Source organism: Anabaena sp. FACHB-83, assembly GCF_014697485.1.
GTDB lineage: Bacteria > Cyanobacteriota > Cyanobacteriia > Cyanobacteriales > Nostocaceae > Nostoc_B.
Genome location: NZ_JACJRY010000012.1, coordinates 115,344 through 173,014, shown reverse-complemented (window position 1 = coordinate 173,014; position 57,671 = coordinate 115,344). Strand labels below are relative to the sequence as shown.

Annotated in this window: 52 protein-coding genes (2 of these 52 cut by a window edge); 22 read left to right on the top strand and 30 right to left on the bottom strand. The window is 40.8% G+C overall.

Translation table 11 applies throughout. The features are described 5' to 3' along the window. Positions 1-612, top strand: the 3' portion of a protein-coding gene (locus tag H6G79_RS16640; RefSeq protein WP_190593069.1) for a HEAT repeat domain-containing protein. It extends 120 nt beyond the left edge of the window; the window shows 612 of its 732 coding nt (coding positions 121-732); its start codon lies off the left edge, out of view; the stop codon is at positions 610-612. Between the two features lie 78 nt (positions 613-690). Here the strand turns inward: H6G79_RS16640 and H6G79_RS16635 are convergent, their stop codons facing one another. From H6G79_RS16635 to H6G79_RS16620, 4 genes are all read right to left on the bottom strand, one after another. Beyond that, positions 691-2,577: an ABC transporter ATP-binding protein gene (locus H6G79_RS16635; protein WP_190593070.1), complete on the bottom strand. Its 1,887-nt coding sequence runs from the start codon at positions 2,575-2,577 to the stop codon at positions 691-693. Positions 2,578-2,824: 247 nt separating this feature from the next. Then, positions 2,825-3,370, bottom strand: a complete 546-nt coding sequence (locus H6G79_RS16630; RefSeq protein ID WP_190593071.1) for a single-stranded DNA-binding protein — start codon at positions 3,368-3,370, stop codon at positions 2,825-2,827. Positions 3,371-4,122: 752 nt separating this feature from the next. Further along, positions 4,123-8,169 (bottom strand): calcium-binding protein, encoded by a 4,047-nt coding sequence (locus H6G79_RS16625; protein ID WP_190593072.1) that lies wholly within the window; start codon positions 8,167-8,169, stop codon positions 4,123-4,125. A 68-nt stretch (positions 8,170-8,237) separates the two neighbouring features. Beyond that, the gene (locus tag H6G79_RS16620; protein WP_277877259.1) at positions 8,238-8,627 is read right to left on the bottom strand and encodes a toxin-activating lysine-acyltransferase; all 390 of its coding nucleotides are present in this window, start codon (positions 8,625-8,627) and stop codon (positions 8,238-8,240) included. A gap of 37 nt (positions 8,628-8,664) precedes the next feature. Here H6G79_RS16620 and H6G79_RS16615 point away from each other — a divergent pair, with 37 nt between their 5' ends. Further along, the gene (locus tag H6G79_RS16615) at positions 8,665-8,847 is read left to right on the top strand and encodes a hypothetical protein (RefSeq protein ID WP_190593109.1); all 183 of its coding nucleotides are present in this window, start codon (positions 8,665-8,667) and stop codon (positions 8,845-8,847) included. 161 nt (positions 8,848-9,008) lie between these two features. After that, positions 9,009-9,977, top strand: a complete 969-nt coding sequence (locus H6G79_RS16610; protein WP_190593074.1) for a helix-turn-helix transcriptional regulator — start codon at positions 9,009-9,011, stop codon at positions 9,975-9,977. 11 nt (positions 9,978-9,988) lie between these two features. On the opposite strand, the gene H6G79_RS16605 is transcribed toward H6G79_RS16610, so the two are convergent. The 3 genes from H6G79_RS16605 to ribBA form a co-directional block, all read right to left on the bottom strand. After that, on the bottom strand, positions 9,989-11,512 hold the full coding sequence (locus H6G79_RS16605; RefSeq protein ID WP_190593075.1) for a pyruvate kinase: 1,524 nt from the start codon (positions 11,510-11,512) through the stop codon (positions 9,989-9,991). A 572-nt stretch (positions 11,513-12,084) separates the two neighbouring features. Continuing rightward, positions 12,085-12,441 carry a hypothetical protein gene (locus H6G79_RS16600; RefSeq protein WP_190593076.1) on the bottom strand — a complete coding sequence of 119 codons (357 nt, stop codon included), beginning with the start codon at positions 12,439-12,441 and terminating at the stop codon, positions 12,085-12,087. 340 nt (positions 12,442-12,781) lie between these two features. Further along, a complete protein-coding gene (gene ribBA, locus H6G79_RS16595) occupies positions 12,782-14,551 on the bottom strand; it encodes a bifunctional 3,4-dihydroxy-2-butanone-4-phosphate synthase/GTP cyclohydrolase II (RefSeq protein WP_190593077.1) in 1,770 nt (589 codons plus the stop codon). Positions 14,552-14,967: 416 nt separating this feature from the next. Between ribBA and argC the strand changes: the two genes are divergently transcribed. Next, complete coding sequence (argC, locus tag H6G79_RS16590) at positions 14,968-16,026, top strand: N-acetyl-gamma-glutamyl-phosphate reductase (RefSeq protein WP_190593078.1); 1,059 nt, start codon at positions 14,968-14,970, stop codon at positions 16,024-16,026. 53 nt (positions 16,027-16,079) lie between these two features. Here argC and eno read toward each other — a convergent pair whose 3' ends face one another. Next, positions 16,080-17,357 (bottom strand): phosphopyruvate hydratase, encoded by a 1,278-nt coding sequence (gene eno / locus H6G79_RS16585; RefSeq protein WP_190593079.1) that lies wholly within the window; start codon positions 17,355-17,357, stop codon positions 16,080-16,082. A gap of 353 nt (positions 17,358-17,710) precedes the next feature. Between eno and H6G79_RS16580 the strand changes: the two genes are divergently transcribed. From H6G79_RS16580 to H6G79_RS16560, 5 genes are all read left to right on the top strand, one after another. Continuing rightward, a complete protein-coding gene (locus H6G79_RS16580) occupies positions 17,711-17,866 on the top strand; it encodes a hypothetical protein (protein ID WP_190593080.1) in 156 nt (51 codons plus the stop codon). Further along, entirely contained in the window at positions 17,847-18,533 is a 687-nt protein-coding gene (gene bchM / locus H6G79_RS16575) for a magnesium protoporphyrin IX methyltransferase (RefSeq protein WP_062290560.1), read from the top strand. Before H6G79_RS16580 ends, bchM begins: the two co-directional genes overlap by 20 nt. Positions 18,534-18,740: 207 nt before the next feature. Next, positions 18,741-19,229 carry a hypothetical protein gene (locus H6G79_RS16570; RefSeq protein ID WP_190593081.1) on the top strand — a complete coding sequence of 163 codons (489 nt, stop codon included), beginning with the start codon at positions 18,741-18,743 and terminating at the stop codon, positions 19,227-19,229. Positions 19,230-19,250: 21 nt separating this feature from the next. Further along, positions 19,251-19,631 carry a DUF423 domain-containing protein gene (locus H6G79_RS16565; RefSeq protein WP_190593082.1) on the top strand — a complete coding sequence of 127 codons (381 nt, stop codon included), beginning with the start codon at positions 19,251-19,253 and terminating at the stop codon, positions 19,629-19,631. 385 nt (positions 19,632-20,016) lie between these two features. Further along, positions 20,017-22,893, top strand: coding sequence for an NACHT domain-containing NTPase (locus H6G79_RS16560; protein ID WP_190593083.1), 2,877 nt, complete (start codon positions 20,017-20,019; stop codon positions 22,891-22,893). 130 nt (positions 22,894-23,023) lie between these two features. Here H6G79_RS16560 and H6G79_RS16555 read toward each other — a convergent pair whose 3' ends face one another. Further along, positions 23,024-23,365: a hypothetical protein gene (locus H6G79_RS16555; protein WP_190593084.1), complete on the bottom strand. Its 342-nt coding sequence runs from the start codon at positions 23,363-23,365 to the stop codon at positions 23,024-23,026. Between the two features lie 218 nt (positions 23,366-23,583). Between H6G79_RS16555 and H6G79_RS16550 the strand changes: the two genes are divergently transcribed. The 8 genes from H6G79_RS16550 (at position 23,584) to H6G79_RS16515 (ending at position 28,496) form a co-directional block, all read left to right on the top strand. Continuing rightward, positions 23,584-24,054, top strand: a complete 471-nt coding sequence (locus H6G79_RS16550) for a hypothetical protein (protein ID WP_190593085.1) — start codon at positions 23,584-23,586, stop codon at positions 24,052-24,054. 506 nt (positions 24,055-24,560) lie between these two features. Further along, positions 24,561-24,896: an NADH-quinone oxidoreductase subunit K gene (locus tag H6G79_RS16545; RefSeq protein WP_190593086.1), complete on the top strand. Its 336-nt coding sequence runs from the start codon at positions 24,561-24,563 to the stop codon at positions 24,894-24,896. Next, positions 24,893-26,329, top strand: a complete 1,437-nt coding sequence (locus H6G79_RS16540) for a cation:proton antiporter (RefSeq protein ID WP_190593087.1) — start codon at positions 24,893-24,895, stop codon at positions 26,327-26,329. The genes H6G79_RS16545 and H6G79_RS16540 overlap by 4 nt, the downstream gene beginning before the upstream one ends. Next, a complete protein-coding gene (locus H6G79_RS16535) occupies positions 26,314-26,703 on the top strand; it encodes a Na+/H+ antiporter subunit E (protein WP_190593088.1) in 390 nt (129 codons plus the stop codon). The genes H6G79_RS16540 and H6G79_RS16535 overlap by 16 nt, the downstream gene beginning before the upstream one ends. Continuing rightward, positions 26,700-26,966 (top strand): hypothetical protein, encoded by a 267-nt coding sequence (locus tag H6G79_RS16530; protein WP_190593089.1) that lies wholly within the window; start codon positions 26,700-26,702, stop codon positions 26,964-26,966. Before H6G79_RS16535 ends, H6G79_RS16530 begins: the two co-directional genes overlap by 4 nt. Positions 26,967-26,972: 6 nt before the next feature. Continuing rightward, positions 26,973-27,251 carry a monovalent cation/H(+) antiporter subunit G gene (locus H6G79_RS16525; RefSeq protein ID WP_190593107.1) on the top strand — a complete coding sequence of 93 codons (279 nt, stop codon included), beginning with the start codon at positions 26,973-26,975 and terminating at the stop codon, positions 27,249-27,251. Beyond that, positions 27,244-27,834, top strand: a complete 591-nt coding sequence (locus H6G79_RS16520; protein WP_190593090.1) for a DUF4040 domain-containing protein — start codon at positions 27,244-27,246, stop codon at positions 27,832-27,834. Before H6G79_RS16525 ends, H6G79_RS16520 begins: the two co-directional genes overlap by 8 nt. Then, positions 27,834-28,496, top strand: coding sequence for a Na(+)/H(+) antiporter subunit B (locus H6G79_RS16515; RefSeq protein ID WP_190593108.1), 663 nt, complete (start codon positions 27,834-27,836; stop codon positions 28,494-28,496). Before H6G79_RS16520 ends, H6G79_RS16515 begins: the two co-directional genes overlap by 1 nt. 303 nt (positions 28,497-28,799) lie before the next feature. Here H6G79_RS16515 and H6G79_RS16510 read toward each other — a convergent pair whose 3' ends face one another. After that, entirely contained in the window at positions 28,800-29,255 is a 456-nt protein-coding gene (locus tag H6G79_RS16510; protein ID WP_190593091.1) for a hypothetical protein, read from the bottom strand. A gap of 231 nt (positions 29,256-29,486) precedes the next feature. Next, complete coding sequence (locus H6G79_RS16505) at positions 29,487-29,969, bottom strand: hypothetical protein (protein WP_190593092.1); 483 nt, start codon at positions 29,967-29,969, stop codon at positions 29,487-29,489. Between the two features lie 329 nt (positions 29,970-30,298). Between H6G79_RS16505 and H6G79_RS16500 the strand changes: the two genes are divergently transcribed. Next, on the top strand, positions 30,299-30,919 hold the full coding sequence (locus tag H6G79_RS16500; protein WP_190593093.1) for a hypothetical protein: 621 nt from the start codon (positions 30,299-30,301) through the stop codon (positions 30,917-30,919). Positions 30,920-30,980: 61 nt separating this feature from the next. Then, positions 30,981-31,301: a hypothetical protein gene (locus H6G79_RS16495; protein WP_190593094.1), complete on the top strand. Its 321-nt coding sequence runs from the start codon at positions 30,981-30,983 to the stop codon at positions 31,299-31,301. A 209-nt stretch (positions 31,302-31,510) separates the two neighbouring features. On the opposite strand, the gene H6G79_RS16490 is transcribed toward H6G79_RS16495, so the two are convergent. The 7 genes from H6G79_RS16490 to H6G79_RS16460 form a co-directional block, all read right to left on the bottom strand. Further along, positions 31,511-31,984 (bottom strand): hypothetical protein, encoded by a 474-nt coding sequence (locus tag H6G79_RS16490; protein ID WP_190593095.1) that lies wholly within the window; start codon positions 31,982-31,984, stop codon positions 31,511-31,513. 108 nt (positions 31,985-32,092) lie between these two features. After that, positions 32,093-33,583, bottom strand: a complete 1,491-nt coding sequence (locus H6G79_RS16485) for a caspase, EACC1-associated type (RefSeq protein ID WP_190593096.1) — start codon at positions 33,581-33,583, stop codon at positions 32,093-32,095. A gap of 608 nt (positions 33,584-34,191) precedes the next feature. Then, positions 34,192-35,814, bottom strand: a complete 1,623-nt coding sequence (gene guaA, locus H6G79_RS16480; protein WP_190593097.1) for a glutamine-hydrolyzing GMP synthase — start codon at positions 35,812-35,814, stop codon at positions 34,192-34,194. A 324-nt stretch (positions 35,815-36,138) separates the two neighbouring features. Beyond that, positions 36,139-37,254, bottom strand: a complete 1,116-nt coding sequence (gene cbiD, locus H6G79_RS16475) for a cobalt-precorrin-5B (C(1))-methyltransferase CbiD (protein ID WP_190593098.1) — start codon at positions 37,252-37,254, stop codon at positions 36,139-36,141. A gap of 169 nt (positions 37,255-37,423) precedes the next feature. Next, positions 37,424-37,723, bottom strand: a complete 300-nt coding sequence (locus H6G79_RS16470) for a hypothetical protein (RefSeq protein ID WP_190593099.1) — start codon at positions 37,721-37,723, stop codon at positions 37,424-37,426. A gap of 27 nt (positions 37,724-37,750) precedes the next feature. Further along, positions 37,751-38,344: a DUF3177 family protein gene (locus H6G79_RS16465; RefSeq protein WP_190593100.1), complete on the bottom strand. Its 594-nt coding sequence runs from the start codon at positions 38,342-38,344 to the stop codon at positions 37,751-37,753. Positions 38,345-38,851: 507 nt separating this feature from the next. Continuing rightward, a complete protein-coding gene (locus H6G79_RS16460) occupies positions 38,852-39,091 on the bottom strand; it encodes a Calvin cycle protein CP12 (protein ID WP_190593101.1) in 240 nt (79 codons plus the stop codon). Between the two features lie 614 nt (positions 39,092-39,705). Between H6G79_RS16460 and H6G79_RS16455 the strand changes: the two genes are divergently transcribed. Next, positions 39,706-40,920, top strand: coding sequence for an FIST N-terminal domain-containing protein (locus H6G79_RS16455; RefSeq protein WP_190593102.1), 1,215 nt, complete (start codon positions 39,706-39,708; stop codon positions 40,918-40,920). A 144-nt stretch (positions 40,921-41,064) separates the two neighbouring features. Here the strand turns inward: H6G79_RS16455 and H6G79_RS16450 are convergent, their stop codons facing one another. Beyond that, entirely contained in the window at positions 41,065-42,171 is a 1,107-nt protein-coding gene (locus H6G79_RS16450; protein WP_190593103.1) for a metallophosphoesterase, read from the bottom strand. 417 nt (positions 42,172-42,588) lie between these two features. Here H6G79_RS16450 and trmB point away from each other — a divergent pair, with 417 nt between their 5' ends. Continuing rightward, positions 42,589-43,227, top strand: a complete 639-nt coding sequence (gene trmB / locus H6G79_RS16445; RefSeq protein WP_190593104.1) for a tRNA (guanosine(46)-N7)-methyltransferase TrmB — start codon at positions 42,589-42,591, stop codon at positions 43,225-43,227. 294 nt (positions 43,228-43,521) lie between these two features. On the opposite strand, the gene H6G79_RS16440 is transcribed toward trmB, so the two are convergent. The 10 genes from H6G79_RS16440 to ndhL all read right to left on the bottom strand — a co-directional run bounded on the left by H6G79_RS16440 (position 43,522) and on the right by ndhL (position 55,130). Further along, entirely contained in the window at positions 43,522-45,036 is a 1,515-nt protein-coding gene (locus tag H6G79_RS16440; protein ID WP_190591686.1) for an HlyD family efflux transporter periplasmic adaptor subunit, read from the bottom strand. Positions 45,037-45,219: 183 nt separating this feature from the next. Continuing rightward, positions 45,220-47,949, bottom strand: a complete 2,730-nt coding sequence (locus H6G79_RS16435) for a peptidase domain-containing ABC transporter (RefSeq protein WP_190591687.1) — start codon at positions 47,947-47,949, stop codon at positions 45,220-45,222. Next, entirely contained in the window at positions 47,939-48,568 is a 630-nt protein-coding gene (locus H6G79_RS16430) for a helix-turn-helix domain-containing protein (protein WP_190591688.1), read from the bottom strand. Before H6G79_RS16430 ends, H6G79_RS16435 begins: the two co-directional genes overlap by 11 nt. A gap of 652 nt (positions 48,569-49,220) precedes the next feature. Next, a complete protein-coding gene (locus tag H6G79_RS16425) occupies positions 49,221-49,970 on the bottom strand; it encodes a peptidylprolyl isomerase (RefSeq protein WP_190591689.1) in 750 nt (249 codons plus the stop codon). Between the two features lie 208 nt (positions 49,971-50,178). Continuing rightward, entirely contained in the window at positions 50,179-51,507 is a 1,329-nt protein-coding gene (locus H6G79_RS16420) for a tetratricopeptide repeat protein (protein WP_190591690.1), read from the bottom strand. Between the two features lie 210 nt (positions 51,508-51,717). Beyond that, a complete protein-coding gene (locus H6G79_RS16415) occupies positions 51,718-51,882 on the bottom strand; it encodes a hypothetical protein (protein ID WP_190591691.1) in 165 nt (54 codons plus the stop codon). 883 nt (positions 51,883-52,765) lie between these two features. Beyond that, positions 52,766-53,404 (bottom strand): cell division protein ZapB, encoded by a 639-nt coding sequence (locus tag H6G79_RS16410; protein ID WP_190591692.1) that lies wholly within the window; start codon positions 53,402-53,404, stop codon positions 52,766-52,768. 301 nt (positions 53,405-53,705) lie between these two features. Next, on the bottom strand, positions 53,706-54,503 hold the full coding sequence (trpA, locus tag H6G79_RS16405) for a tryptophan synthase subunit alpha (RefSeq protein WP_190591693.1): 798 nt from the start codon (positions 54,501-54,503) through the stop codon (positions 53,706-53,708). A 75-nt stretch (positions 54,504-54,578) separates the two neighbouring features. Continuing rightward, entirely contained in the window at positions 54,579-54,893 is a 315-nt protein-coding gene (locus H6G79_RS16400) for a DUF3007 family protein (RefSeq protein ID WP_190591694.1), read from the bottom strand. A 24-nt stretch (positions 54,894-54,917) separates the two neighbouring features. Next, positions 54,918-55,130, bottom strand: coding sequence for an NAD(P)H-quinone oxidoreductase subunit L (ndhL, locus tag H6G79_RS16395; RefSeq protein WP_190591695.1), 213 nt, complete (start codon positions 55,128-55,130; stop codon positions 54,918-54,920). Positions 55,131-56,172: 1,042 nt separating this feature from the next. Between ndhL and H6G79_RS16390 the strand changes: the two genes are divergently transcribed. Further along, complete coding sequence (locus H6G79_RS16390) at positions 56,173-57,495, top strand: hypothetical protein (protein WP_190591696.1); 1,323 nt, start codon at positions 56,173-56,175, stop codon at positions 57,493-57,495. Between the two features lie 56 nt (positions 57,496-57,551). Here the strand turns inward: H6G79_RS16390 and H6G79_RS16385 are convergent, their stop codons facing one another. Then, positions 57,552-57,671, bottom strand: partial view of a cadmium resistance transporter gene (locus H6G79_RS16385; protein ID WP_190591697.1) — the 3' end only. 552 nt of this gene lie beyond the right edge of the window; only the last 120 of its 672 coding nucleotides appear in the window; its start codon lies beyond the right edge, outside the window; the stop codon is at positions 57,552-57,554.

The window sequence follows — 57,671 nt, the reverse complement described above, 5'->3', positions numbered from 1 at the left end:
GCTCAAACAGCTTGTTGGTTACTAGGCAGAGTAGGTAATGATCAAGATGCTGATATTTTAATCAGTATTTTGTCTAGTCAACGTTCTGAATTATGGATGCAGGCGGCAACATCCTTGAGTTTAATTGCGACTGAAAAACACCTCAAATCTTTATTGTCGATTTTATCCAATAGTTCTGATCCTATACAACGAAATAGTGTGGTGTATGCGCTGGCTTTTCTATCAAATTGCGAAGTCAATCAAGAAGTGATTAGTGCATTGACAGAAATAGCCACTAACACATCTGAGGCTGCTTTTATTAGGGCGCAAGCATTAGAAGGAATTGGTAATAAACTCTCTCAGGACTTACCAGCAAATCTATATCAGCCAGCAGTAAATGTGATTATTCAAGGGTTGGACGATGCTGAAGCTGAAGTGAGATTTTGGTCATGTTTTGCTGCGGGTGCTATCAAAATACAGGAGACATTACCCAAGCTACAACTATTGGCGCAGACTGATAAAACAATCGTACCTGGGTGGTGGTCTGTGGGTGACGAAGCCGAAGATTCAATCACTTTGATGAATGGAGGCGAACCACCACTACGTGAACCTTACAGTTTGCCTAGTAATTGACAACATTACATAGTCTTAAGAATGTTGGGTTCCGTTCCTCCACCCAACCTACACCTAGAATCATAGCTGTAAATGAAATCACATAGTTCCCACTTGCCGACTGCGTATGCGTTCTGGGCTACCTGTAGGAATGGAGGCAATTAATTTTTGTGTATATGCTTGTTTTGGTTCGCGGTAGATGCTTTCGGCTGTGCCTTGTTCGACGATTTGACCGCGATTCATGACTAAAATGCGATCGCTCATAAATTTCACTACACTCAAATCATGGGAAATAAAGATATAAGTAAGTTGAAATTCATCTTGTAATTCTTTCAACAAATTCAATACTTGCGCTTGTACCGACACATCTAGCGCCGAAACTGATTCATCACAAATAATAAATCTGGGATTTAAAGCCAAAGAACGGGCAATACAAATCCGTTGACGCTGACCGCCGGAAAACTGATGGGGATAGCGATTCATCGCATCTGGACTCAAACCCACCCTTTCTAATAATTCCGCCACTCTGTCGCGTCGTTGTTTCACTGTTTTACCCACAGAGTGAATTAGCAACGGTTCCATAATTGCGTCGCCAACTTTGATGCGGGGGTCAAGGGCGCTAAAGGGATTTTGAAAGACAATTTGCATTTCCCGCCGGAGTCTCTGCAATGCTTCACCCTTCAACTTGGTGATATTCTGCCCATCAAAAATAATTTCACCACTTATCGGTTCAATTAATCGCAACAAAGTCCGACCGAGCGTCGTTTTCCCACAACCAGACTCACCCACCAACCCTAAAGTTTCCCCTGGTTTGACATCAAAAGAAACATCATTAACCGCCATGTTGTAGCGTTTTGTCCCACCGAAAACCCCCCGCACCGGGAAACCAACTTTCAAATTGCGGATTTGCAATAAAGGCGATTTTTCTTCTAGATTTATCAAGCGAGTATTAATTTCTTCGGGCGTGACTTCTGGTGGCTGTGCTGGTTCCTTCGCCTGAATTAATAAATTTCCGTTGGCTGTTTCCTCCACACTCATATAATCTGCAACCGTCAGTAGTTTGTGAGGACGACGGTTAAGTGTGGGGCGACATGCAACTAATCCTTTAGTATATGGATGTTGGGGATTACTAAAAATATCTGCGGCTGCACCATATTCTACAATTTTACCTTTGTACATCACTGCCACTTTATCGGCAATTTCCGAGATTAATCCCAAGTCGTGGGTGATGAAAATCAACGCCATCTCGCGGGTTTGTTGCAATTCTCCCAACAAATCAATAATTGTGGCTTGCACTGTCACATCTAAAGCTGTGGTTGGTTCATCTGCAATTAACAACAATGGGTTACAAGAAATTGCCATTGCAATCATCACCCGTTGCAACTGTCCGCCGGAAAGTTGGTGTGGGTAACGGTCTAAGATGGCTTCTTTGTGCTGTTTTACCAACTGCGCCAGTTTGTAATCATCTGGTGTTGGTGAATGGGGGTTAGTTTGCGGCCAAGTTTCGAGATATTGTTGTTTGATGAGTTCATCACTAGGCAGAAGTTTGACTTCTTGTAAACCGGCGATCGCAATTTGCCTAGCTTCAGTTATCGAAACATTTTGATGGCGCATAATCGCTTCCGTTAGCTGAAACCCAATCGTATAAACCGGGTTCAGCGAACTCATCGGTTCTTGGAAAATCATCGCCAAGTCACCGCCACGGTGTAGCTGCATTTGTTCCGGCGGTAACTCGACTAAATTAATCGGCTTGGCTTCTGGCTGCTGACGAAACCAAATTTCTCCACCACTCACTCTACCGGGAGTTTGTAACAACCCCATCACCGCCAGTGAAGTTACAGATTTGCCACTTCCCGATTCTCCTACAATTCCTAGAGTTTCCCCCCGATGCAGTTCAAAAGAAATTCCATCTACAGCTTTGAGACTGTTGTCATCACTGGAAAATTCAACTTGGAGATTGCGAACCTCTAGGACAGTTTCACTCATAGGAGTTGCGTATGGATTTCACAGAAAATTATTTGGATTTTAGCAGTTGTTGAGATACTATGCTGGCAATCTGAAGTTTTTGCTCATTTTAGCTTGATGTCACAAATAACCCGTCAGGCTTAACATAAATATGCTTTCCCCATATTCATAGATTGGTGACTTACGCCGCATTACAAAAAATTCAGGGTGTAAGTGAGTAAAACCCTTACACCCATTCTCAACGACGATATTTTTACGTAAGCCCAGTTTAAAACGGAATATCATCTGGATCTGGTTCTTCTGCGGGCGGTGTATAGCTGCGCTCAAAATTGCTGGGTTGATATACTGGTTCAGGGGTTTTGACTGGCGGCGCAACACTCACATTGCTGGTTGCAGGTGCAGCTGTTGGGCGGGGTGAATCATAACTGGGAACCTCAGCTTGAGTATATGTTGCGGCTGAAGTTGCTGGTTGTGAATAGGTTTCTGGGACTGATGAAGTGTAAAGACCTTTGCCTACAGGATGAATGCGTTGTACTGTAAGTTCGGCACGTTTTTCTTTAAAACCTTCGGGACGGCGCTCAAATGTGATCATCCCTAAACGGCCTTCTATAATAACGCGATCGCCTTGATGATAATTTTGCTGTACTTCGGTAGCTAAATTTCCCCAACTCACCACTTTCAAAGTTGCTGGCGGATCTTCCGGGCGCTGGGAATTAGAAAACTGTACTAGCATTTCTGTAACTGCCAAATTATCTGCCGTGTAGCGTAATTGCGGCTCTTGAATAATATCTGCCATTAAAACACAACTGTTCATTGAATCCTCCTAATCTCAATAACTCCTAATCTTTAATTCGTAATTATGAATTAACTTATAAACTTCCTATTGTGCGTTATTTCTAGCATAAAAGCCAAGCGATGGCATTGCACACTAGTCATAAAACTACTGGCTACCTTCGCCTGACTAAAACGAGCATTGATTTCTGCATGAGTAGTATAATTGTACCATGAAGCCAGAAAAAATACTATAGCAAAGTGCTGAATAGAAACCTAGTATTCTCAGGTGTTTCAACCATAAATATAGGAATACGGTTTGATTCCTGAATTTATTTGTGTAGGCAGGGAGTAGGGAATGGGGAGTCGGGAGTAGGAAAGAAGTCTGCTCTCGGTGTACTGATTTTTTCCCAAATCAAATATGAATCATATAGGAATCCGGTTTGATTTCTGAATTTATTTGTGTAGGTAGGGAATAGGGAATGGGGAGTCGGGAGTAGGAAAGAAGCCTGATCTGAGTGTACTGATTTTTTTCCCAAATCAAATATGAGTCCTATATATAATAAGTAGAATGGTGTAAATAATCTTAGTCAGGAAAGGTAGGAGGCAGGATTAAAAAGGGTCTTAGCTTAGTTAACCTTTCTTAACATGGTTTGTTTTTTCCCACCGACTTACTTAGACCTAACAAATGCTTCGACTGCTACATTAGGACTTAGGTATAAAAGTTATCTTTTCAGCAGAAAGCCTACACTTGACAGCAAGGTCAGTGTAGGCTTTGTTTTATATAAACTTTAATTAAGCCCAAGTTGATTGAATGGTATTATTCAGACCAACCGCAGTCAATGTTCCTGCATCAAACTGACTCCAAGCATTAACCAATCCCTGGACTTGAGATTGCTGTAAACTGGCTCCACTATTACCAATTTGGAAAGTATCAATTCGTTGGCTAACCCCAGCAGTAAACCAATCTTTGAGAATAATATTGGCAGATTGATTAACAAAACTGACTTCCAAATCGGATGTACCTGATTGCTGAAAGCGAATTTTTTCTTTCTTAGTTTGACTACCAAAGAGTAAGACATCTTTAGAAGTGTCATCACCCTGGTTATTAATAAAAGCAGTTCCCAGTTTGTTGACAGCCCCTACAGAATTAAGGATGTCATCGCCGCCAACAACATAGGTGTCATTGCCTTGAGAACCTTTGAAAGTGTTCTGACTACCTAGGAGAATCAAGCGATCGCTACCATTTCCACCTTCAAAGATATTATTACTTCCCCCACCAATAATAAAGTCATTACCATCGCTGCCATTAACGCTAACGCTCAGACCGACACTGAAAATAACGTCATTTCCTAATCCAGCATTGATGATGTTAGTGATACCACCAGCTAAGATGATATCATTGTCGTCACCGGCATTGATGATATTACTTTCACCACCAGCCAAGATAGTATCATTGCCGCTACCGCCATAGATGATATTACTGTAACCACCAGCTAAGACGACATCATTACCTTCTCCACCGCGAATGATATTACTGTAACCACCAGTCAAGATGGTATCATTGCCTGACCCAGCTTCAATGACATTACTCGCACCGACACTCAAGACAAAATCATTACCACCATCTGCATAGATGACATTGCTGTAACCACCAGCGAAGACAGTATCATTGCCTTCAGCAGCCCAAATAATGTTAGTTTTGCCGATACTGAAGATAGTGTCATCCCCTGTTCCACTATAGATGTTATTCATTTCACCACCTGCTACAATCCAGTCATTTCCATCACCTCCCTCAACTTTTTTATTGTTCTTACCAAAACCGATAATAATATCATCTCCTTCACCACCATCAAAGGAATTCGATTCACCCCCTGCGAAAAGAATATCTTGACCCGCATCACCTTTAAGTGAGTTCTTTTTACCTAAACCCACAAGAATATCACTATCATCTCCTCCCTCAACTTTATTTTCTTCTCCTGCGGTAACTATAGTGTCTAATCCCATACCCCCATAAACACGATTCGTTTTACCCGCAGCAAAAACAAGGTCGTTACCATCCCCAGCCAGGATAAAATTCTTTTTACCTGCTCCTAAGACCAAATCATTGCCACTTCCAGCCAACAGACCATTATTTTCTCCTGCACTGACCAAGATGTCATCACCTAAACCTGCATTAGCTAGGTTTAACTTTCCACCAGTAAAGAGAATATCTCCATTGTTTTTGAAAAAGTCAAAATTATATCGAGATGCGTTGAGTGCAAATCCATTAAAATTGGGAACAGATGCGGTCGGAAGCGAAAAACTGGGTATAGTCGGTAGACTAAAACTAGGAAGATAAAATGTCGGTAAAGTAGGTAAAGAAAAGTCAGGTAAATCGATATTTGGTAAAGACGGTAAAGATAAGTTTGGCAGGGAAAAAGTCGGTAAGGCTAACTTAGGTAAATTAGGCAACGAAAGTGTGGGCAGACTGACATTGGGAAGCTCAATCCCTGGTAAATCAGGTACAGAAATTGTCGGGAAGGATAAATCAGGTAGAGAAATATTCGGTAAAGAAATATTCGGTAAGGATAGATTCGGTAGAGAAATATTCGGTAAAGAAACATCGGGTAAAGAATAATTGGGTAATTCTAAATCCGGTAAAGAAAAAGTAGGAAGGGAAAGGTCGGGTATCGAAAAATCAACATTAAATAAGTCAAAATCGACATCAAAGGTTAAATCAGGGATAGCTACATCAATATCAGGTGGCTTGATGGCTGATACATCGAAATTCCAAATAGCATCAAAGTTGAGATCGGGAATTATTGCCTTTATGTCGGGTAAACTGATTCCACTAAAGTCGGACAAACTCAGATCAAACAGGTCATCACCAAAAGTAAAGTTATATAATCCTCCGGTAATGACAATATCTTGACCTTTGCCACCAACAACGGCATTGTACTTCCCAAGGGCGACCATGACATCATTTCCTGTCACCTGTTGAGTAGTATCGACATTACCTACATTTTTTGTATCTACTCCAGAATTAAGTTGATCTGTTTTGGCATCTTTGCCAGCATTGCTCACTTCACTGGAACCAAAGCCATTTAACCCTATTCCCAACGAGTCTCCGAAGGCAATATTACCCAATCCCGCAGCAATCATGACATCGTTGTTGCCACCACCAATCATGGCATTGACTTTACCGACAGCCACCATCACATCTTTACTGTCGCCCCAGGAAGTTAAGATGTTGTATAAAGCACCACTAACCATCGTGGAACTACCATTGCCAACTTTGGTGAGGAGACTACCGATACCAAGGGAAACCATTGTGTCGTTACCGTTCCCCACTTTGGTAAGAGCGTTGTAAGCTCCAGCAGCGACCATTGTGGTGTTTCCGTTACCAACTTTGGTGAGAACGTTCAATCCACCGACAGCAGCCATTATGTCACTACCGTCACCAGTTTTGACAAATACGTTAGCACCACCAAGACCGTAGATTTCGTTGTTACCACCAGAGTCGTAGACGGCGTTAGCTAAACCGCCAGTAATGACCTTATCATCGCCAGAACCGGAGGTGATAACATTAGCTCCACCAACAGCTTCAATAAAGTCGTTACCCGAACCCGTTTGAATTACGTTAGCTAAACCACCAGCAATGACTTTATTATTTCCAGAACCGGCATTGATGATATTTTCTGCACCGTAGGCTATGATTTTATCATTTCCCGCATATAGGTGCTTTTGTACTAATCCAAATACAGCAACTTTTTGTGTGATAGTTCCCAATGGAGTGGAGATAGATACATCTTTCCATCCCACCACATCCTCTTCCCAATAAGTCCCCTCAGAGTTAGAACCTGTAATATTGTTACCGCCGCCATCTGCTTCAATGTAATTATAGTTACTCTTATCACCTGTTTTAATGTTGTTATAACCACCATAGGCTTTAACAGTACTATCACCGTCTCCAGCATCTATATTGTTGTATCCTCCCCAAGCTTCTACATTGTCATCGCCAGAGCCAACTATGATTTTGTTCTTACCACCGTAGGCATCAACGGTATTATCACCGTCTCCAGCATTTATATCGTTCTCACCTCCCAAAGCTTCTACGTTGTCATGACCAGAGCCAGATCTGATTTTGTTCTTACCACCGTAGGCATCAACCGTATTATTACCGCTTCCAAGGTCTACATCGTTATATCCCCCCCAAGCTTGTACATAGTCATTATCTTGTTCTGCTACAACCTTGTTATAGCCACCATAGACATAAATACGGTTATCACCAGTCCCACCGTAAGCTTCGTTTTTGCCTCCGTATAGTTTAATTGTATCGTCGCCATCGTCACCATAGGCTACGTTTTTACCACCCAAGGCTTCTACATAGTCATCACCAGAACCAGCTATGATTTTGTTTAAAGCAGCGTAAGTCTTAATGGTGTCATTACCCGAACCACCATCAATATAGTTATAAGCTCCCCAAGCTTCTATAGAGTCATTACCTGAACCTCCGTAAAGCTTACTTACGCCAGAATTAGATTTGATAGTGTCATTACCTGAACCACCGTCTAGTTTGACGTAAAGTGCATAGGCTTCGAGGGTGTCATTTCCTCCATTACCGTAACCTTCACCGACAGCATAGATTTCAATATGATCGTCACCATTACCACCTTCTTGACGAACCAAATTTTTTGCAGCTTTAACACCAGCGTTATACAAGTCTTCTGAGGTATCTGCAATGTATTCTGCGCCATCTACAGCATCGTTATATAAATCTTCTCCAGCATCTACAGCATCGTTATATAAATCTTCTCCGCCGTTATATAAGTCTTCTGCGGTATCAACAACTTGTCCCACAATAAACCTCCAAAAAAATTACTATTATTTACGAGTGAAATTCAGTAAAACGGTTGATTTGAAATGAATTATGCAGTCCATCTGTAAATGGATTTTAGAGTCCCATCAGGATTGATTTTGAGAGACTTGGCTGGTGTTCCTTTTGGAAAAATATTGGTGCGTAAATCTGTGATAATTAAACGAGCATGACCGAAGGGAGCAATAAATTCAGGAAAACACAAGTTATTTCCTCCCTGCCATTCATCAAGTCGCAAAACATATTTTTCTGTGAGAAATTTTTGTTCGACTTCATCAGTGAGCCATGCCCAGTTAACAAAGCCGATGGGCTTACCATCAATTTCGTAGTAGCGAAATTGATTGTGAATTAAGCTGGGGACAAATCGCTCGGCAATGTGGGAAATTTTATATTTCCTATGTAGTGCAGAAGAAAGCATTAGATGGGTTATTGACCCAATCATTTGTAAAGGTTGCTGAGTAGAGACTGAGGTTTTTATTGTGTCTTCTTTTAAGCTTTCGGGAAGGCTGCTATTTATTGTTGGTGATTCTGATATTAAAACCATTGTTTTGACAAGATTTAGTTGTTTGATTTCAGCTATTAAGTATCAATTAATGTCTGCACAAGGAAGTATGATTGCGATCGCCTGGAACGCAACTATAGAAATCTGGGTAAGTGAGTGAATGTGTTTATTTACTCATTCAAGATAAATTACTTCTTCAGGGTTGTGCTATCCGATTTGCGAATGATTTGTTGCGTAAAATGTCTAGTCTCCCTAATTTTCACGATGCGTAGGAGGTGAAATCTAGGCTACAAAAGTCTTGCGGAGTTTTGGGAGGTTTTTATGGTCTGGGATATGAATCTGGAGGTCAACGATCCTGAGCAATATATTAAGTTGCTCCCAACTATCAGTAAGCACATACCCAATGCCAAAGATTATAAGATTTTGTGGCGGCTGGCTCAGTTAGAAAACTTTGACCTGCTCAATGTTGTTTGGCAAGCCGGGAGTAGTTATACACAGGGATATAATCTCCCTGGTAAAATTGTTTTTACTTTTTTTGAAGGTGAGCATCTCTTTAAAGTAGGCTCAGAAGAATTACTGATTAATAATCAACATTTGTGTATTGCACAGCAAGGTTTAGAACATATACGCCTCAAGCATGTATCTTCTTACAGTGCTTTATCAATTTATGTAGATGAATTTCGCTATTTCAGTGAACTCAGTAAATATCTGGATAGACAAATTGATAATCCTAAATTGGTGCAAGTTTTTGACCGCACAAGTGATTATGGTCGTTCTTTGTACCAAATGGTGTTGACTCTCTGGAATTTAATTGAGACAAACGGACATCCCATTGCTATCAAAAATTTGGAATTGGCGATTTTTTCTAGTTTAGTGCAAGGGCCATTTTACAAGGGTTCGGAGCGTGAGAGCGATCGCATACTTGTTCCCGAAAAAACCGCCAAAGTATCTGAAATTTCCATTGCTCGTGTACGAGAAGCCGCAGACTACATCCGAGCAAATCTGAAAAAAAATCTCACTATCGGTGAAATTGCAGCCGCAATACAATGCAGTAGTCGTTCTTTACAAACAGCCTTTGCTCGTCATTACGGTTTTTCCCCCAATGAATACTTACGTAATTGCAGGCTGGAAGCTGCTCATGTCGAATTACTCACGGGAGAAAAAACAATCACGTCTGTGGCGCTAGAATATGGCTTTTCTAACACTGGTCGTTTTGCTAAATATTTTCAGCAATACTTTGGTAAACACCCTTCCGTGATTTTACGTAATGTAGCCAAGTGCATTACCTGAATTGGTGTGAATTACCAAGAATGTAAAGCACGCAACTGTGGTGTTTTCTTCGTTTGATGAGCTTCCATCCTGGTTAGCACATCGTCTAAAATTGCCACTGCTTCGACAATATAAGGGCCTTTATTTAACATGACACATTCTGCCCGTTCGGACATGGCTGCATCGGTCATTTCTGCGCGTGATGGTAGACCATTTTTTACTAGGTTTTCTAAGACTTGAGTCGCCCAAATTACTGGTACATGAGCCGCTTCGCATAGCCACAGAATTTCTTCTTGAATTTCTGCTAGACGTTGATAACCAATTTCCACAGCTAAATCGCCTCTGGCAATCATAATTCCAAATGCTTGTTTACCTGCGGCTTGAACAATTAATTCGGGAAGGTTGATGACAGCTGTGGGTGTTTCTATCTTGGCAACGATCGCAGGTATGCGCGTAGAATTTGGTAATCTCATTGCTAATTCTTGCTGCAAAATCGCAATATCTTCTGGTTTCTGCACAAAAGAATAGCCAATAATATCAACATCATTGGCGTTAGCAGCGATAAAATCTAAATCTTGTTTATCTTTCTCGGTGAGGGGAATGAGATTTAAGTCAGTATTGGGAAAATTAATGCCTTTATCGGGACGCAATTTTTCACCTTTGGGGCGGGCGTGAGTAATTCGCAATAATGCGCCTTCTGGTGTAATAGCTTCGACAATAGCGCCAATATGACCATCATCAATCCATACAGGTGCGCCAACTTCTAATCTGTCTACTACTTGGGGTAAGGTGCAGTTAATTTGGAAACAGTGAGAATCAGTAATTGTTGGTAAATCTCGCTTGAGCCACAAGCATTCACCAGGATAAATTCGTTGTTTTGCTTGGGGCGCAATAGCATATTGAATGCGGATTTTTGGGCCACTCAAATCCATGAAGACTTGACAAGTGCGTTTCATTTCGGCTTCTGCTAAACGCACATGAGTAATCATGGCTGACCATTCCGTTGGGGTATCATGAGCGCAGTTAATTCTTACGCAGTCTGTACCTTCTTGCAGCAGATTTTTCACTAACTCATAATTAGTCGCTGCTTCTGTTGGTAATGTCACCATAATCTTGACTCGGCGTTGCTGTGAAGTATTGCCGAATAGCTCTTGAGTGTGTATTTTTAATAAGCGATCGCCTTCAAAAAATGCTTCTAGTGGTGGCTGGCTAATTTGAGCATTCAAGGTTTCGTGACAAACTGCTGCTAAAGTTGCAATCACAGCATCTAAATTAGCTAAAACTCTCGCTTCTATTCGTCCCAACGACGACAAACCCCAAGGCATTAACGCAGCTTGTAGGGGACGCAAGTCGTGTCGTCTGAGTGCTAGATAATAAGCCAAGTTTAAACTACTATCAATAAAAGCTGGTCTTTGAATGCGCGATCGCCATTGACTAAAAATTTCTTGTCCTTCTTCATACACTGATTGCCGTAATTCTCGCAACGTAGCCAATAATATTTGCGGATTTGATAACTCTAATGCTGAATCTTCTGTTGGGAATTCAGTCAATAACATAAAGTTTCTTTTTCCTGTATGTATTGTGTAGGGTGCTGATAGGAAAAACGAGGAGTAATTGTCAAAATACTACCAGTTGTGTCAGCTAAAACATGGTAAATAAATTTACTCCTCATTCAGCTTCATACGCATACTTATAGGAGGATAATTTGAGGATTTTGTGAGGATAAAGCTTTAACAAGACTTACGCATCAAAATTGTCTGTGAAGAATGGGTGTAGGGATTTTGAACACTATTTTTGAAGTTACCACAAAAAATTTAATAGTAGAGACGTAACGCCGTGTGCAACTTTATATCAAACCTAACCCCCAAGCCTTTCCCTACGAGGGAAGGGGAGTAAGATTTAAAGCCTCTCTCCGCTTCGGGGAGAGGTTTGGAGAGGGGTTTCAAGAAGAAGGCGCACATCGCATGACGTAGCATTGCTATATCTCTACTATCAAGATGTCTTTGATTGCAGTAGCCAAGGTGCTGAGGACATCAGAGAATAACTTTTCACTCTGTCACCTGTCAATGTGATTTGTATAGGAAGTCACAATTGTGATTTCCTATACAACCACTTTCTATTTATTTTTTTAACTACCTAAATCTACCTGTAGTTCTAACCCATTATTACCATCTGTAGACTGAGCCGCAGGTAGTAAAAAAATAGAGTTATCAGGAAGTGCGATCGCTCGATTGAAACGCAGTCCATCCGCCGGTGATTTTTTTGTTTGAGTATTGTTGGAAGTGCGGTTTATTTCTCCTCCTTCAAAGAATTTCATAAAGTCATCTTCGGCTGTTCTGATCCCAATTCCTTCTAGAGAATCACTAGTTACTTTATAGTTTTCTTGGCTGACATCGGGAGCCGCTAACGACTGAGCGCGAACCGGGCTTTCTAAGCTGACAATGGCTGCAACAACTGATAAAGCAGCAATAATTTGAGCTTTCATAAGTTTTATCCCAATTCTTTTGTTGTGCTTGCTGTTATTATTTCAGCAAATAATTTTCGTAACTTTTGCTATTAGATATAATCTGCCTCTGCCAGTATTTTATTTAATAGGTAAATTTCCTGTCAATGTTTTTGATGATTTACTTACAAAATACAATTTATGTGTAATGAAAATTAGGGTGATTATTTTAGATTTCAAATAAATATTAAGATTAAATTCAGTAAATTAAGTTTAGTAAGAGCCAATTTAAGGGAGTGGGGAGTGAAAGGAGACAAGGTAGAGGGGGTAGACAAGGTAGAAAAGAAATATTCTCCCTTGTCTCCCTTGTCCTCCTTGTCCTTTACTTGGTAAAGCTATAAATCTTCTGTTTTTCCAAGCGATCGCTAATTGCAGAAGGTAAAGTATCTGAAGATAAAATTTGCCGATCAAGTTGAATTTGCAAATTGCTCAGAGGATCACAACCAGAGGAAATCAGAAATTCTAGTTTCTGAATGTAAGGTAAGGTGGTGAGATGATCCAAAATTTGGCAGACAGCTTGCACATAAGGATGACCGTTTTGCTTATACCAATCACAACTTGCAACTTTTGGTTGGTCAAAGCCTAAGTGTACTGTTAAAGATGGTTCATCGAATAATGCGATCGCTAAAGGACGAGCTTCTTCTTGCAATAATAAATCGTGGGTTTTGGCTAAATGGCGTATTTTTTCCAATCTTTCATAACGTTTCGTTACTGATTGGGGGTCATCTTGCCAATGAATTGCAATTGTGACTAGGTAGGTCTGCAACAGCATGTGACCTAGTTTTTTCGCCTTGGTTGCGAGGTAATAGGAATTGTAGTCGTTGGACTCAATTAATAACGGTACGCGGTCTACAACTTCCAAGCCATAGCCTTTAACCCCCGCAATTTTACGGGGATTATTTGTAATTAGGCGAATTTTTTGTACACCTAAATCCATCAGCATTTGCGCTCCCATACCGTAGTCACGCAGGTCAGCCGGAAATCCTAAACGCTCGTTAGCTTCTACGGTATCTAGTCCCATATCCTGCAAGGAATAGGCTTTGAGTTTATTAATTAAGCCAATCCCCCGACCTTCTTGGCGCAGGTAAACAACGACACCTTGATTAGCAGTTTCAATCATTTTCAAAGCGGCTTGCAACTGCATCCGACAATCGCAGCGCAAAGACCCCAAAGCATCGCCAGTTAGACATTCTGAGTGCATCCGCACCATGACTGGTTCATCTTTGAAATTTGCGGGGTCGCCTTTGACAATGGCAACGTGTTCGCAATTATCGAGGGTATGGCGGTAAGCATAAATTTTGAAATGACCAAACTGAGTGGGTAACTCAGCAATACTTTCCCTGATGACAAGGCGGTCATGTTGCAGGCGATAACTAATTAAGTCGGCAATACTGATAATTTTTAAATTGTGGTTTCTGGCGTACTCAATCAACTGGGGTAGCCGCGCCATTGAACCATCGGGGTTTTGAATTTCGCAAATTACCCCAGCCGGGTAAAGTCCAGCCAAGCGAGACAAATCTACAGCCGCTTCTGTATGTCCAGCGCGTTTGAGAACACCGCCAGCTTTGGCACGAATCGGGAAAATATGCCCAGGACGACGTAAATCTAAAGGTGTGGTGGCGGGGTTGAGGGCGACTTGAATTGTCTTGGCGCGGTCTTCGGCAGAAATCCCGGTGCTAACGCCTAAATGGGGGCCAGCATCAATACTAACAGTGAAGGCCGTTTGGTTAGTGTCCGTAATGTTAGTGACCATTAACGGTAAATCTAGCTCGTCTAAGCGATCGCCTGTCATCGCCAAACAAATCAGCCCTCTAGCTTGCACCGCCATGAAATTAATCATGTCAGGTGTGGCAAATTGAGCCGCACAAATCAAATCACCTTCATTTTCCCGATTTTCGTCATCTACCACCACAATGACACGACCAGCTTTGAGATCCGCCAAAGCAGCATCGATGGAATCAAATTTAAAAGTTGGTTGAGATGCAGCACTATGATCAGTGGTTTCTCCAACTTGCGGCGCTACACTCATTTGCGAGTTTTCGCCTTCAGAGGGAGTGTTATCAGACTGCCATGTAGGTTGAGGCATGGACACAAAAAACTTCCAGTTAGTGATAGTAAATTTTTTTTAACAATTCCTATATTGTGATTGTAACTCCTTTATACGGTGGAGAATACACTAGTACCGCTACGGGGAAGTCAAAATTCACCTTTCGGCTGCGCTCAAGGTAAAAAAGTCAAAAATCTCATATCACAAGCTTTTAACCAAATTTATGCCGCGTTGTACTAGCTATCTTTCGATAACATGGCCTAGCTTCTACCGTTAAAATTAGGGTTCAGCACAAAAGTGCAATCATAGTTAAAAAGTCGTAGTCAAGGGGACAGGAAGATTCACAAAGAATAAATTCAGACTGCTGAGGTAACAAAGGACAAATGACAAATGACAAATGACCCTTGACCTTTGACCATTGACTGATAAATTAATCAAAAGCGGATAAGGATTTCAAAATCATGGGCAATTTTAGGCGCGTACCCGTTGGGATTGTTGGCGCGTCAGGCTACGGTGGAGTACAGCTAGTTCGATTACTGATGGAACATCCAGAGGTGGAACTAGTTTATTTAGGCGGTGAAAGCAGTGCGGGCAAATCTTTTGGGGATTTGTACCCACATTTGGCTCATCTAGTGAATTTGCCAATTGAGGCGGTAGAGCCAGAGGTAATTGCTCATCGCTGTGAGGTTGTATTTTTGTCTCTGCCAAATGGTCTGGCTTGCCAAATTACACCGCAATTATTAGAAAAAGGCTGTAAGGTACTGGATCTGAGTGCGGATTATCGGTTTAGTGATTTGGCAACTTACACCAGTTGGTATGGACAAGAAAGAAGCGATCGCACTGCGGCGGCGACGGCTGTTTATGGTTTACCGGAACTGTACCGCGATCGCATTGCCGAAGCCCAATTAATTGGTTGTCCTGGCTGTTATCCCACCGCCAGCTTGTTAGCATTGTCACCACTGTTAAAACAAGGCTTGATTGTGCCAGAAACCGCCATTATCGATGCCAAGTCTGGCACATCCGGCGGTGGACGGCAAGCCAAAGTCAATTTATTACTGGCAGAAGCCGATAATTCCCTAGCTGCTTATGGTGTTGTGCGTCACCGTCACACCCCAGAAATTGAGCAGATTTGTAGCGAATTAGCTGGTCATGAAGTGACTGTACAATTTACACCCCACCTCATCCCAATGGTGCGCGGCATTTTGGCGACTGTCTACGCTACACTGCGCGACCCCGGCTTGGCGAGAGATGATTTAATTACAATTTACAATGCTTTTTACCGTAATTCCCCTTGGGTAAAAATCTGTGCCAGTGGTGTTTATCCCCAAACCAAGTGGGCTTGTGGTAGCAATCTTTGTTACATCGGTGTAGAAGCTGACCCGCGTACAGGTCGGGTAATTGTGATGTCAGCAATTGACAACCTAATTAAAGGCCAAGCGGGTCAAGCAATTCAGTGTTTGAACTTAATGATGGGTTGGGATGAAACCTTGGGGTTGCCCAAGTTGGGATTTTATCCTTGAAGTATGAAGTCAGAAGTGTGAAGTAGGAAATTTCAGACTTCAGACTTCAGACTTTATTTCACCGTACCAGCATAAATGGCGCGATCGCCTAATTCATCTTCAATTCTCAGTAAACGGTTGTACTTAGCTACACGTTCGCTGCGGCACAGAGAACCTGTTTTAATTTGACCAGCGCGGGTAGCTACTGCGAGGTCAGCAATTGTTGTGTCTTCGGTTTCACCGGAACGATGGCTGATCACCGACCTGAAACCGTTACGTGTTGCCATGTCAATTGTTTCTAAGGTTTCGGTCAAAGAACCAATTTGGTTGAGTTTAATCAACACGGCGTTACCAGCTTTAGTTTCAATACCTTTCCGCAAGCGGGTAGCATTAGTGACAAACAAGTCATCCCCTACCAATTGTACCCGTGAGCCAATTTTCTCGGTCAGCAATTGCCAGTTAGACCAGTCTTCTTCGTGCAACCCATCTTCAATTGACACGATTGGGTATTGGTCAACTAATTGTCCTAAATAATTGATGAACTCAACGGGAGAGTGGGGTTTACCATCGTAAACATACTGACCATCTTTGTAAAATTCGCTGGCTGCCACATCTAACGCCAAAGCGACTTGTTCCCCTGGCTTGTAACCTGCTTTTTCAATCGCCGCTACCAGCAATTCTAAAGCGACTTGGTTGGACTCTAGGTTAGGCGCAAAACCGCCTTCATCACCCACTCCAGTCAGCAAGCCTTTGTCATCCAAAACTTTGCTGAGAGTGGCAAATACTTCTGCACCCCAACGTAAAGCTTCTTTAAAAGAAGATGCACCAATGGGGACAATCATAAACTCTTGAAAATCCACGTTGTTCGCTGCATGTGCGCCACCATTAATCACATTCATCAACGGGACTGGTAATAAATTCGCCAAAGGGCCGCCTAAATAGCGATAAAGGGGAATACCCAAAGATTCCGCACCGGCTTTAGCTGCTGCGAGGGAAACAGCCAAAATCGCATTTGCGCCTAAATTAGCTTTGTTTGGTGAACCATCTACCGCAATCATTGTGCGATCGATTAATTCTTGGTTCAACGCATCCAAATTTAACAACTTGGGAGTTAAGATTTCTTTGACGTTCTGTACTGCCTTGAGAACACCTTTACCACCGTAGCGGCTTTTATCATTGTCCCGCAGTTCGTGAGCTTCAAAAGTTCCTGTAGAGGCTCCACTGGGAACCTGTGCTAGTCCCACAGCACCATTTAGCAAATGCACCTCGGCTTCAACGGTGGGTCTACCCCGTGAATCGAGAATTTCCCGTGCGACAATTGCCTCAATGGCTGTATCTACAATGTTACTCATCTGTGCTTTGTCCTTTATTCGAGTGCGTTCTTAGAGTTGAGCGCCTTAAGTCCAGTGGATTAACCTAACCGTTAGCATAGGCTGTTCAGCGACCTGATGGGCTGAGATTAAAGAAGATTTCCAGATATAGTTAAAGTGCTGAGTGCTGAGTCACCGAAGTTTGCTCAACGGGGGGAACCCCCGCACGCAACTTCTCGCTGAGTGCTGAGTATCAAGTCAGTTATTTCAGAGTTCCGCGCAATCAACATTGTTCTAATCTTGCGGTAAATCCCTTTAGGATATGCGAACTTTGGATTTTGGATTATTTCTGAGTCAAAAGTCAACAGTAAGCCATGTAGAGTGCTGAGTTGAAAGTGCTGAGTAAACATTCTTCCCCTGCACCCTTCACCCCTGTCACCTATTCCGCCGGAAGTTTTTCGATGAAAGCGATCGCTCTTGCTGCCAACAATGATAATTTTAAGGATTGGGAACCCTTAAAAATCGAAGTTTATGAACGCAGCCGACGATAAAACGATTGTTCGTGAGTATTTCAATTCCACAGGGTTTGACCGATGGAAGCGGATTTATGGTGATGGCGAAGTCAATAAAGTCCAGCTAGACATCCGCTACGGTCATCAACAAACCGTGGATAAAGTTATCGGCTGGCTGAAAAATGATGGCAATTTATCTGAGCTATCAATCTGTGATGCTGGCTGCGGTGTAGGTAGTCTGAGCATTCCCTTGGCAACGGAAGGGGCTAAGGTTTTTGCCAGCGATATTTCTGAAAAAATGGTGGAAGAAGGCAAGCAAAGAGCCATACAAGCTTTAGGAAACGCCTCCAATCCCACTTTTGCTGTCCAAGATTTAGAATCTTTGACAGGCAATTACCACACCGTAATTTGCTTGGATGTGCTTATCCACTACCCCCAAGACAAAGCCGATGAAATGATTTCTCACCTTTGTTCTTTGGCAGAATCACGGATAATCATCAGTTTTGCCCCCAAAACTTGCGCCCTCAGTTTACTCAAGAAAATTGGTAGTTTCTTCCCCGGTGCAAGTAAAACAACTCGCGCTTATCTGCACCGCGAAGCTGATGTAGTCAAGATTATCGAGAAAAATGGCTTTACAGTCCAGCGTCAAGAAATGACTAAAACTCGCTTCTATTTCTCTCGCTTACTGGAAGCTACACGCAAGTAAGTGCTGAGTGCTGAGTGCTGAGGAGAAAAGTAGGTTGGGTGGAGCGATAGCGAAACCCAACAAAGTATGCGCGGATGTTCGATTTCTTTCCTACACCGACTTTTTTTCTATTTTTTCCCTTTAACTGAACTGTATTGACTTATAGACTGGAACGTTGATGAAAGTGAAGTTAAAATCACAAGCAAAGCCTAAATTTAAAATCGAGTTATGAAAACTGCTGAAAAATTGGCGGCGGGTTGGTTACTGACACTCGGATTCATGTTTTTGACACTTTCAGTCTCTGCGGTAATGGAAAAAAATACGATGCTAAGACCTTTGCCGTCAGGGAATGATGCAGATTCAGGACATGATTTTGTGAATAAAGAAGCTCTTTTTATGCTGGATACGACAGCAAGACAAGGTTTTATATTTGGTGTGCCAACAATGGTGTTGGGTGGTTGGTTGAGTTTATCTTTATACCGCCGGAGTAAGACTGAACAAAAAGCACTTCAACAACAAGCAAGCGATCGCCTACAATCAATTTTCTATCAAATGTTACAGCAAAATCATGGCAGAGTTACTGTTTTGGGTTTTGCAATGCAGTCACAGTTACCGGCATCTGTGGCGCGGGAATTTTTAGACGAAAAAGCTAAAGAATTCAATGCGAATTTTAAAGTCAACGAAGAAGGTTCTGTATCATATCATTTTGATGTTTAAATCTGTTGCCAAGTAATTCTGATGACGCAGATTTTTTTGAGTATAGCTGCCGTTTTAGCTGGGTTAGCCGTTGCGGCTGGGGCTTTTGCTTCCCATGCTTTGCGAGATCATATTAGTGAGCGATCGCTGTCTATTTTTGAAACTGGCGCTCGCTACCAAATGTACCATGCTCTAGCACTTTTAGTAGTTGCTCTCCTCATTAGTCGCCTCGAATCACCTCCAACTACTTTAATTGCTAGTGGCTGGCTATTTATTATCGGTATTGCGATTTTCTCTGGCAGTTTATACGCCTTGAGCGTAACTGGTGTGAAATATTTAGGCGCAATTACACCATTTGGCGGTGTCGCCTTTATCGCTGGCTGGGCTGCTTTGGCTATTGCAGCTTGGAATTTGAAATTCTGAAGTTTTTCAACACCAAGAGACACAGAGTTCTATGAGTAGTAATTTGCCAAGGATTTCTAAAAGATTTTTCGTGTTTATTGAAGACTTTTAGATCCCCCTAAATCCCCCTTAAAAAGGGGGGTTAGGGGGGATCGAAATGCTACTAGGCAACTTGAGTAATACCAAATTAAAAAATGATTGCGACAGATTGATGGCTCAAAAGCTTACCGATCAACCCTTATCCAATCCAAAATCTAAAATCTAAAATCCAAAATGGTATAAGACTTGTGTGTACACTGTAGCTTTTTAAAGTGAGGCTCAAGGAGATTAAAACAAATATTTCATGTTTCTCACACTTCCTCTAAGCTACCCTCTAAAATATCGGTAATTTTGCGGGTCTCTACCAATGACAAGGCGCTGGTCACAAATCTGGGAACGGTTGCGGCAATCTTTCTCTGTTGAGGAAAGTCTTAATACCACAATTGACACTAGCAAAACATTTTTAGATGCGGCAAAAACTCTTCAAGAAAATGGTGCAAATTTAGAAGTTTTAAAACCTCTACTGCAAAATTCATCTTCTTTATTAGATGTGTTGTGTTCACCGTTGGCGCAGGTGATAGGCGCGGGTTTACCGTTTGTACCGATGGGCATTGCTTTGCTGAAATTGTGTCGCCAAAACAGCCAGGAACAACCAACGCTAGAAGATTGTGTATTTATAGTTAGTCAAATTGCTTATTTAGAAAGCGTTAAAGAAATTTTATCTTCCGATATCAATGTAAATTGGGATGCTCATCTTCAGAGCGATGCAGCAGTCCGCCAAGAACTACAAAAACTCAATGATATTGAATTAAATTATGAAAATGCCAGTAAAACAATCAACTGTTTTCATCAATCAGAGTTAGCACAGGTATTTAATCAAGTATTATTGGCAAGGTTAGCATCTGCAAATATATCTGATGCGGAAATTTTGATGGAGCGAGTGGCTTGGAATACTCAACGCTATTTAGTCAAAGCTTGGATAGAATCAGGTGATGTTACCAAAAATGTGATTGAAGTTTCTTTTGGTGAATGGCAAAAAACACAGCAGAAATTTCAAAGTATTGATGAATATTTAAAGAGTCAGATTGCCACTAAACCAGAAGAAAAGGTTTTTAACGAAGACTTTTCTTTTAAAGATATTTATGTACCATTAAAAGCCAGAAATGTAGATAAAAATGGCAAATTAGATACTAAAACAGAACCTTTTGATTTAGAAACCTGGGCTAAAACTCTTATCCTTACTACCAGCCCGAATACACAACGCCAAGTGATGTTTATTCAAGGCGGGCCGGGGAGAGGTAAAAGTGTTTTTTGTCGGATGTTTGCTGATTGGGTGCGGCAGCATTTACACCCTCTATGGACACCAATTTTAATTCGGCTGCGTGATATTGATGAATTTCAACCAAGTTTAGAAGAAACTCTACGCTCCCGAATTAAAGCAGATTTCGCGCAAAGTGATGATGGCTGGCTAACAGATAGAAATACCAGATTTTTATTTATGTTAGATGGCTTTGATGAATTGCGAATTGAGCGTGGCAATAACCAAAGTGTAGAAAGATTTCTGCGCCAAGTCGGTACATTTCAAAATGACTACCAAGATAATAAAGCGGGTCATCGAGTCATTATTACAGGTAGACAGATGGCTTTGCATGGCATTGACCGCTTACCGCCGAATTTGGAACGGGTGGAAATTGCCGAAATGGATGTTGAATTACAACAACAATGGTTTGAGAAATGGTACAGGATATTTCCGACCAATGAAACATTAAACTTTATGGATTTCCTGCAAATTTCTTTAGATCAAACAACATCTACGCAGGTTTCACAAAATAAAAAATCCTGTCCCCGGCAAATTACGGAGTTAGCCAAAGAGCCACTGTTGCTGTATATGCTGACAGCAATGCACCGAGATAACACCTTAGATATTAAGAAATTTGAGCAAGCCACAGAGACAGAAGCAAAAATATTAGTTTACGAACAAGCATTAAATTGGGTACTAACTAAACAGCGTGCAGACTCACGTCACCCTTATTTAAATTATGAACTGACTCGACAACACCCAGAAGCATTACGCCGCATTTTAGCCGAAGCCGCGGTGTGTGTAGTGCAGTCCGGGGGAGAAAGTGCTTCGATGCAGATGGTAAAAGCACGCTTACAGCAAGATGATGAAGCCAAAGAACTCATTGCTAAAGCTGAAAAAAAACTAGGAGAGGAAGCACTAACAACAGCATTATGTGCTTTTTATCTCAAGCCTAATGAAATTGGCGGTGTTGAGTTTTTTCATAAAAGTTTTAGTGAGTTTTTCTGTGCTAAACGCATCAAGCAAAGCTTGGAAGAATGGACAAAACTGTGTACACGCGTCAGAGATTTTAATGTTGATGAGCAGACAATGGACTGGGAAATTTATGATTTACTCGGTTATGGCGGACTCACACCAGAAATTGTCGAATATCTTATGGGTTTGTTAATTCCCAGTGATGAATTTCGCCCAGTGGAGTTATTTAAACGGTTGGAAAATTTTTATTGGCGTTGGTGCGAAGGCGAATTTATTGATGCACCGCCAGAAAACTTTCCCCAGAAAAAGATGCGGTTACTACAAGAGCAAGGAATTAAGCAAGGTCAGCGTCAGGTTGATATTTATGCTGGGTTAAATGTGATGATTTTGCTTTTGGAGTTACACCGCTATGCTCAAGGGCGGGATGAGTTGAAAGAGGAAATGATTTTCTATCCATCTGGTCAACCAGAAGAAGATAGTTGGATAAACCAGTTACTTCCGGTCATCAATTACAGTGAAGCCATTGAGCTTGGCAATTTTACAAATCTAGTAGGACAATTTCTCAGCCGCGCAGACCTCAGTGGCGCAGACCTCAGTGGCGCATACCTCAGCGACGCAGACCTCAGTGGCGCAGACCTCAGTGGCGCAAACCTCAGCCGCACAGACCTCAGTGGCGCAGACCTCAGTGGCGCAGACCTTAGTCGCGCATACCTCATTGGCACAGACCTCATTGGCGCAAAGCTCAGTGGCGCATACCTCAGTGGCGCATACCTCGGTGGTGCAGACCTCGGTGGTGCAGACCTCAGTGGCGCAGACCTCAGTGGCGCAGACCTCGGTGGTGCAGACCTCAGTAATGAGATATTTGGAGATATGAGGTGGGATGAAAATACAAACTGGGAGAATGTGCAAGGGTTGGATACAGCAAGGAATGTACCAGAAGCCTTAAAGCAACAGTTGGGGTTGAGTTGAGAATCAATTCGCAATTCGCAATTCGCAATTACAAAAGGCGTAGGTTGGGTGGAATGAAATGGAACCCAACATTTCAAGAACTCGGTATTGTTGGGTTTCGCTATCGCTCCACCCAACCTACATTTATTTTTCAATTTCGTGGGCGAGTATCAAATACTCTCACGCCAGTCTCAAACACTCGTGGACGAGTATCAAATACTCTCGCGTCAGTCCCAAATACTCGTGGACGAGTATCAAACACTCTCGTGCCAGTCTCAAACACTCGTGAATGAGTATCAAAAACTCTCGCGTCAGTCTCAAACACTCGTGAGCGAGTCTCAAATACTCTCGCGTGAGTCTCAAACACTCGTGAGCGAGTCTCAAATACTCTCGCGCCAGTCTCAAACACTCGTGAGCGAGTCTCAAATACTCTCGCGTGAGTATTAAACACTCGTGGATGAGTCTCAAATACTCGTGAGCGAGTTTCAAACACTTTGCGTTTCCTATTGTTGCAGTAGAAAATCCATATATAGGACTCATATTTGATTTGGGAAAAAAATCAGTACACTCAGATCAGGCTTCTTTCCTACTCCCGACTCCCCATTCCCTATTCCCTACCTACACAAATAAATTCAGAAATCAAACCGGATTCCTATAGTACCGATTCTTTATGGTACTAAACTGAAATCTGGAGTGAAGAGGAAAATGTTGATGAGATTGTTAATTAGTACATTAGTTGCCAGTGTTAGCCTTGGGGTATCTGCATTACCTGTCCCCGCACAACAGCCAGTGTCGGAAACTCAAGTCGCAGCGATGGTAGAAGCATTACGAAAAGCTGCACCCAAAACAGGTAAAGTCAACGATGGACTGTATAGCGACTGGCAAGTGCAACCTGGTACAGTCAAAGCTTGGTCGAAATTTTGCCTAAAAAAAGAAATTACACCCACACAGTTTGAAAATAATCAAGCAACTGCTCGTCAAATTATTTCTTGCATCACCCGCCGGGAGTTAGACAAACAATTACGCGCTACTAAAAATAACGAAACTGCGGCGGTTAATGGTGTCGCCTGTTGGTGGATGACTGGTAACTATACTGGTTGCAATAGTGGTTTTACTGCTGCTTACGTCCGAAAAGTGGTGGCGTTTTATCAGGAGCAACGTAATAAACCCTCTGCGACTTAATCATCAGAGTTATAAATCAAGGGGTAAAATCAAGTCAAAAGTTAAAAGTCAAAAATTTTCTGACTTTTGAATTTTGGCTTCCCTGTAAGGGTGTAGGTTTTCAAAACCCTGACACCCCTCTTTTTTGTATCATTCCTCATAAATAGCGTTTCTCTTAATATATTATTAGTGCAATGATCTGGCATTGATATATAGATAAATATCAATACTTATCCTTGATAAATTAAGATGGTAAGTTCTGACAAAGAAATGCCAAAATAAGCGAAAATGCTTATTGAAAGTGAATTAGATTTTAAATTCACGGTTGAGCAGAGTCTAAGGAAAATTATGTTCTCAACCATCTCCTGTTTAGGGAGAATTGAGGAGTATGCAGAATTTTGCATACTTCAATTGTTGTATATGCAATTGATTTTCTGTTGAGAACAAAAACCAATTAAATACACATCATAAATAGTGAATTTTTAGAAAACAAATTACATTCAACTCTCACACCACAGGCAATTATCGTGTTAGAAGCATGTATACTCGCAACCATTTTTTGCGGATTTTTCGGCATAATTTTCAAAAAAAATTTGGTAATGAAAATCATCTCGATGGATGTGATGAGTACGGGGGTGATTGCTTATTACGTGCTGATTGCTTCACGGGATGGTTTGTTTACGCCGATTCTTTCTGATGTTAAACAAAGGGCTTATGCTGATCCGGTGCCGCAAGCTGTAATTTTAACTGCGATCGTCATTGGCTTTTCGATTCAAGCCTTAATGCTGGTTGGTGTCATGAAACTAGCACGGGATAACCCAACGTTGGAAAGTAATGAAATCGAGAATAACAACACCCCATGAATACCATAACGATCGCCTGGATTGGCTTACCATTTTTTATTGGGTTCGTGATTTATCTCCTACCCAAACTAGACCGCTATCTCGCCTTGGCTATGGCTTTGGCTTCGGCGGTATATGCGTTACAGCTATTTATCACACCGCCCATAACTCTCAAGTTACTAGATAATTTTGGCGTAACTTTAACAGTAGACGAGTTAAGCGGCTACTTTATTTTGACCAATGCTTTGGTAACAGCCGCCGTCATTCTTTATTGTTGGCAAAGCGACAAGACAGCTTTTTTTTACGCCCAGACAATCATTTTGCATGGTAGTGTCAATGCTGCCTTTGTCGGTTCAGATTTGATTAGTTTATACGTAGCCCTAGAGGTAAGTGGCATTGCAGCGTTTCTGTTGATTGCTTATCCCCGCACTGATCGTTCGATTTGGGTAGGCTTGCGCTATTTGTTTGTCAGTAATGTGGCAATGCTGTTTTATCTCATCGGTGCGGTGTTAGTCTATCAGGCGGATCATTCCTTTAGTTTTACAGGTTTACGAGTCGCACCACCAGAAGCACTGGCTCTGATTTTTTTGGGACTCTTGACAAAGGGCGGAATTTTTGTATCAGGCTTGTGGTTGCCATTGACTCACTCGGAATCAGAAACGCCAGTCTCGGCATTGATGTCGGGAGTTGTGGTGAAAGCAGCCGTCTATCCCTTGGTGCGATGTGCGCTGATGGTGGCAGAAGTTGACCCGATAGTGAGAATATTTGGGGTTGGCACTGCACTTTTGGGCGTGTCCTATGCCGTCTTTGAAAAAGATACTAAGCGAATGCTGGCGTTTCACACAGTTTCCCAGTTGGGTTTTATTCTGGCAGCGCCAATTGTCGGTGGGTTTTATGCCCTGACACACGGACTGGTGAAATCGGCACTGTTTTTGATTACAGGTAGCTTACCCAGTCGTAACTTCAAGGAATTGCAAAATCGACCAATCAATACGGCGGTGTGGATTGCTTTAGTAATCGCTAGTTTCTCGATTTCTGGCTTTCCCTTGTTGTCTGGGTTTGGGGCGAAGGTATTGACCACAAAAAATCTCTTACCTTGGCAAGCGATCGCTATGAATATAGCCGCCCTCGGAACAGCAATCTCCTTTGCCAAATTCATCTTTCTGCCCTTTGGGGGAGAAGGCAAGACAAAAGCCAGTTTTTGGGCAGCGATGAGTTTATTAATTGGTGGGCTGTTTATTGCCAACATTGCCTATTACGAGGCTTACACCGTTGATAACATCATCAAACCCCTCTTAACCATTGGGATTGGTTGGTTAGCTTACCTGCTAATTTTTAAACATTTAGTAATTAAGCTACCGCGTGTACTGGAGCAATTTGATCACCTGATTGGTGTGATGAGTTTAGTGTTAATGCTGCTGTTCTGGAAGGGATTTGCATGGTTGCCTATCTAAATCTGATATTGCGATTGGCTATTTGGTTTTTGCTGACTGCTAACTTTAGTGTGGCAAATATCATTATTGGCATCAGCATCGCCCTGTTACTGCCCGGTTTGCCTAAAGTCTCAGGCACTTTAAAAGATTGGCTACGTGTGCTATGGGAAATCATCGTCGCCATTCCCCAAGCTTATATTGAAGCCTTGGAAATTATCTTCCGTCCCCATAACTACGAAGAAGTAACACTCGAACAAGTCAAACCACGCCGCACTCCCGGATTGATATTCCTCGATATCTTTTTGATTACCTTTACACCCAAAACAATTGTGTTGAAATATCACGAAGCAGGCTGGTATGAAGTCCACTGGGTTAGACGGAGGAAACAGACATGATTTTGAATCTGCTACTGTTTGCCATGATGGCGGCACTACTCATCCCCATGTATGAAGCTTGGCAAGATGATGATATTTGGCAAAAAATGTTGGCATTTGCCAGTATTTCCACCAAAGCAGCCATCATGATTTTAGTTGTATCTGTCTTGCGGGATGATTGGATGATTGGTGTGGTGGGTGTAATTATCCTGAGTGTGGGAAATGCGGCCTTGATGCTGTTAGCCCAAGTCATCAAACGGATGAGTGATGTTTTGCAAGAGTGAATTATGATCATCAACGCACTGAGTTATTTCTGTATTGGTTTAGGCGTTTTCTTTTGGTTTTGGGGGACTTTTCCCTTGTTGGGCGATCGCTCGGTATTATTCAAACTGCATGGTCTGACAGTAGCAGATACCCTCGGCTCGATGAGTATCATTGTCGGATTGTTACTGAAGATACCCAGTGAGTGGCCCCTACTGCTCCTGGCGTTCATTTCCCTAGCAATGTGGAATACTATGCTGGGATATGTTTTGGCTTACTGTTCCAGTAGTGAGGAAAGCCATGACTGATAACTATATCTATGTGATCATTCCTCTGCTGCCCTTGGCTGCGTCTATGGTGATCTTTCAATCCAATCCCTACCATGCCTTGGTAATGCGGGGAATCTTGGGAGCGATCGCTGCATTTGTATATACCATTTTAGGGGCGGCAGATGTGGCCTTAACCGAGGCGCTGGTGGGGACAATGTTGGCGATTACCTTATATGCGATCGCAGTCCGTTCATCACTAGTTCTGCGTCTGGGATTACTTCAAGAAGATGAAAATGCAGACTTTAAGCCACTGATTGAGAGTTTCCGCGCAATTTTTAGCAAACGTTATTATCTGCGTCTGGAACTAGTGCCATACACAGATATAGAAACCTTAAATCAGGCGTTAAATCACAAAGAAGTCCATGCGATTTGTCTACCACAGGCAAAACATGATCCTCAAGATGAAGAAACGCAACCATATCACACCATCACCAGAATCCGCCGCATTTATGACATCATACACACTCAACTGAAATCACCAATTACCAGTTTGAGCTATGTCAGTACATCACCAACCAACACACCAGATTTAAAAACACCTGTTTTGGGAGAGCATTCATGATGAAATGGCTCTACATTATTGCCGGAATCGCTTTGTTTGGCAAATTTCTGTTTATTGCTAATCCTACCTTGGATTTACCAGATATCTCAATCTTGGAAGTGGTTGTTAAAGATAGTGGCATACCAAATGCCGTGTCAGGGATTATTTTTCGCAATCGTCTATATGACACTATTTTTGAAGTGGTGGTATTTACAATCGCCATCATGGGGGCTAATTTTTTACTGGCGAATGAGAAACCATCCACCACAATCTATCGTTTCACCGATCAACCATCAATTGTATTGGCCAGATTGGGTGCGACTATCGCGGCTTTAGTCAGTATCGAACTAGGGATTCGCGGACATCTCAGCCCTGGTGGTGGTTTTGCCGCCGGGGTGGCTGGTGGCACAGCAATTGGCTTAGTGGCAATTACCTCATCCCCAGAGTGGATGCAAGCAATTTACCAACGCTGGCAAGCTGCTACATGGGAGAAAATTTCGGTATTAGTTTTTGTGGTTTTGGCAGTGATTAATTTGTCTGGAGTGGAATTACCGCACGGGGAGATGGGCGCACTGATTAGTGGCGGTTTTATTCCCCTACTCAATCTCTTAGTTGCAGTTAAAGTTGCTTTGGGTTCCTGGGCGGTGATTTTGATTTTTATTCGTTATCGGGGATTGTTGTAATAAAAAATTTCAGACAATCACAGAGACAGCGACTTTCATCCTAGTGAGGTATGTTCTTCTAGTCTCCAGCTTCTATTACCTATATGCTTGTACGGCACATATCAATAGTGCAGTAATGTAGCATTGATATACAAATTTATATCAATGCTACATTATGGAAAATAAGACTAAAATTTTTAATTAAAAAATAACTTGAATTAGCATACGACGAGATAGACGCACTGATTAGTGGTAGTTTTATCCCCATACTCAAAAATACATAGTAAACTTGCGATCGCATACTTGCCCACCGGCGCAGGGAAACTACTGTCCTGATGTCCAACTTCGTAGCTTAGTTAGTGCAGGTTTAGAAGGTGTGGACAAATTGAGTCTGTATTGGAACATTGGGACATAGGAACCATTACCCTCGCGGACGGTAACGAGAAAAGCTGTTTTATTGCGTGGGTCTTTGCTGATTTTATCAATGTAACCAGACTGTATTTGTTTTATGTCTAAAGGTTTTGCTTGTTTAAATCCTGGTTTTGAAATACAAACAATAGGACTTCCATCTTGATACCTACCTGAGTAGAACCAATATGTTTGCACTTTGGTTTGAAATTGGGATTTATAGAAAACAGTAAACCTGTCAAATTCATTTAATTGCTGATTTTGTTTACAGTTATTGTCAATGTATATTTCTTGAGCAACAGTTGGATAACTGGAGAATAAAGCTATTATTAAACTGAGAGTAAGTCCAGAGAATAGTTTTGTTTTAGACATAAATTTATTAATCAAAAGTTTCCTCTAAGAATCATACTGCTTTAACTGCAAACTTCTTTAACAGCATCTCCAAACGACTGGTAAATTCTGAGGAGCGATCGCTCAGAAATAATCTGGCTGTGAAAAAATGGTAGAAAGCACCCTGAAGGTTGCGGATGATGGGAGTTTAATTTTGTTTGCGGTGGGTTAGCGATCGCCTAACCCATCGCGGCTAAGATTAAAACTTAAAATTTATTCTTCGTCATCGTCACATTCTTCGTCGTCTTCTTCGTCTTCGTCTGAGCCAAATATTTCATCTATGAGTTCTTGAGCGCGTTCGTTGGAAATATTCAACGCTTCTTGTAACTCCGAAATATAATTTTGTTCTTCATCAGGTACTTCTTGATCAATACCTACTACCAAAATGGCGGTGATGTATGCAGCTTCCCGATAACCTCTGTTGGGTAATGATTCAATTGCTTTGACAATTAATTCTTCTGGATCTTCTTCTTCTAGGAGGCTGGTTAAGGTTTCGCCTAATTCGTCAAAGTCTTCTTCCTCATAATCTTCAAATTGGGCAATTTCGCCCAGCATTTCGCTCAAGGCATATTCTTCTGCGTTAGAAATACCTTCACCATCAGATGCGGCGGAGAATAGTCCGATCAGAGCGATCGCAACTTCTGGTTCTAAAGCCACTGAACTGGCGCTACGGCCTTTAGGCAAACGTCTAGACATAAAAATCCTATAAAAGTTTGATACTGTGTCAAAAAGCAATCTCTAAGGCTGAAAATCGCTTCCACATTAGCATTCCCAAAAAAATACGAAAAAACACAGATGCTTTAGTTTTTTTTGTAAACTTTTTTATATAGTAGAAAGCAGAAGGCAAAAGTATTACTATGCCTAGCATTTAAGCTTTCACATTGTCCTAAAATATCTGACTACGCCTATATATAGAGGTTTTCACTCCAGTGAGGTACATTTCTCTAGCCTAAGCGCCTGTCTTTCCTATCCATCTCATATCATGTTCGCTTAATCACAGCGAGTTAATAAACCTAATGTAATCAATGGTTTCTCTTACTATCAAACATGGATATTTATGGCGAGTTCTGGGACGAGCTGCTGAACATAACAGATTTGTGTTTGTCCCGGTTTTAGGCGAATTATACGATGGAATAAACATTAGACCTTATCGTAGACCAGAAGAAACTCCCACATTTCCGCTAACAGACTACATAGACAATCAATTACCAAAAATTATCAACCGTTGTCGTCACAAATGCGGCAAAATCGCTGATGCTGTATGGGTGCGTGGTAGAATTCCGCCAATATTTGGCTTTACACCTTTAAGTTTGCCATTTGCGGACTATAAATACGCACTACTAGAGCAAACATTCATGGCTTGTCAGCAATCTTCTGTCAATCATGACTGGGTAGCATATCCATTTGTTTGTGAAGACTATGATTTAAGTGTTGGGTTACGGTTTATTCCAGATACTTCATTAACGGAAGTATATCAATCTATTGCCAAGGCATTTTGGGAATTACTGCTGCTGGAACCTAATCATGTTCAGCCGTTTTGTGATGGTTACATACATTACAATGAATTGGATGATGAAGAATGGTTACTTGTAGCTTTAAAAAATAGGCGCTGTATTATCGATTTTTCGGATTCTATTGATTTTTGATTGGTTAGGAAATAATTAAAAATTTCGCCAAAATAATTATATTTAATTGGAATGAAAAATAATGAATTTCTCATTTCAGACTGATGCAGACACTGTACGATTATTTCAAATAGTTGTCTGGTGTCTCAAAAAATACTTCTTCTATACAGATGATTTAGCTGTAGAATTTATCAACAGCTACTATAAAAAAAATTTAAACATACATGATGATGACTTTTATCACCATGAAATGCCGTTTAGAGTGGCGCTAAGAGTTCATTATTTTGAAGTTTTGCAGGGAGAAGCTAATAAATTTCAGGATTGGGTTAGAGAATATGATTATAATTATACTCCTAGAGAAGTCATCGATTACTTTCAACAACATTATTTTGTGAATAAGTAATATCAATTCGTAGGTTGGGTGGAGCGATAGCGTAACCCAACAAAGGCTGGATGATGTTGATTTTTATTTTTCCACCCAACCTAAATTTATGGTAAGAATTTTTTGAATTGCTATAAAGAATATTAGAGTAAAAAGGATGGCGATCGCGCTCCAATATCCTCCAAGATAAAAAGCTTTTTGTGCTTGCTACATAAAAGCTAATTACCATATCAAATTTCCTTGGGAAAAATCTTTTTCTCTGTCTGAGATCCGTCTTCATTTTCTCTGATGAAAGTGTGAAATTCAAGCTCAAGTACATCACTTTTCTTCTTAAATCTCATAATTTCCCATATTGTCGGATCTTCTTGTAATTTAGTCTGTATTATCATCACATACTTAGCTTTATCTAGAGCATTATCAATACGCTCAATAATAAAATTATTTCCATTATTCCAAAATGTTGTTATTATTGTTAAGGTTTTTAAAGACTCACTGTCTTGAACTCTAATTCTTGTATCAGATACTAAAGATGGGTCAATGTTTAAATATTCAATAGCATGATTATATTCTGGAATACTGTTCCATATTAATTGTTCACCTTCTTCTAACAAACTAGTATCAAAATATTCTTCAGGTGACATTTCAACTATATGCCACTGCAAATCGTTGATGAGTTTATAGTCTATAAATATATTTAGGGTCATAGTTATACCACTTCATAGCGATCGCGTAACCCAACACAGTCTGGATAATATTGAGTTTTGTTACCCCATCCAATATACTGAATGTGTTCATCGAACTTAAAGTGAACTTTACCACCACATCCCTTTATCTATTAATCTATTATTCTTAAATGTCAGAGTCACATCAGGTTTGGGAAAGCCTTTTTTCCACTTATAACGGGTGATTATTGTGCCAGAACCCGATTGACTTCCACCAGATTCTGTTCCCGGTGAACCAATGATTTTTGCAACTTCTTCGTAGGTCATTCCATATTTTACTGCTTCATACTCAGCTTGTGTAATTTCCGGTTCTTGTAGGATAGAAATTTCTGGGAAAATTGATGTGATAAAACGAAATACTCCCCATCCAACTGTTAAGGGAAAGCTGAGAGCAATGAAAACTATCACTACACCAACCCAGGAATTAGAACTTCTCGGTTGTGACTTTAAATTTGATGATTTTGCAAAGATAGGAACAGGATTAGAAGGTTTTTCAGCTATTTGTGCAACTTTTAATTGTTGCGTAATTTGATTTTCTATTAGTAAGACATCCTCGTATTTAAGCTCCCAACGCTCTATGAATTGATTGAGCTTATGACGAGTTATTTCACTTAAAGTAGATTCACGTTGGATGTTATGTAAAAAAATCTGCTTATATTGTTCTAAATTGTTTTGATAGTTTTTATAGGCTTCTAAGACTGCAATTTCAATATAATTAGCTTCAACTTGAGAGATTCCTAGTTGACTCGATAATTCATCAAGATAGCGGCGATCTGGTGGAAAGATATTGCCATCAGTCAAAACTCTTTCAACTTCTTTTTGATATCTTCGTTGTGGATCACGAATCCCAGCTTTAACAAGCAAAATTTTGAAGCCCTCTTTGACTGCATAAATTTCTGGCTTCATTGCCGGGACAGTTTCTTGTACTCTTTGTTTAGCATAGTTGTGTAATTCATCTACTGCGATCGCTCCATCGCTGTTGGAATCCGCAGCCCCGGTTTCAATTCCTTCTACTAAATACTGGGTATAGATTGATAGTTCTGTGCCTTTTTGCTCAAAAGAGTATTGAGTAGAAGTTGAGGAAGTCAGTACAACTCGCCCTTCACCTCCTAACTGATTGTTCACATTGATTGAACCATCATCCTTAGCTAACAAGTTCTCTGCAAAGGCTCCGCTAAAGCAGCAGTCAAGAATAATGACTTGATGTCGTGAGCGACTGTTGCTCATGATATCATGCACAAAAGTTGCAGGAACAGCCGTAGCTTTAACTAATTCTCCTTGAGATGTTTTGCGGGTGAGACGAGTAGCAAAGTAAAGTTTTCCACTAGAGTCTTTAATCCCATGACCAGAAAAAAAGAGTAACACTAAATCATCTCGTTTACGGTTAGCAAAAAGGTTCTCAATTGCTTCCTGCATTGCTAATGGTTCAGGGTTAATAAGTGGTTGCACACTATCAAAATTCCCCATTTCAGGATGCAGTAGAACCCTCTGTACAGTTTCCACATCTTTTGTCGCAGCAGGTAAGGGATTTAACCCTTGTGTGTATTCACTTACACCAATTAGTAAAGCTAATTTTGACATTTTAGCTACTTACCCTGTTACAAATGTTTGAGATGGCTCAATTTTTACTACTAATTTTTGACGACTATCAGCTTTAAACCTAAGTTTCCTCCATTTATTTCTACTTCTGGCGCATAACTTTTTCCAGATACAGCATTGAAACTCAATAAGATGCACCGCAAAAGAATTAAATCTAGAAATGCTTCTTTTCTCTACCTCCTGGCATATCAGCCAATACAGTTTAGATAAGAACCCTAAATTACAACAAAAGCAACAAATAATGACGAATGACTCAATAAAAAACGAAAAAATGATTCTGGAGGGGGTTTGGGGACGCAACCGTCCCCCAATCGGGGGCGTGGGGGAGAATCCCCCAAATCTTTCTCATTGTCTTATCAGCAATAATTGTTGAAAAAAAAGGTGGGAAATACCCACCTCAATCTTTCATTTAAATATTCACTTAATTAACGCGATGTGCAACTTATTCTTGAAACCCCTCTCCAAACCTCTCCCCGTTGGCGTTAGCCTGCCGTTAGGCAAGCGGAGAGAGGCTTTGAATCTTGCTCCCCTTCCCTTGTAGGGAAGGGGTTGGGGGTTAGGTTTGAGAGAAAGTTGCACACGGCGTTTAATTACTCCCATTCGATGGTTCCAGGTGGCTTGGATGTGATGTCGTAAACTACACGATTCACACCTTTGACTTCGTTCACAATCCGGTTAGAAATTACTTCCAACACATCATAGGGGAGACGCGCCCAATCTGCGGTCATACCATCTTCACTGGTGACGATTCGCAAAACTATGGGAAAGGCGTAAGTTCTTTGATCTCCCATCACGCCAACGCTGCGAATGGGTAACAAGACAGCAAAGGCTTGCCAAACTTCGTTGTACAATCCACGTTGATTGATTTCTTGGCGCACAATTAAATCAGCATCGCGGAGAATATTCAACCTTTCGGCGGTGACTTCACCGATGATGCGAATTGCTAAACCAGGGCCGGGGAAAGGTTGGCGCTGGACGATTTCTTCTGGTAAACCAATAGAACGACCAACTTTGCGGACTTCATCTTTAAAAAGTTTCCGCAGGGGTTCGACTAGTTTAAATCGCAAATCTTTGGGTAAACCGCCGACGTTATGATGGCTTTTAATTTTGACTGCTACCCGTTCGCCTGTTTGGGGGTCAACGTTGGTATCGGCAGATTCGATGACATCTGGATACAGTGTACCTTGAGCTAAGTAATCAAAGGGGCCGAGGCGCTTTGATGCTTCTTCAAAGGTACTAATAAATTCATGACCGATGCGACGGCGTTTTTCTTCGGGATCTGTTACACCTGCAATGGTATCTAAGAAGCGATCGCGGGCATTGACATATTCTACAGGGATATGAAACTGCTCTTGAAACAATTTCACTAACCTTTCTGGCTCATATTTCCGCATAAAGCCTTGGTCGATAAATACACAAGTCAATTGATCACCGATCGCTTTATGCAATAAAAAAGCTAGAGTAGAAGAATCAACACCGCCAGATAATGCTAAAAGTACCCGTTTATCACCAACTTTAGCGCGAATTTCTCTGATTGCTTCTTCCACAAAAGCGGCAGTTGTCCAAGTTGGTTCGCATTCGCAGATATGATAAACAAAGTTGCGAATTAAGGCTAAACCACCAATGGAATGTACAACTTCGGGGTGGAACTGCACACCATAAAGTTTCTTTTCGTGGTCAGCAACAGCCGCACAGGGAGTATTTTCTGTATGTGCCAAGATTTCAAACCCAGTTGGCATTTTCACCACGGAGTCGCCGTGACTCATCCACATGGTTGTGCCGTCTTCGACGTTGGTTAATAAGTCGGTGGGATCATCTATATATAATGAGGCTTTGCCATACTCACCGCGATCGGCTTTCGCCACTTCCCCGCCGAGTTGGTTTACCATTAACTGCATCCCATAACATACACCCAGAATTGGAATGCCTAAATGCCAAATTTCTGGGTCACAGTGGGGAGCTTTTTCGCTGTAAACTGAACTCGGCCCGCCAGAAAGAATAATGCCTTTGGGGTTAAGTTGCCGCAATTGTTCGGCTGTGGTGCGATAAGACAGAACTTCAGAATATACCTGAGTTTCACGAATGCGTCGGGCTATCAGTTCAGAATACTGAGAGCCAAAGTCTAAAATAATAATCATTTGACGCTCAAGCTGCCTCAATTCTTCTACTGGTTGAGGTGCTTGTTCGGTTAGTAGAGTCACCGCTGTATTCATGATGGGGAAGTGTGAATGAAGTAGTAGATGGTTGCACTGTGGTTTGACAAAAATACCACTTATCGCCGGAGTTACTTAGATGAGAATTGCGCTGATTGCTGAAAGCTGGACAGTACTTGGTTTAGACTCTGCTTTCTGGCACTCAGCACTTTACTATCTCTGCCTTCTGAGGCTGGTAAATGGTAAAGGAAACCCCTACAAACGCGGGTTATAAAGCGTTTGCTCGGTCATTCAATCTGACATGGTATTAGAAGGAATAAATTACCCTAGAGTGGTTACTGAAAAAGCTATTTATTTAGATTATTAATGATTATTCATATTAAGTTAACATAATTTTGCGATTAAGAAACAAGCAGTTTTACTCTTTACGATAATTTTGCGATCGCGATCAAAGAGAATTGAGCCGCATTTTGGTACTGTCGTACTTCGGTTATTATGGGCTTGCATGTATTCTTGAGAACGAGTATCTATGGTTTGAGCGATCGCACCATAAACTTGATTTACCCAATCACTACCACTGACAGTATCCAATTCTCGCAGATATTTCAGGGCTGCTTCTGCCGTGGGACTATGAAATACTGCTTGTATATCTGATGACTGCATTCCCGCCAAAGCACAGTGGGCTGCTAAAATTTCCCGCCGTCCATCTGCCAAATGATGATGGGTGTGAAAAATTCCTCCCGCCAATTTCAGCAACTTGCCGTGATAACCAAACAATAAGATTTCTTTAACGCCTAAAGCATCCGCCTCGACTAACATCGGCCCCAACCAGTTAGCCGTTTTTACCAATTGTTCGGGATTAATCCCGATTTTTTGCGCCAAATCTAAACCGTTCTCGCCAATGCAAAATACCAAACTCTCAAAGCGACTGGCTTTTTGTTGTAATTCTGCCCGAAACGCGGTTAACTGATCAGGTGAACTTAAAGGTTGGGAAATGCCGGTTGTTCCTAATAGCGATAGTCCTTCAACGACACCAAAGGCAGCATTAGAAGTGCGGACAGCCAGCGATCGCCCTTCGGGTAAAATAATCGTGACTGTGATTTTTTCCCCAGGTGCTAACATCCGTTGCAAGTTTGCTTGCAATAAATTTTGGGCATAACGATAAATCGCAGGTTGATCATCTGCATCCAGAATTTTGCCAATTCCTTCCCCACCTTTAATTGTGACTGCTTGTGCTGTTTCGCCACCCCAAGCCACCATTGCCCAAATTGGTGTATCCCGCGTCAAGTCAAGATTATCACCAGGGTCACTACGAGTAATGCCTAAAGCCAAATTTTCCGATAACCCCGCCACTTGTTCTATCGGGATTTCCGCGATTTGCGCTGGTGTAATTAAGTCAACCGCCACAGTTTGCCAAGACTGATTTTGGCGTAACCAATGTAACGCCGCCATCGCCGCCGCACAAGCAAACACAGGTAAAGTGTATCCAGCTTTAGTCATTGGTCATTAGTTCATAGTGCTGAGTGCATCAATTTTGGATTTTAGATTATGAAAATCTTTCAATCTAAAATTGGCAATCCAAAATCTAAAATTCTTCTGCCCCCCTGTCGCCAAGCGTTCGCGCAGCGTCTCCGTCAGGAGAAGTCGAGGTGCTACTCCCCCAAATCTTTCACACCCCCACTTCCACCAACAAAGCTTGCATTGCTTCCCAAGAGATGCCTTTTTCGATGTAACGGGGTGCTTCAGGATTATACGGGCTGGCGATGCGATCGATACTGAGAATTGTGGCCTCGTCTAAGAGTACGGGGACATCAGGATCAAAAGCGGTGGGACGCATTAAAGAACTAGAAAAACCTTTGAAGACTGCAATTTTGTCTTGTTCATCGCCTATTTCTACCGTAATCAATAAAACTTCTTGGGGGCGTTTGCTGGTGTATTGTTCTAGGCGCTTGCCAATGGAATTATTCATCAAATTGGAACTTTGTCTTGGAGTTAATTACTGAGGTGTTGCTGAACGTCCTTGTTTGCCCAGCTTAATCAGAACAAAGTAGCTTAAGTAAAGTACATAAATTACTAAACAGGTAATACCCAGAAAACCGAGGAATGCAGGTTTGCTGTTGTGATGGAAGTAGTCTTTAAAGATTAAAGGGGCTTCAAACCAGACTCGACAATAGGGACTTTTAATGGCTGTTTCGGAAAAGGCACAACCGATAAAAGGAACAAAGGCGATCGCACCCAGTAAACTATAAACTGTTACAGCCCAGCGCCAAGAAGTAAAAACTAGCTTTAATAAGCCACTCTGTTGATACTCAATTTCATCATTGAGATCCACCCAAAACCACAGAGAAATCGGAATCAGAATACGCGCTATCAACCCAGAAACAAAGCTGACTGGATACTCAGCAATCATTAAATAAATTGTAATTGCAAACAAACTTGCCACTCGCCAGTAAATCATTAACAGGCGTTGTATTCCTTCTGCCCTTTGAACAAATGCCCAAATCAGCAGAATTAAGGGGATAATCAGTGTAAATAATACTGCCAGTCGATAATCAGCCCAGACATAAGGGCGAAACCACACATCTTCCATTATCTTTGCCAGACGCTCAATAAAAAGTTTGCATGAAGAACAGATATTTAATAATAACGGATACTTCTGCAAATATTGGAAATGACTATAAGACTCTCATCAGGCAGTAGTTACGGAAAAATATTTAAATAGAGGATTCATAATTTGATTTGGGAAAAAAATCAGCACACCCAGAGCAGGCTTCTTTCCTACTCCCTACTCCCTACTCCCCATTCCCTACTCCCTGCTTACACAACTAGATTCAGGAATCAAACCGTATTCTTATAGCTCAATAATATTGATGTCTGGTTACTCACTTCATCCTTCATCGGGGTGAAATGTGCTTGTGTGGAGGTAAAAAAACAAGCAACTTGTGTATCCTTTACTTTTGTAACTTGTACTAACTGACAACTTGTGATTTGGGATGAGTTAAAAAACATACCCTAAAAAGGATCAAGCACAAAGTCACAGTAAATAGATTTTGGTTGCTTGCTTGATTGGATGAATAAAAATTTACCCACTCAATGTCTATTCATCGTAAACTCGACACTCAACTGCATCTGGGTTGTTGTCGCAGTACTGTTCTAGAGAATTTTTGGGCTTATTTTGGCGCTGGTGAGAGGCTTCAGCTTGCAGTTCTTCAACTGCATCCCAAGCGGCTGCACATTCAGCAGAATTGCTACCTGATATGTCGCAGACAGCACGAGCTTGTTCTACTTCTGCTTGAATTTGTTCTTCAAGATCAACTTTTGCTTTGGTTTCGCTCATAGCTTTCGTTTTGCTGTGTGTTGTTAATACTAGTATAGAAAAGTTCAAAAATTTCTATTTTCTGTACTATCATTCATCATTCTACCTAATTAGTTGAGCCACTTAGTATCTATGGCCGCCTGATGATAGATAACCACGGTATATTGGGATATTCAGGCTGTATTTTTATTTCTAAATTACTGATTGAGGCTGGGAGTAGGGAGTGGGGAGCTCACAAGTGTAGGTTTTTAACAGAGTGATGAGTAGCGACTCTAAAAATCACGATTTAATCAGAGTTCCACCCCCCTCACACCCTTACACCCCTACACCCTAAATCAAGGTTTTTGGGGCATAACGTAAAAAACCTACACCTGTCAGGGAGTGGGGAGTAGATTTGTTTGTAATTCATTTAGGAATGCTATATCTTTTAAGATTTTATAGAGTCAGTACTGCGAAGGTGCATCTATAAACTATATTTATTGCATGATTCATTGTATGTAATGGTTATTGATGAATATCTGTCTTTAAAGGCTGCTAACAGGAGGTAAGCAGGGCGGTGAGGCAGTCTGTGAGACGCTTTACCTTGTCAAAACCTGGGGCTAAAAGCACGATGAAAAAGGAAGAGATGAAATTTCATGGCAGATCAAATGCAGTGGGCTAATGCCCTATCAACCCGTCCTTCTCTAGAAGCCGCTATTACAGATGCGGTGCAGAAAACTACGTCTTCGTTAACAGCACCGGCGGATTTAGGGCTGGTATTTATTTCATCTGCTTTTGCTAGTGAATATTCTCGGCTTTTACCTTTGTTGGCAGAAAAACTGTCTGTACCCGTCATGATTGGTTGTAGCGGTGGTGGGGTAATTGGAACTACATCAGATGGGGAAACTCAAGAGATAGAAGCAGAAGCAGCTTTAAGTTTAACATTGGCACATTTACCGGGGGTGAATCTCCGCGTTTTTCATATTTTGGCGGATGAATTGCCCGATTTGGACAGTTCTCCAGATGCTTGGGTGAATTTAATTGGTGTGGAACCATCCGCCAAACCACAGTTTATCCTGTTGTCTAGTTCTTTTTCTTCCGGTATTAATGAATTATTGCAAGGATTAGACTTTGCTTATCCCGGTTCGGTGATTGTGGGGGGACAAGCTAGTGGTGGCGGTATGGGTGGGAGACAGGCGCTGTTTTGTAACGATCGCCTCTACCGTGAAGGCACTGTCGGCTTGGCTTTAACTGGTAATATTGTGTTAGAAACCATTGTGGCTCAAGGCTGTCGCCCCATTGGGAACCCAATGCAAGTTACCAAAGCCGAACGCAACATTATTTTAGAACTAGATGAAAAAGTGCCTTTGGTGGTGTTGCGTGATTTAATTAATAGCCTGAGTGATCAAGAACGCACTTTAGCCCAACATTCTTTATTTGTTGGCGTGGCGATGGATGAATTTAAAATGTCTTTGCAGCAAGGAGACTTTTTAATTCGCAGTATTTTAGGAGTAGATCCCACCGGTGGCGCGATCGCAATTGGCGATCGCGTCCGGTCTGGTCAACGGTTACAATTTCATTTACGTGATGCCGAAGCTTCCGCCGAAGACTTAGAATTTCTCTTGGAAAAATATCAAAACCAAGAACAGCCTTCATCCTCAGCAATTGCCGCATTAATGTTTGCTTGCGTCGGTCGAGGCGAAGGACTTTATGGTAAACCTAATTTTGACTCCTCACTATTTAGGCGTTACTTCCAAAATATCCCCATCGGCGGCTTTTTCTGCGGTGGCGAAATTGGCCCTGTAGGCGGTAATACTTTCCTACATGGTTACACTTCTGTATTCGGCATTTGTCGTCAGTCTGAGTTTTAAGTGCTGAGTGCTGTAGTCTGAGTAGGAGTAGACAAGGTAGAGGGGGTAGACAAGGTAGAAAAATTGCTCCCTTCCCTTGTCTGCCTTGTCCCCCTTGTCCCCCTTGTCCCCTTGTCCCCCTTGTCCCCTTGTCCCCTAACTCTTCTACTTCTCCAACAACAAAGTACTGTTGTTATCAATAAAGTGGGGAGTACCACAACGAGCGATCGCACTGTAAGTTTGAATATAGTGACGGACATTTTGCGGAAATTGGGGGTAGTCAAATACAGCATCCCCATCGGCAATTTTTGACCAAAAGTCACGTAAACTGGGAGCTATGACTTGCGCCTGCTCTGATGGTAAGTTTAACGGTGGATGAGTGAGAAATTTCATCAAAAAAGGAAAAGAGCGATCGCCCATCCATTGTTTTGATAAATGCTGCAAATTGGGAAAATCCGGTACAGATTCCACCCGATGCGATAATACTTGCAACCATTCTCTGCCGTAGTTATCTTGGCGAAACTCAAAAACTCGATAAGGATGAGGATAACTCACTAAAGAGCCGGTAGTAATATCGTAAACTCCATCTGAACAAGCAATATCCTGAACATGCAGATGCCCTGTAAATACTAACTTGACGTGATATTGACGCAGCAGTTTTAACAGTTGCGGCGCATTTTGCAGCATATAGCGGTTCCCCATCGGATGGCGCGTCTGCTGGGGTATATGTTCAACTACATTGTGATGCACCATCACCAACACTAACTCTTCTGTTGCTGTTGCTAAAACATTTTCTAACCAAGTTAGTTGTTGCTGATCTAAACGTCCTAGCTGCTTACCTTCTGCATCAAAAAAATTGGAATTTAACCCAATTAACCGCACTCCCGGTAACACTTGATGAGTGTAGTAAATTTGCTCAGGATTGTCATAGCCAAACTTGCGGTAATAATTGGGAAAATCAGCAAAACTAATGGATTGCTCATCTGCCATGATTACAGGTACATCATGATTACCCGGAACCACATAAACCGGAAATGGCAACTTAGATAAGCGTTGTTGTAACCAAAGATGATTTTCTGGTTCACCATGCTGGGTTAAATCGCCTGGAAGCAACAGAAAATCTAAATCAAGTTGTGTTAAATGTTCGATGACACTTTCAAAAGCTGGGATACTAACTTCCACCAAATGAAACCGACTGGGATGATCCCAGATTGTATGGGGAAGTGCAATGTGTAAGTCGCTGACTACAGCAAAGCGAAAATTGAGAGCCATTGATTTGCGGGCAAATTTAAAAATACAGGTTAAAAAAAGCCTTTTCCACAAAGTATAACCTTTGCTTTGTCTACTCGGCAGGAAAATGATTTCTTAACATTTGTAAATACAGCAAAATTCAGAAACCTTAATTCTTTAAGAAGTCGGGGATCTATTTATCCACCAATAATTGAGCATAAATATATTTTTGAGCTTCCAAAAAGTTGAAATTTAAATTTCAATATCAATAATGTGTATAAATCTCTGGAAATTTCGCCTGATTATTTTGATGTTTGTCAAAATTTATCTTGATAATTAGGCTCTATTTAATAATTTTAAAATTGTATAGTGTCTTAATTATTTAACTACTTAATTAAATTTATTATATAATTGTATACTTAATTTTCTATCTGCATATCCTAACGAGGAGTACCAGCTTTGGCACCTGTGAGAGTCCGCCAACACGTTAACCCATTAGCCCGCAAATATCGTACACCAGTTAATCCCTTAGAGTGGGAAAAGGTTTATGCACAACCAAACCAACCACTACATTTAGATATTGGCTGTGCTAGAGGTAGATTTGTGTTGCAAATGGCGCAGGTAGAACCTAACTGGAATTTTCTTGGTTTAGAGATTCGGGAACCATTGGTAGTGGAAGCGAATCAGTTGCGTTCTGAGTTGGGTTTAAGCAACCTGCATTATTTGTACTGCAATGCGAACAACTCCTTAGAACCTCTGTTATCTGGTTTAGCACCCGGAATTTTACAAAGGGTGACAATTCAGTTTCCTGATCCTTGGTTTAAAACTCGTCATGCTAAACGGCGTGTAGTCCAACCAGAACTAGTGGCAGAATTAGCGGCATATTTAGCAGTGGGTGGAGTGGTATTTCTGCAATCAGATATGAAGTTTATCGCCGTGGAAATGTGCGATCGCTTTGCGGAAAACTCAGCCTTTACAAAAATCGGTACAGATGAATGGTTAGCCGAAAATCCCCTACCAGTCCCCACAGAACGAGAAATTGCTACTCAAAATAAAGGTGAACCAGTTTATCGCGCTTTGTTTGTTAAACAAGGGTGATATGTAGTTGGAAGAAGGCAGAAGGCAGTGGTTCGGCTACTTCGGCTGCGCTCAGTACAAGTTCGCTCACCAACCAGGCAGTCCCGATGAAACTTGTTTCATCGGGACTGCCTTAGAGGATGTCTGAAAACTTTTTGGTGTTGTATTTTAGACTTGTAGATCCCCCTAAATCCCCCTTAAAAAGGGGGACTTTGAAGCATTTCCCCCCTTTTTAAGGGGGGTTAGGGGGGATCAAGAAGTGCTAATAATCACAACCAACCACTTTTCAAACACCCTCTTACAACTCCTGCCTTCTCAAAGCTTCACTCCTCCTTGTTGCAACTGCTTAAATGGATCAAGTAGAAAATCGATGATTCGGCGTTGGCGGATAACGACTTCGGCTGTGGCTGTATCACCAGGACGCACGGGTATACATTTATTCGCAGCAGGTAAACAAGTTTGTTTGAGGGCAATATCTAAGTTATAAGCTGCAACTTTGCCATTGGGTGTGTCTATTTCTGTAGTAGTAGGAGAAATTTTAATTAGCTCACCTGAGATTACGCCATAATCTTGAAATGGATAAGCATCAAATTTTAGCTTCACTGGTAATCCTGTGTGCAAAGAACCACTTTCTGTTGTGGCCATTGTGGCGCGAATGATAAAAGGTGAATTTGCAGGTGCTATCTCTGCTAACATTGTGCCAGATTGGACAACGGCTCCAGGTTTTTGGATTGGTAGTTGAAATAAAATTCCGTTACTAGTAGCTTTGATTTCTCTTTGTTGTAATTGAAATTGCCAAGCTGTAATTTGGCTTTTAGTTTGAGCGATATCTGATTGTAAAGATGTAATTTCGGTTTCGATATTTTTTTCCTGTTCGGCAATTCTTAAAATGGCTAGTTTACCAGAACGAGTTAAAGTTTGATAACTACTTTCTTGTTCTTTGAGGCGTAACTGGGCTTGTTCAATTTCGGCATTTGCTTGACGAATATTCCGTTCATAACTACTTTGTTGTTCAGTTAAACGTAATTTTGCCTGTTGAATATCTGCCTTTGTTTGTTCATACAGTTTTATTCGTTCTTGAAGAGCATCTTCTTTTTCGACAACGTTAACTTCCGCCGCAATTCCGTCTTTAAAGGCTTTTTGATAACGCTCTAGTTCACGTTGGGCGATCGCCAAGCTAACTTCCGCTAACTTTTTCGCTTTTTCGTTTTGGATAATAGTTTGCTTCGCTTGATTTAATTGCGCTATACCTGCTGCTTTTTGTAAATTAAAAGTATTAGTAGATAGTTGAAGATTTTGGCGAAATTGCTCAATTTGTGCTTGTTTTTCTAATTGTTGTGATTGATTTTGTTGCTCTTGGGTAGCTAAAGAAACCAAAAGTTGATTTTTAGCGGAATTTAACTGCGTCAGTCGATTTAACTGTCCTTCTAATTTATCTTGAGCTTGTTGTAATTCTGATTTGACTAATTCCGAATCTAATATTAATAAAGTTTGCCCAGCTTTGACTGTATCTCCTTCTTGAACACGAATTTCTGCAACCGTACCCGCAACAGCCGCATCGAGTTTAACCGTTTTATCTTGAGTTTCTACTCTACCTCTCGCTGTCCCAGTTTCATCAATTTTAGCAAACACTGTCCAAGGCAAAATTATCGAGACAAACACAACTAAAAAATATAATATTCCTCGCGTCCAAACTTGGGGTAAGTTATCAAGAGTTTCTCTGGTAACATCAGACCAATCATCAGTTTTTGGTAATACAGCTTCATCGATAAGTTCTGGTTCAGATATATCTTTTGAGTGTGATACTTTACCATTCAATGTATTTGTCATAATTTTTCCTAGAGGTTAGAGATTAGGGGCTAGAGATGAAGAGAAGAGATAATCAAAAAATCGCAAATTATCTATGACTTACGCAATAAATCTCTCAAAATCTTATAACTTCGTGTCCTTTGCGTCCTTTGCGGTTAGTTTTTTCATAATCTTGCGTAAATTATGATTACCAATGACCAATAACTAACTATTAATTTGCATTTGCTGTTGATTTAAATAGAAATAATGTCCTCGTTTAGCCATTAGTTCTGCATGAGTGCCACTTTCAATTAATAGCCCTCGATCTAGGACTAAAATTAAATCTGCATTCCGCACTGTAGAAAGGCGGTGGGCGATAACTAATGTTGTTCTGCCTTTGAGGATTTTATTTAAATTCTGTTGAATAATTCTTTCCGATTCAGTATCTAGATGGGAGGTAGCTTCGTCTAAAATCAATAGCTGTGGATTACCTAACAAAGCTCTAGCGATCGCAATTCGTTGTCGCTGTCCACCAGATAACAAGCCGCCACCTTCACCTATTTGGGTTTCATATCCCAAGGGTAGCTTTTTAATAAACTCATCCGCACCAGCTAATTTAGCAGCTTCGATTAATTCTGCTAAGGTAGCTCCTGGATATCCTAAACTAATATTCTCTCGAATTGTGCCACCAAATAAAAAGGTATCTTGGTCAACTACTCCCACACAAGAACGTAGAGAACGTAAGGAAATGCTAGTAATATCTTGTCCATCAATTAAGACTTTGCCATCAGTAGGCGGATATAACCCTAAAACTAACTTAGAAATAGTAGTTTTACCTGAACCACTCCGCCCTACTAAAGCTACCATCTGCCCTGGTTTGATTTCAAATGAGAGATTTTCTAAAATATTCACATCACTATCTGGATGATAGCGAAAGGTCACATTTTCAAACCGGATACTACCTTGGAGTTGAGGAATATTTTGCCTTAATTGATGTTGTAAATCTTCTTCTGGCTCCGCATCTAAAACATCATTAATCCGTTCTACAGCAATCACGACTTCTTGCAATTGATTCCACAAAACCGTTAATCTTTGAAATGGGGTAATAATATTGACTAAAAGCAAATTAAATGCAACCAACTGCCCAATCGTTAATTGATTTTGAATTACTAAGTGCGCCCCAAACCAGAGCAAAGCGGTAGTTACCAAGGCTTGAATTGTATTACTAATAATTTGCAGTCGATTACTAATAACTTGACTGGCAAAGTTGGTTTTTACTTCTTGGTTTAATAACTCTTCCCAATGCCAACGCACATTTTGTTCCACTGCTGTGGCTTTGACTGTTCGCACACCAGTTAAGGCTTCAATTAAGTAACTGCTTTCCTTGGCGACAGAATTAAAGATTTCCCGCGAAATTCTCTGCAAAAATGGTGTAGCGATTAATGCTAATAAGGCGAATGGTGGCACAATAATTAATACTAGCAAAGCCATACGCCAGCTATACCAAAACATCAAGCCGACATAAATAAAGACGGTGAATAAATCTAAGAGTATAGATAATGCTTCACCAGAAAGAAATCTTTGAATTTTGCGGTTTTCTTGAATGCGGGAGACAATATCGCCCACATAACGCGACTCGAAAAAACTCAAAGGTAGTCGCAATGTATGGCGAATAAAACCAACAATTAATACTAAGTCAATTTTGTTGGCTGTATGGTCTAAGAGATATTGACGCAACCCCATCATGGCGACACGGAACAAGTTAAACATCAGCAACCCTAAACCCACGGCTGTTAATGTCAGTTCCGATCGCTGGACAACCACACGGTCTAAAATTAACTGGGTAAATAACGGGGTAATCAGCCCAAAGATTTGGATAAATACAGAAGCAATCAACACCTCAACTATCACCAGCGAGTGAGGTTTCATTAATCCAAAAAATTGCCAAAAAGGTGTAGAGGCTTCTTTGGCATCTTTAAAAGCGGCTGTTGGTTGCAACAGCAAAGCATAACCAGTCCAGTTAGCTTTAAATTCGCTGTGGCTGAGGGTTTTTTGACCGATGGCGGGGTCGCCAATAATCACATCGTTGGGAGTAATTTCGTAAACCACTATATAATGTTTGCCTTCCCAATGAGCGATCGCAGGTAATTTTTGCTTGGCTAACTGATTAAAACTAGCTTTCACCGGTCTAGTGTTAAAACCGAGGCTTTCCGCCGCCATGACTAATCCTCGCAACGATGCACCGTTGCGGTCAACATTGGCGATATCTCGTAAACGATTCACACTAAAACGTTTACCCCAATAACGCGACACCATCACTAAGCAAGCAGCACCACAGTCAGAAGCACTTTGTTGAGCAAAAAACGGATAGCGTCGAGTTACCCTCTGCCATAAATGTCCGACTCGTTGGCTAGGGTTGGGAAAGTAAGCTTTACTAATCTTTTTGCTGTCTGGAGGTTCAATAGGCGGCGCAACAATATCTATTTGATGATGTGGATGCACCTCAGATGTCTGAAGAGAAGAAGTATCCGCGCTGTTTGGTTGTGGCGAACGGGATAAGGCTTTAGTCCAGAGATGATCCCGCATTTGGGGGTATTTCGCCATTAATGACTGCAACACATCACCAGGAATAAAACATAGTTGCAAATTAACAGAAGCTCTGGCGGAATATGGTGTGAGGTTAGCTTCTGGAAATAAGGTAAATTCCCCGAAAGAAGTTCCTGTTTCTAATGTGGCAATTAATTCATCAACATCATCTAGTAGCCTGACTTTACCTGTCACCACAATATAGATACCAAGTTCTACATTTGCGCCTTGCCAGAATTTACCAACTTTTGGATTTAGGGATTTAGCTTGTTGAAGACAGTACTGAAATTCTTCTACCGATAGGGAACAGCCCAAAGTCTCGTTGAGTTGTTCGGGAGTGATCAACTGAACGGATAGATTATGCACCATAGATATCTACATTTCTTCCTAATTTTGTGAACTTCATCGGCGAAAAGTCGCTATCATCGGTTAATCTTGCCGATCGCAAATCTTTAATCAAAATTTTGGCACCATGAGTTTGCTGAGGTTGGGTTGCTTCAGCATTTTGGGATTTTGGTAATGTAGATAACCCCATTTGTTTGAGGAGTCGCTTAATATGGCGATCGCTAATTTCCATCCCTAATTCTTTGGCGAGATGTTTTTGCAGCCAGTTAACTGTCCAGCGCCGAAAAGAATAGCCATAGTCGCGGGGACTATTACTCACAAGTTCTCTCAATCGCTCTAAATACTGCTCATTCACTGCTTTTGGGCGACCAATAGGGAAATCTTGCCATTGATGCGCCATACCGATTCGCGCAATGTGCATCCAATGTCGTGCTGTAGCTGCACAACATCCCAAAATTTGACAAATTTCCGTTTGTGACTTTCCTTCATCTGTCAACAACATAATTTCAATGCGCTGACGATAGGAATCAGATAAATCTTTTTGTAAATTTTCTTGCAGTAGTTTGCGTTGAAACTTTGTTAAATACTTACCTGTAGGAGCTTGCGCCCTGTCAATGTCATATTGTGCTTGGTTGTACGACATAACGGTAAAAATGCACTACAAATGGTATGTCTGTTGTTATTTACCCAATGCAGATTAGACAGCAGGTAAATGACAATCAGCAGTGCAGATTAAATTGCACCGGGCTATAAATACATATACAAAAAATTAATTTCCGTAAAAACAATTAAATATTTTTCTCGATGGAATATTTATTCAACGATGAAGTCTATGTGATATCTCTGGTGCGGGTGTTCAGGCGATCGCATCTGCAAACAAAATTTTTTGGGACATCAACTAAAACATTTATGTCCCAAAAATTGATTAAATTAACCGTTTGAATTAACCTCAGCATCAACATATTTATAGCTGTATTAGCTTGCTAGACTTAGCTTTGCCAGATTTCCCGATTGAACGCCGACACTTTTTCAGCAGATAATTCCGCAGTTAAACAGCTTCGATATTTAGATATAAAAATTATTTTTGTATCTCTATTATTTACAAACTGATATTAATATGATACTCAAGTATAATTTTTACTAATGTGTACATGCGTTACAGCACGCCTATACTAATAAAGTACAAATAAAAACTCTTTAGTTTATCCTAAAACCTTTCTAGATGAAGATACAATTGATCAGTTATTTATAAAAAAGTCTCCACTCTCCCTTGTCCACCTTGTCTCCCTTATCTCCTAACCACCTACAGAATCAAGCTGAAGCTGATATGTAACTTGCTGCGTTTGCTGCTTCAGCCATTCCGCAAATAAATATGCCACAATTTGTTGGCGCAATTGAGCATTTAACTCTGGCTGAATAATTTCCTCTACCAAAATCAAGTGAATTCCTCTTGATGTAAAAATTGGTTTGAGAAGTTGGGGAGGCTGAACTGTAAAAATAGCCGCAGATATTTCTGGTAATAAATCTCGGCGACGAACTAACCCACGATATCCACAAGCACGCCGTAATTCGATATTTTCGATATATTGGTGAGCCACTTCATAAAAGCTAACTTCACCTTCTTTAATAGCGTAATAAAGTTCTAATGCTAAATCTTCATCTTCTAAAATTACTTCGTACATAATCACACCAGCATAGTCGAGTTGGTGTGCAAAAAAGTATTCTTCAACTTTATTTTCAAACAGGTGTGATGCTAACTTACCAAAAATGAGACTACTATAAGTAATTTTTTCAAAATCATCAAGAGACAGATAATTTTTTTCTAGCCATTGCCATGTTTCAGCCGCACTATCAAGGTTGTTAGCTAATCTAATTTTATCTGCTGCTTGTTGCAATTCCTCTGTTTCTACCTTAATTCCATTTTTTAAAGCAACAGCTTTCACAATATGATCAGCCGTAATTTGTTCAATAATTTCTGGCAGCTTACAAGATAGTTTTAGTTGATGTAAAATATCTTGACTGGTAATTAAGATAGAGTCTGTCATTTTAAATAGGGATATATAAAAGTTTTATTTGATATGTGAATGAAAGAGACAAGGGAGGAAAGGGAGACAAGGTGGACAAGGTAGAGATGTTTGTAAATTGCTATAGGAGTCCTCTTTGATTGATAAATTTGTAAAGGTGCAGTATGGCAGTTTACCCTGACAAATAGAATTACCAATCATTGAGAACTGCCATAGCTTAGTTGTTATCTTAAACTAATACCTTATCAGCCGATCGCTTTAATGCAGACAAGGATTCACTTTGGAAGTTAGGTGCGGCTTTAGGTTGTAATTGTTGCTTTTGTTCTTCCAGTTCTGCTAAACGCAAATTACTCCAATTCACCAGGCCAGGATTTCCCAAACTAGGCGCTATCTTAGCTAGGTGTTGAACAACTGAGATAGCTTCTGGTTCGATTTGTAGAGAAGCCAGATAACAATCACTAGCTAATTCTAATTCACCCATTTTTTCATGACATTGACCAGCCATAAACCAAGCCACTGGAGTTCCTGGAGGGCCTAATCTTGTAGCTGAACGATAGGATTTAGCGGCTTCTTCGAGTTTGCCACGTTTGGTTAACACTTCCGCCAATTCTAAATGATATCTCGGTTCAAGAGGCTCTAGCTGGACTATCAGACGTACTCGTTCTTCTGCTAAATCGAGATCCTTTAGCCATATCGACTCTTTAGAACGGCTTTCCATACACAAGCTGAGATTTTCCCGTGCAACAATTTTTTGCAATTCATTTTCAGGTTTTAAACTTCTGGCGTAAGACTCGCATAAATCCATTTCTTCAACTACTTTCTGTTTATCTCTGCGTAAAAATGGCACAAAAGAAACAGAACGATAGTACATACTCATCAACAAGTTATATTCAAACTCGTTTAGTGAAGGTCTTAATATTTCAATGTCCTTGGTAACTTCTTCACGCCAAAACTCAGCCGCAGCTAAATCTCCAAATATTTTGGAATACTCAACTACCATTTGTAAGCCAGCGTTGATTTTTACCTTACTTCCCGATGGCGCATGGGTAGCGATCGCGGCAATTTCTTGAATATAATCAAAGGTGCGATCGTCAAAGTGAGTAATCAAGCTAGAAAGCGCCCTACACCATGCAAGAGTAGCAAGTTCCACATTACTAGCAATTTCATCATTAGATATTTCTGGGATATACTCTTTTACGACTCGATGAAAGCACAAGCTTCGCAACAAGTTCATCACCCGTAATTTGGTGATATTGGGTAGTTCTTGATAATTAGATAAATACTCACAAAGCTTTTCCCAACGCTCAGTGCGTAATTCTTTTGCTAACTCTAGTGGATGATTAACATGATATTGATACATCCCAGTTTCTTTGACCAGAGATTCTCGAAAGAAAGGTGAGACATTAACTTGAACAGTATAAGGAAGTGTGGTGTTATTAATTAAACTGTTATAACTAAATTCAATTCCATAATGATGAGGTTTACCGCCATTGAGAGGGCCTAAATCAAAATATTGTCGATTTAACCAAGCAATAGGTGAACTATTAAGAGTTAGCATAATATCTCTCCTGATGTTTATTATTATGTAGTTATTGCACCACTACAAAAATCAAGCCACAATTTGACAAGTAGCTAGACATGAGATAAATCACAGTGACATTCGTTTAGAAAATTAACTATGTCACTGTGAAAAGTTGCTTTTAAAATAGTTCTGAAATCCGCAACCAAGATTGTGTATTTCAGAACTATTTTGGAAATTTTTCCTATCTTACGCTAAGAAAGAAGACCATTTAGCAACTGCAAAAGCAACACCACCACGTACAGTTGTGAAAGCTGTAAACTCTGGAGAATCTTTTGCAGATTTAGACTTTAAGTCAACGATTTCATCAGCAGCTTTTTCAGATTTCAGTTGATTAATTTTAATTTCAGCCATGATAATAAACCTCAAGATTCAAGTTGTTTTGACGAAGAAACTTTGTTTTGTCTCTTCCTATTAACATCATGCTTTCTTGAATCTTGGAATGCAAGGGAAAGTCCGGTATGAATTGGGACAAAAATATCGCATTTTCTGGAGCTAAAATCAAAAATATAAGTCAATATTTACTCATAGTTTAGGCTGGAGCAGAAGAACTAGAAGCTATTCTGTAGACACATCTAGCATTTCTAAATCATTCCTGAACCAAAAGATCCCCGACTTTTCCAAGAAGTCGGGGATCTGAGCTTCGATAAGTTGCATCTTCATCAAGAAACAGTATTACTGGTGCAGTATATCGGCAGAATAGAAGTAATTATGTCTCTTTTTTCTCCCTTCTCTTGTCTTTAGCTGATTCTCATTAGGGACTTGCAAGCAAAAAATCTCCCATTATCTGCTAAGTTAGGTGGACATAATTTTTAGAATACGCATTTCGACTCCGCTCAATGCTCAATAATAAAAAATTAAGCATCAAGGTAGAAACTTCACCTCATGCTTTATCTAAATGCTTTATCTAACAAGGCAAAAATTTTCCAAATAAGAATTCAGAACTCAGAAGTCAGCCGCTAGAACGAATTTCTCACAAAATCGTCTTTGAGTATCTGAAATATTAAGTTTCAAACCTTGCTCTTGGTAGGCAAAATTAGTATTAAATTGTGATTCCTTGTGAAATGACTCCTGCATTCTGACTAGTACAGTTCGGCGTAAATAAACCGACCACACTTCGACCACTTTGGCTGCGCTCAGTACAAGTACGCTCAGTGACCATCAGGAATTGCTAAAAGGCTTGTGGTATCAATATTCTTTCTTTTGCCTTTTGACCTTTTACTTTTGCCTTATTGTACTAGTGCATTTCGTCGTATTCTGGCGCTTCGACTCTTCTAGCTTCTTGACGAGAAGGCGGAAGAAATTCAGCGCGTCGTACAGGAACCAAAGGCGGAGTTGAACCTTGATAGGGATGAATTACCTGCACTGTGCGAGTCGGACGGTTACGCGGCCCAAATAAAGCCAATACCCCAGCAACTACAATACCGCCACCAACAGTTAATGTCGCACCGCCCACAGCCCAAACAATTGGTGAAGTCCACCAAGCGTTTTGAGGTTGTAATACTTCCGATGCAACTTTTTGGCTATTTTGCTGTGCTAATAACAACTGTTGGGCGTTTTGATTGTCCAATAGTCGTTGATTTGCCCCTTTTAGCTGTTCATTATCGGTTCTTAAACGATTTAATTCAGCTTTTAACTGCTCAAACTCTGCCCGTAGCTCAGGGTTAGACGCGGTAGGTGGCTGAGTATTCGGATAAGGTTGTCCGTAGTTAGATGGATACTGCACAGGTGGCTGTAGTTGGGGTGCAACTACAGTGGGCATTTGGGGGGTAACAGTAAAGTTAGGTTGTAAGGGATTATTTGTTCCCTTGAGCAAAACAAGCGCCGCCAGCCCAGCCACAGCGACTCCACCGATAAATGCCATGCTTTCACTCATCGCTTTTGTCCCTCAGCTGCGACGTAATTATTTTGTGACTGACACACTCTCACACTCATAATCTTTTACTTACTAAAATTCACCTAAACACTTAAAGTATAAGCGACAGTACCAGCTAGTTTTTTTACAGCCTGCAATCTGCTGTTAATATTCAAGACCATAAAGGTCAAATTGTCTACTAAACCAGGGTAAAAAAACTATACTGTTATACATTCTTAATCTACTTTTTCTAAGGTGGCAAGAAAGTTATGTGTTAAGAGTTAAGGGTCATTTGTTCTTACCTGACTCTCCCTACTGCTGATTAACTGCGTAGAGCAGCTTTCAGACTTTGACAAAATTGAGCGATCGCATCTAGTCCCTCTTCAGGAGTGCCTTCTGCTAAACGTTTGACAAAAGCACTACCAACAATTGCGGCATCTGCTCCCCAATTTCTGACCTGAAGGGCTTGTTCAATATGAGAAATTCCAAAACCAACCCCGATGGGTTTATTAGTAACATTACGAATTTGCCCTAGTAAATCAGATACTCGTGTTTCCATTTGCGATCGCATCCCAGTTACACCAGTCACACTCACCAAATAAATAAATCCTTGGGAAGCACGGGCGATCGCTTCGATTCTATCAGCCGAACTAGTAGGCGCTACCAATAAAGTTAAATCAATCCCGATCTCACCCGCAGGTTTGAGCAAGCCAGCCGCTTCTTCTAGAGGTAAATCAGGTACTACCAATCCGGCTACCCCAGCTGCTGCAATTTGCTGGAGAAAGTTTTCAATACCCCGGTGCAGAATTGGGTTGTAATAAGTAAACAAAATAATTGGCGCTTGCAAGCTGGGGGTAATATCTTGCAACATTTCCAGAACACCTTCTAACTTGGTTCCCTGTTGCAAAGCGCGGGTAGCAGCCGCCTGAATCACTGGCCCATCCGCCAGAGGATCAGAATAAGGTACACCCAATTCAATCAAGTCAGCACCGCTACTATCTAATATTTTCAAAGCGGAGGCGGTGGTTGCTAAATCTGGATCACCAGCAGTAATAAACGGAATCAGAGCGCACTCTTGATTCCGTTTTAAGGTTTCAAAGCGATCGGAAATGGCGGTCATTAGTCAAAAATCAAAAGTCAAGGGTCAACAGTCAAAAGCAATGACTATTGACTATTGACTCATAAAACGATCACTTTAAACCTGAGATTGCTTTTCTTGTTCAACCTCGGCTTGAAGTTTGGCTAGTTCTTCTGGCGTAAGTTCTTCCAACCGCTTTTGGAAAAACGCTTGTTCATAGTCTTCCCTTTGCTGATGGTAGGTCATATTTTTATTCACAGCGCGGTAAACATAAGTGCTTACCCAACCAACCAAGCCAATCACCACTAGCACAGCTTGGCTCCATATCCCAGCTTGTTGAGCATCTAAGCCCACAAGTTGTAATCCCACATAAGCCAAGCCACCAGCAATAAAAATGCCTAAACCAATTCCAAGAGCGTCGATGCGTCGCATGAGAGTTATGACCTACCAATCTTGTTAAGCTTCAATTTTGCGCGGTTGTGGTCGCAGGTTCACAAAGGGCGACAGAACCAACAAACCGGGAAAGAAGAAGAAAACCAAAAAGTACATAAAAGCACGCTCAATAGAAGTAGCCACATACCATCGCAGCTTCATGTAAAACATTACAGCCACAGGAAGGACTAATAAATAAGCGCCAGCCAAAATCAGATACAGCAGGGCTACGATCATAGGTTTTCTCTCTTTGTAGACAAGGCCATTTGGTGCATCTGTTTTTCATCATAGGCTGAAGAGTCCTATTTTATGTAACTTTCCAAAAATTCTGCACTTTTACTAGACAAATTTTCGGATAGTGCTACAATAGCAAAGCCAGTGTCTGATGTGTGTACTTGTAACACCAAGGTAAAGATGCTTGTCTAAGTGAGAAATTGCCAAAAAACATTGCGATCGCTCAAAATAGACAAAATTTTTAAATCTAGTTGCACAAAACGCACATTGATGGTGGAATAGATGAGGAGGTGTTTGCTGCCCTCCAAAAAAACAAGTGGCTCCTAAGTAAACTTGGGGGTGTGGCGGAATGGCAGACGCTACGGACTTAGAAAACTGAGCCTTGATGAAGAAATTCTTCAAGTGTCAGCTCTCAAACTCAGGGAAACCTAAATCTGTTTCCAGACAAGGCAATCCTGAGCCAAGCCTAAAATTAAGTACTGAGTTGAAAAACTCAAAGTTTTAGGAAGGTGCAGAGACTCGACGGGAGCTACCCTAACGTAAAGGCGAGGGTAAAGGGAGAGTCCAATTCTCAAAACCAAAAGGTAGTAGTGAAAGCTGCAAGAGAATGAAAATCCGTTGACCTTAAACGGTCGTGAGGGTTCAAGTCCCTCCACCCCCACTAAAAAAAGTTAAATGAGGCCTGCTTAAGTAATACTAAGCAGGCTTAACTGTATATATACAATTCGGACTTAGGCAATAAGGGACTTTTATAGTAGGAGGCGGGAGGAAATGTATCTAAAATCCTGATATCCCACAACCTTTCACCCTTACACCCAATCTCCACAGAAAATTTTTGTACGTAAGTACTGTGAAATAACCAATAACCGTAATTTTCCTGAAATATTGAGCTTTGTAAATTTAATTTTGAAGAAGACTTCAGTAAATTCATCAAAACTCATTCAAAAAATTACCTTATCTTTGAAAAATTGATTGATACTGATGGCTATCACAGGTAATCTAATGAATAATAGATACATTAACTTCATTGGTCTTGAGAACTTCCATGACCACTCACAGTCTGTTTACTGATTTAGAAGAACAAAATTTTGTTAAACCCAATTCTCAGCTATTGAATCTCCAACTTGGGCAAGAAAAAATATATAGCTTCTTCATGGAAATTGTGAATGAAAAGTCTCCAGAAGAAGTTTTGCGAGAATTTAAAAGATTATTTTTTGACTTTCTAGAATCAGGTAGTTTAAATACAGTACCTCTCATTCGGAAAATTCTCTCAGCCAACAATGAACAGGAATTTCGGAATACTATTAAGCGTTGTTGCTATATCATAGTTAATAACTGGGCATCTAAAAGAAAATATGAATCTATTCAAGAATTAATTAACTTATTAGTTAATTATGATATTCCATGTAAAAAAAGTAGTTATACCAGTTTACATACATATAAAAGCTGGCTCAAAAACTTTGTTAAGAGTGAAGACTATCAAGAATTAAAATTATTTGCCCATAAACACGATCACAAAGGTAAAGCTCACTGGAGCAATCGGTATGCAGCTTATTTATTAGTTGCCCAATCTTTAGATGTTAATAACCCCAAAGAGCAACAAGAGGCAGCTAGGCAACTTTCTAAGCAAATGAAGGACAATTTCAAATTTGAACTAGCAATGTATATTGCCCGTTCTCAGTCCTCGGCTTCTAGTACTACACGCTATGTCAACCCTAGCATCTTGGGCGATAATGTTTTACGCCTGATTAAAATGATTATCGTGAAAAAGGGGTTATTTAGTTATGAAAATTTAGCCCATATATTTATTAAACAAACACAGGAGCAAACATTTCAAGATTTTAAAGAAAGCATACGTAAGTATTTGTTTTTCTCTGTTAAAAATTTGGAGTTAGTAAAAATATTAAATCAGCAATTAAAAGAAAATTTAGCTGATTGGAAGCCAGAATATGATGAAGAGATTTTAGATAAAAACTTATTTTTACGAAGCTGTAATCGGTTGATTGACTGTCTAACTACAGAAAATGGTCGAGAGCCTTCACAATTATTTACTTTATTACTTTCTCAAGGTCATCCATTAACTTTAGTAATCATTCTCCTCAAAATAATTTTAATTTGTCAGAATTCTCGCAGCCATTTAGAAATTAGAATTGCTCATTTAATTCGTTATTATGAAAAATTACCTAAAGATGAGTGCAAATGGGTCATTCATTTTCTAGAAATTTTTAATATCACTTTTGCTATCTATGCTGAAAACATTGAATATAACTTGATTAAAGTTGAAGAAGACAAACAAAACTCTCCAGGCAAATCTAAGATAGATACTTACCATGTGTTTTCCCAATTAAGGGAAAACATTTATCAATAGGTGGTAAAAAGATTGTTGGCTGGTAAATACTATGTTTGAGTGCAACTGACTGAATATTAGTGGGTAAACATAGCGATCGCAGGTAAAAGCTGATATGATTCACTTTTAATTAAGATAGAGCATCCTAAGTAAATTAATACCAAAGGAAAGACCTTACGACCGTAGCGAGTCAGAAG

What these genes read in the sequence shown, in the direction of transcription:
- H6G79_RS16635 (WP_190593070.1), bottom strand. Translation starts at nt 2,577, where the DNA reads ATGAGTGAAACTGTCCTAGAGGTTCGCAATCTCCAAGTTGAATTTTCC.
- H6G79_RS16630 (WP_190593071.1), bottom strand. Translation starts at nt 3,370, where the DNA reads ATGAACAGTTGTGTTTTAATGGCAGATATTATTCAAGAGCCGCAATTA.
- H6G79_RS16620 (WP_277877259.1), bottom strand. Translation starts at nt 8,627, where the DNA reads ATGATTGGGTCAATAACCCATCTAATGCTTTCTTCTGCACTACATAGG.
- H6G79_RS16610 (WP_190593074.1), top strand. Translation starts at nt 9,009, where the DNA reads ATGGTCTGGGATATGAATCTGGAGGTCAACGATCCTGAGCAATATATT.
- H6G79_RS16605 (WP_190593075.1), bottom strand. Translation starts at nt 11,512, where the DNA reads ATGTTATTGACTGAATTCCCAACAGAAGATTCAGCATTAGAGTTATCA.
- H6G79_RS16600 (WP_190593076.1), bottom strand. Translation starts at nt 12,441, where the DNA reads ATGAAAGCTCAAATTATTGCTGCTTTATCAGTTGTTGCAGCCATTGTC.
- argC (WP_190593078.1), top strand. Translation starts at nt 14,968, where the DNA reads ATGGGCAATTTTAGGCGCGTACCCGTTGGGATTGTTGGCGCGTCAGGC.
- eno (WP_190593079.1), bottom strand. Translation starts at nt 17,357, where the DNA reads ATGAGTAACATTGTAGATACAGCCATTGAGGCAATTGTCGCACGGGAA.
- bchM (WP_062290560.1), top strand. Translation starts at nt 17,847, where the DNA reads ATGAACGCAGCCGACGATAAAACGATTGTTCGTGAGTATTTCAATTCC.
- H6G79_RS16570 (WP_190593081.1), top strand. Translation starts at nt 18,741, where the DNA reads ATGAAAACTGCTGAAAAATTGGCGGCGGGTTGGTTACTGACACTCGGA.
- H6G79_RS16565 (WP_190593082.1), top strand. Translation starts at nt 19,251, where the DNA reads ATGACGCAGATTTTTTTGAGTATAGCTGCCGTTTTAGCTGGGTTAGCC.
- H6G79_RS16560 (WP_190593083.1), top strand. Translation starts at nt 20,017, where the DNA reads ATGACAAGGCGCTGGTCACAAATCTGGGAACGGTTGCGGCAATCTTTC.
- H6G79_RS16550 (WP_190593085.1), top strand. Translation starts at nt 23,584, where the DNA reads ATGAGATTGTTAATTAGTACATTAGTTGCCAGTGTTAGCCTTGGGGTA.
- H6G79_RS16540 (WP_190593087.1), top strand. Translation starts at nt 24,893, where the DNA reads ATGAATACCATAACGATCGCCTGGATTGGCTTACCATTTTTTATTGGG.
- H6G79_RS16535 (WP_190593088.1), top strand. Translation starts at nt 26,314, where the DNA reads ATGGTTGCCTATCTAAATCTGATATTGCGATTGGCTATTTGGTTTTTG.
- H6G79_RS16530 (WP_190593089.1), top strand. Translation starts at nt 26,700, where the DNA reads ATGATTTTGAATCTGCTACTGTTTGCCATGATGGCGGCACTACTCATC.
- H6G79_RS16520 (WP_190593090.1), top strand. Translation starts at nt 27,244, where the DNA reads ATGACTGATAACTATATCTATGTGATCATTCCTCTGCTGCCCTTGGCT.
- H6G79_RS16515 (WP_190593108.1), top strand. Translation starts at nt 27,834, where the DNA reads ATGAAATGGCTCTACATTATTGCCGGAATCGCTTTGTTTGGCAAATTT.
- H6G79_RS16510 (WP_190593091.1), bottom strand. Translation starts at nt 29,255, where the DNA reads ATGTCTAAAACAAAACTATTCTCTGGACTTACTCTCAGTTTAATAATA.
- H6G79_RS16505 (WP_190593092.1), bottom strand. Translation starts at nt 29,969, where the DNA reads ATGTCTAGACGTTTGCCTAAAGGCCGTAGCGCCAGTTCAGTGGCTTTA.
- H6G79_RS16500 (WP_190593093.1), top strand. Translation starts at nt 30,299, where the DNA reads ATGGTTTCTCTTACTATCAAACATGGATATTTATGGCGAGTTCTGGGA.
- H6G79_RS16495 (WP_190593094.1), top strand. Translation starts at nt 30,981, where the DNA reads ATGAATTTCTCATTTCAGACTGATGCAGACACTGTACGATTATTTCAA.
- H6G79_RS16490 (WP_190593095.1), bottom strand. Translation starts at nt 31,984, where the DNA reads ATGACCCTAAATATATTTATAGACTATAAACTCATCAACGATTTGCAG.
- H6G79_RS16485 (WP_190593096.1), bottom strand. Translation starts at nt 33,583, where the DNA reads ATGTCAAAATTAGCTTTACTAATTGGTGTAAGTGAATACACACAAGGG.
- guaA (WP_190593097.1), bottom strand. Translation starts at nt 35,814, where the DNA reads ATGAATACAGCGGTGACTCTACTAACCGAACAAGCACCTCAACCAGTA.
- cbiD (WP_190593098.1), bottom strand. Translation starts at nt 37,254, where the DNA reads ATGACTAAAGCTGGATACACTTTACCTGTGTTTGCTTGTGCGGCGGCG.
- H6G79_RS16470 (WP_190593099.1), bottom strand. Translation starts at nt 37,723, where the DNA reads ATGAATAATTCCATTGGCAAGCGCCTAGAACAATACACCAGCAAACGC.
- H6G79_RS16465 (WP_190593100.1), bottom strand. Translation starts at nt 38,344, where the DNA reads ATGGAAGATGTGTGGTTTCGCCCTTATGTCTGGGCTGATTATCGACTG.
- H6G79_RS16460 (WP_190593101.1), bottom strand. Translation starts at nt 39,091, where the DNA reads ATGAGCGAAACCAAAGCAAAAGTTGATCTTGAAGAACAAATTCAAGCA.
- H6G79_RS16455 (WP_190593102.1), top strand. Translation starts at nt 39,706, where the DNA reads ATGGCAGATCAAATGCAGTGGGCTAATGCCCTATCAACCCGTCCTTCT.
- H6G79_RS16450 (WP_190593103.1), bottom strand. Translation starts at nt 42,171, where the DNA reads ATGGCTCTCAATTTTCGCTTTGCTGTAGTCAGCGACTTACACATTGCA.
- H6G79_RS16440 (WP_190591686.1), bottom strand. Translation starts at nt 45,036, where the DNA reads ATGACAAATACATTGAATGGTAAAGTATCACACTCAAAAGATATATCT.
- H6G79_RS16435 (WP_190591687.1), bottom strand. Translation starts at nt 47,949, where the DNA reads ATGGTGCATAATCTATCCGTTCAGTTGATCACTCCCGAACAACTCAAC.
- H6G79_RS16430 (WP_190591688.1), bottom strand. Translation starts at nt 48,568, where the DNA reads ATGTCGTACAACCAAGCACAATATGACATTGACAGGGCGCAAGCTCCT.
- H6G79_RS16425 (WP_190591689.1), bottom strand. Translation starts at nt 49,970, where the DNA reads ATGACAGACTCTATCTTAATTACCAGTCAAGATATTTTACATCAACTA.
- H6G79_RS16420 (WP_190591690.1), bottom strand. Translation starts at nt 51,507, where the DNA reads ATGCTAACTCTTAATAGTTCACCTATTGCTTGGTTAAATCGACAATAT.
- H6G79_RS16415 (WP_190591691.1), bottom strand. Translation starts at nt 51,882, where the DNA reads ATGGCTGAAATTAAAATTAATCAACTGAAATCTGAAAAAGCTGCTGAT.
- H6G79_RS16410 (WP_190591692.1), bottom strand. Translation starts at nt 53,404, where the DNA reads ATGAGTGAAAGCATGGCATTTATCGGTGGAGTCGCTGTGGCTGGGCTG.
- trpA (WP_190591693.1), bottom strand. Translation starts at nt 54,503, where the DNA reads ATGACCGCCATTTCCGATCGCTTTGAAACCTTAAAACGGAATCAAGAG.
- H6G79_RS16400 (WP_190591694.1), bottom strand. Translation starts at nt 54,893, where the DNA reads ATGCGACGCATCGACGCTCTTGGAATTGGTTTAGGCATTTTTATTGCT.
- ndhL (WP_190591695.1), bottom strand. Translation starts at nt 55,130, where the DNA reads ATGATCGTAGCCCTGCTGTATCTGATTTTGGCTGGCGCTTATTTATTA.
- H6G79_RS16390 (WP_190591696.1), top strand. Translation starts at nt 56,173, where the DNA reads ATGACCACTCACAGTCTGTTTACTGATTTAGAAGAACAAAATTTTGTT.